Source organism: Paenibacillus sp. S28, assembly GCF_016624415.1.
Classification (GTDB): domain Bacteria; phylum Bacillota; class Bacilli; order Paenibacillales; family Paenibacillaceae; genus Paenibacillus_AQ; species Paenibacillus_AQ favisporus.
In genome coordinates, this window is record NZ_JACVTM010000014.1 from 1 (window position 1) to 57,671 (window position 57,671).

Genomic DNA, 57,671 nt, shown 5'->3' on the forward strand with positions numbered 1-57,671 from the left:
CGGATAAGCTTCGGCCGGAGATACCATCGGCATTTGGTTCGGATAAGCTTCGGCCGGGGATACCATCGGCATTTGGTTCGGATAGGCTGCTGCCGGACTTACTTGAGTATTCGGAAACATGGCATTCGCGTTTGGATATGCTGCTATCGGCTCACTATAGGGCTGAGCGTAGAATGGATCTACTCCCGAATACGGAGATACCACTCCTTGGCACCCACATGGACTATACGGCGCAATTCCAGCGTGTACCGGATGATAAAACGCCGGCTCTACACTGTGCGGAAACGCCTCATTCGGCTGGTAATGGGCCGGCCCCACGTGGATAGGCTCATAAGCGACCGGATGCTCGTGATTTTCCCAATGCGGCGCATAGGCAGGGGACACACCTGTCGGATAAGCATTGGGGCCCGGTTCATACTCGGTACCCTGAACGATTCCCGGATAATACGGTGTTTTCTGCTTGTTTTCTTGCATGACGTGCTGCAGGTTTGCGTTCTCGGCATTCGGCATGTCGTGATAGGAAGCCACTTCGTGCACGGGACCCGGGTACTGAATAAAGAGGTTATGCGTAACTTCGCTATAAATGGTCTCTTTGCTGTAGGTCGGCTTCTTCTCGGCTACCGGCATCACGTTCGGTTGATTTTCCACCGCAGGCATGATATTAGGTTTGTTCTCCATGATAGGCATCACATTGGGCTGGTTTTCGGCAGCAGGCATGACGTTAGGCTGGTTTTCCGCTATGGGCATCACGTTTGGAAAGGTGTAATTCGGCGAGGTCATTTCCGGCATTTCCTGGTTCATCGACAGGTTGGGGAGCGGGGGTGGAGACGGTATGTTCGGCAGCTCGGGAAGCTGCTGCGGCAGCACCTGGGCATTGTTTTCTTCCTTATTTTCTTCCATAGGCGCGGTAAGCTCTTCTTTATTCGGCTTTTCCGCCTCTTCCGGCTTCACATTCTCCTCAATCGGTGCCGTCAGTTCTTCTTTGGGACCGGTATATGTTTTGTTGCCGGGGATCGTTTTGGCATTCGCATTCCCGTCTACACTCTCGGCTGTAACGCCACCGACTTTAGGAATGTTGACCACTTCCCCCACAAGGAGCGCGTTCGGATTTTTGAGCTGCGGGTTGGCGTCGATCATATCCTTGAGCGTCACACCCCAGGCTTTGGACAATTTCCAAAGGCTGTCTCCCTGCTTGACGACATGCTTATGGATGATTTGATCGTTGTTTGGAACCTGTATCGGTTCCGCAGGAATTTTGACTTTCTGTCCGACCGTAAGCTGGTTTGGATCGGAGATTTGCGGGTTGGCGTCGATAATTTTTTGCAAAGGAACGCCGTATTTTTTCGAAAGCTCATATAATGTGTCGCCACTTTTAACCATGTGTATTTTCACGCGGCAAATACCTCCTAAACTTCTTGTAGGCGTGGGTTCGCCTCCATTCGTTACTACATCTTATGCAGGGGATAGGCGGATGACATCCCTTTAGACAAAAAAATCCTTCCACGAAGAAGATCGTGAAAGGATTTTAGAGAAAAACAGGTCATAAAAAGGCTGTCGGAATCAGGATTCCCAAACTTTGTAACCGTCCTGCGTAACGATTTTCCGGAATTCTTCAAGAAGCTTCAAAGTGATCGGCCCAGCCTGTCCCTGTCCGATGACGCGTCCGTCGATTTCTCGGGCGGCGATGACTTCGGCAGCGGTTCCGGTAAAGAATACTTCGTCGGCAATGTACACGTCGTGCATGCTGAACGGTTCTTCCTTCAGCTTGTAGCCCAGCTTCTCACAGAGCTCGATAATCGCCATGCGCGTAATGCCTTCCAGCGCTCCAAGGTAGCAAGGAGGAGTGTAGACGACACCGTTTTTAACGAGGAAAATGTTGTCGCCCGAGCCTTCGGTCACATATCCCTGCGCATTCAGCATGATCGCCTCGTCTGCTTCCGCGAAATTCGACTGGATTTTGACCAAAATGTTGTTCAGGTAGTTCAGGGACTTAATCTTCGGATTCAGTGCATCAGGCAGGTTGCGGCGCTGCGATACCGATACCGCTCTCAGTCCGTTCAAATAGGCTTCCTCCGAATAAATCGCCAGCTGCTCCACGATAATAAGAACGGTTGGCTTCGGGCAGCGTCTCGGATCCAGGCCCAGGTTCCCCACACCGCGCGATACGATCAAACGGATATACCCGTTGCGCATATCATTCCGGCGAATCGTTTCCGCCATGGCGTCGCGCATTTCCTCGAAGGACAGCGGGATGACCAAATCGATCGATTTGGCGGAATCATACAGGCGGTCCAAGTGCTCTTTGCATTTGAAAATGTTGCCCTCATAGATTCGGATTCCTTCAAAAATGCCGTCCCCATACAGGAAGCCGTGATCAAACACCGAAACTTTCGCGTTTTCTTTCGTTACAAATTCTCCATCTAAGTAAATCCACTGTTCTGACATCTGTTACCGCACCTCCGAATTTTGTTCCTGATCCTGATAAGTGAAGCTCGGGTAAGATCCCAGCACGCGTACCTGGCAGCCCAGCGCTTCGATCTCGCCGAAGGCCGCCGTCAGCAGCACCGAGTCCACGGATTCGAGCACATCGATATAAAAGTAATAGCTTCCCAGCTTTTTCTTGGTTGGTCTGGATTCAATCCGCGACAAATTCAAACGCCTCCAAGCAAAGGCTGCAAGCACCTGATGCAGCGCTCCCGCAAAATCCTCGGGCAGCGTCACCAGCACGCTCGTTTTTTGCTGTTCAACCGGCCGGTTGAGCGGCGGAAGTTCCTCATGGCCGATCAGTACGAACCGGGTAAAATTGTTGTCATGATCGGTAATGCGTTTGGCCAGCACGTCGAGCCCGTGAGTAGCCGCTCCGAGCGTTGTGCCGATGGCGGCCCAACCTTTGCCCGGATTGGCTTTGACGATGCCTACGGCTTCGGTTGTGCTGCCTGCGTTGATCAGCTCGGCCTGCGGAGCATGCTGGCGGATAAACTGCTGGCACTGGGCCGTGGCTACAGGATGAGACAAAATTTTCTCAATCCGGCTGTAATCGATCTCCCCTGCCTCGGACATAAACTCCTGGCGGTCACCGATCAAATTCTGGATCGACGGATAGACCCACTCCACCCGCATCGGAATGTCGACTTCATTCACCAACCAGTCCATATGCAGGCTTACCGAGCCCTCAATCGTGTTCTCAATCGGAATGACGCTATAATCGGTTTTTCCCTGAGCCGTCGACAAAAATACGTCGGAAATCAGCTTATGATAGACCAGCTCCACCGGCTCATCCCCGAGCAAATACGCGACGGCCTCGTGCGACACCGACCCTTCCGGCAATAATGCAATTCGTTTCATGCGCTTACTTCCCCTTTACCATATCCATAAATGAACGGGACGGCATCCCGGAAATCTCAACGACTCCTTCCACGTCGGGAAGCAGCCATTTGGCGGATGCGTTGATGCCCTCAGCCCTCATCGTATTCAGGAGGAAGGCTTCCAGTTCGTTCTTTCTGGATTGTTGGCGGTCCACCAAAGCGAGCAGCGTAGGACCCGCACCGCTCAGCGCAACGCCAAGCGCGCCGTGATTCCCCGCTTCCTCCAAAATCCGGGTCATGCCCGGAATGAGGGGAGCCCGGTACGGCTGATGCAGACGGTCCGACATCGCATTGCCGATGAGGTCCATCCGGCAGCTGGCCAGCGCTCCGACCAAAAAGGAAGCCCGACATACATTATACACCGCATCCTTGCGGCTGATATGATCTGGTAAAACTTTCCTGGCCTCTGAAGTCTGCAGCTCAAAATCCGGGACGACGACCAGCACTTCCATATCTTCAGGCGGATCGAAGCGGATGCATTCGGCATGAACACCGTCCCAAATCGCTGTAATGATGCCGCCATACAGAGAAGCCCCGACATTATCGGGATGGTCTTCAATCCCTGTGGCCATATCAAACAACTCCGCTTTGCTCAGCGGTGACCCGATGAGTGCGTTGGCCGCAGCTAATGCCCCGACAATCGCCGTGGCGCTGCTTCCCAGCCCACGGGTCAAGGGGATATCGGAATACATGGATATTTCGAGCTCGGGCACTTGGACTCCCGCCCGCTCGAACACCTGCTGCGCGACTTGATACAAAAGATTGCTTTTATCCCGGGGAATTCCCTGCATTTCGTCTCCGTACAAATGAAATACGGTCTGCTCCGCTTCCTTCATCTCGATCCAGGCGTACAGCGACAAGGCCATGCCCAGCGTGTCAAAGCCCGGCCCGAGATTCGCGGTACTGGCAGGAATTTTCACCCGTACCCCGTCAGGCTGAATCATACCCGCTCCTCTTCCAGCTTCGCGATCGCCTCCATAACGGCTTCCTCCGTATCCGGAACGACGATAGGCTCGGCGTTGACCGTTTTCAGCGCCACGTTCGGGTCCTTCAGTCCGTTCCCGGTCAGGACGCAGACAACCGTCTCTCCACCTTTGAAAAATCCTTCGCGCTTCAGCTTGTACACCCCTGCTACCGATGCGGCGGAAGCCGGCTCGGCAAAGACGCCCTCACGTGCGGCAATGGTGCGGTATGCGCTCAGAATCTCTTCGTCAGTGACGTAATTGATCTGACCGTTGGATTCCTCCGCCGCAGCAACAGCGGTCTTCCAGCTGGCCGGGTTGCCGATCCGGATGGCAGTTGCTACCGTTTCCGGCTCGAGAATCGGCTCGCCCTTCACGATAGCCATCGCGCCTTCGGCTTCGAAGCCGACCATGCGCGGCAGCGAGGAGGCTTTGCCGGCTGCGTGGTATTCCTTGAAGCCTTTCCAGTACGCGGAGATATTGCCTGCGTTGCCTACAGGAATGGCAAGCACGTCCGGCGCTTTGCCCAGCTGGTCCACCACTTCAAATGCGGCCGTCTTTTGCCCTTCAATGCGGAAAGGGTTGACGGAGTTTACGAGCGTGATCGGATGCTTGGCTGTAATATCGCGCACGATCTCCAGAGCACGGTCAAAGTTGCCTTCAATGGCAATAACCTTGGCACCGTAAATCATAGCCTGCGCCAGCTTGCCGAGCGCAATGTTGTTGTTCGGAATGAGAACGATGCAGTTCAAGCCGCCGCGCGCCGCGTAGGCCGCCGCTGCAGCCGAGGTGTTGCCCGTGGAAGCACACATGATCGTACGGCTGCCTTCCTCCATGGCCTTGGCAACAGCCATGACCATGCCGCGGTCTTTGAACGAACCGGTCGGATTCAGCCCTTCATATTTAAAATAAAGATCGAGTCCAAGCTCCTCCGACAAATTTTCGGCACGGATCAGCGGGGTGTTGCCTTCCTTCAGCGTCAGGAGAGGCGTATTGTCGTTCACGGGTAAATATTCCTTGTACGTTTGCAGTAAACCTTGGTATGGCATCGTAAGACTCCTTTTCTGTATTCGAGGTAGTTATTTGAATGGGCGGGGTTACCCCTCAACCCGGTATACGCTCTTGATTCTGCGGATGACGTCCAGCCCTTCAAAATGCTGAAGCACCTTATCCATGCTCGCTTTGTTGGCTTGATGCGTCACGATGATGATCTCCGCTTCGGGATTGTGCTCGTTCGGCTGCTGTACAACCGACTCCAGGCTGACTCCGAATTCGGCGAACACCTGCGTAATTTTGGCGAGAACACCGGCTTTGTCGTCAACATGAAGCAGGATAAAGTTTTTGTAACTGATCTGTTCATCGGTCTTCAGCTTCTTCGGCTTGTAAGGAACGATCGCTTTCAGGCCGTTGACGCCCAGTCTAAGGTTTTTGATGACAGCCATCAGGTCGGCCACAACGGAGGTAGCCGTCGGCATTTCGCCGGCGCCGGCGCCGTAGAACATCGTCTCGCCGACCGCTTCCCCGTACACGTATACGGCATTGAAGACGCCGTTCACAGCGGCGATCGGGTGCCCTTTGCGCACCATTGTCGGCTGCACACTGATGCTGAAATGATCGTCCTGCCGGTCTGCAATGCCAAGCAGCTTCATTTCGTAGCCAAGGCGTTTGGCATACGTAATGTCTTCCTTGGTCACCTGCGAGATGCCGCGCACGCTGACGTCCTTCAGCTCGATGTTGGAGCGGAAGCCGAGCGTACCCAGAATCGCCATCTTGCGGGCGGCGTCCAATCCTTCGACATCGGAGGTCGGGTCGGATTCGGCATAACCCAGTTTTTGCGCTTCCTCCAGCACATCCTCATAGGACGCGCCTTCCTGGCTCATTTTGCTCAAAATATAGTTAGTGGTACCGTTCACGATCCCCATGATCTTCAAGATGCGGTCCGAAGAAAATCCTTCGATCAGCGTCCGGATAATCGGAATGCCTCCCGCCACACTCGCCTCGTAGAAAACGTCGCACTGCTTCTCCTGAGCCTTGGCCAAAATCTCCGCTCCGTGCAGCGCCATCAGGTCCTTGTTGGCCGTGACAATATGTTTGCCTCGCTCCAGCGCCTCCAAAATGTAGGACTTCGTCTCATCAATACCGCCCATCACTTCGACGATGACGTCGATTTCCGGGTCACGGATCACATCCCACGGATCTTCCGTCAATTTGCCTTGATCAACGGCCACACTGCGCGTTTTCCCGGAGTTCTTCACCGCGATCTTTTCGATGATGACCGGAGAGCCCACCTGGCTGCTCAAATCCTCCTGATGGCCTTCCACGATCCTGACGACCCCCGTACCGACCGTGCCCAGACCCAACAATCCAACTTTAACCGGCTTCATTCTCATACCTCCCGTGAATCTCCAAATAAACATTCTTTGTCTTCTGTGACACCAGGCACGGACTTACCCCTGTCCGATCAAATTCGCCCGCTTGACTCCCGCTACGTCGCGCATGCCTTCCAGCATGTCCCCAAGCTCGTCGCCAAGCCGCGTCACTTCGACGGATATCACCACGTTCGCCATCCCCTGCAAAGGAATACTCTGGTGGATCGTCAGCACGTTTCCGCCATAACCGGCCACCGTGCTCAGCACTTTCGACAACATGCCCGCCCGGTGCTCCATATCGATGGAAATCGTCACGATCCGCTCGCGCTCCAACTGGTTGATCAGGTGGATTCCGTCTTTGTATTTATAAAAAGCGCTGCGGCTCAGCCCGACTTGTTCCACGGCTTCATGAACCGTCTTCGCGTCCCCGGCCGCTAGCAGCTGTTTCACCTGCATCGTCTTGACAACGGCTTCCGGCAAAATGTCTTCCCGGACCAAATAATAGCGTTCTTTCACGAACGTCCTCTCCTCAAAGACTGATGTATTCATATAGTGGACATTATATAGGAACCCTTGCCTGACGGTCAATAGTCCGACGCCTTTTTAATCTCCATCATACAAAAAAATGCCCGCCATGTAACGTAAAATGTCAGAAACAAAAGGGGCAGCAACAAAAAACCGGACGCCGTATACGAAATATACGGTGTCCGGTTTTTGTATGTTTAATAGTAGCTGCTGCCTTCTACAAACTCGAATTCAAAATCGCCGATTCTCACAATGGTGCCCTCAACGGCACCGCGTTTGCGAAGCTCATCGTCGATCCCCATATGGCGCATCGTCCGCGCAAGTTTCAGAATCGCTTCATGCGAGTTCATCTGCATGCGTTTGAGCAGGCGCTCAATTTTGACGCTGTGGACCACATAAGCCTCGTTGTCTCTCGTAATTGTGAACGAGTTGTCCTCGGTCTTATCCAGCTTGTACACTTTTCTTTCGGTGATTTCGGGTACTTCTTCCAGCGCGGCTTCCACAGGAATCTGGTCCAGCAGATCCGCCGCACGGTAGAGCAGCTCCTGAACACCCTGCCGGGTCAGCGAGGAGATCGGCATGATCTCCAGGTCAGGTCGGTCCTTGCCGACTTTTTCACGGAATTCGGCCAGGTTGTCCTCCGCTTCCGGCATATCCATTTTGTTCGCTGCTACGATCTGCGGCCGCTCGGCCAGGGTGGCGTTGTACAGCTTCAGCTCGTCGTTGATTTTGACCCAGTCCTCGTATGGATCCCGTCCTTCGGATCCCGCCATATCCACCACATGGATAATGACGCGGGTCCGCTCCACGTGGCGGAGAAACTCATGCCCGAGGCCGACCCCTTCATGAGCACCCTCGATCAATCCCGGCAGATCGGCCATGACGAAGCTCCGGCCTTCCGCGACCTCCACGACACCGAGGTTCGGCGTAATCGTCGTAAAGTGGTACGCCCCGATTTTCGGTCTCGCACCGGAAACGACCGACAAGAGCGTGGACTTCCCAACGCTCGGGAAGCCGACCAGACCGACGTCGGCCATCACTTTCAGCTCCATCACCACATACCGTTCCTGGCCTTCCTCCCCGTGCTCGGCGAGCTCGGGAGCCGGGTTGTTCGGGGTGGCAAAACGGATGTTGCCTCTACCGCCGCGGCCGCCTTTGGCAACAACCACCTGCTGTCCATGATGCGTCAAGTCGGCAATGACTTCGCCCGTATCATCGTCAATCAGCACGGTACCCGGCGGAATACGGACGATCATGTCCTCTGCCCCTGCGCCATGCTGGCTCTTGTTGCGGCCCTTCTCGCCGCGTTTGGCTTTGAAATGGCGCTGGTATCTGAAATCCATCAGCGTGCGCAGACCTTCGTCCACACGGAAGATGACATCTCCGCCCCTGCCGCCGTCACCGCCGGCAGGCCCGCCTTCCGGCACGTATTTCTCCCGGCGGAAAGCCACCAGGCCGTCACCACCGTCGCCGCCTTTGACATAGACTTTCGCTTTATCTACAAACATGACTTCACCTTCCTCATGCTCCACACGGCACGCGCAATTCAAATGAAGCCTGAGTCGGATCGATCTGCTCTGCTTTCATTTTCTTGCCTAGTACCACATTATAAATTTGCTGCCGAAGCAGTTCCGGGTCCCCAAGGGAACCTTCTTCCTCAAATCTTACGATCAGCTCCGAGCCTTCCTCATAAAGGCTCAGAAACAGTTTGCGGGACTCGCCCCGCGAAGAATTGCTGCTGTATTGATATGCCCGGATCGTTTGGATGACGGCCAAGGCCAGATTGGCCCCTTCTTCCTGGCTGAGGTTGTTGATCAACGTCATCTGGTCATCCACGTGAACGTCCAGCTCCAAATTGCTGCTGGTACTGCGAAAAGACTGAAGGTAGAAAATAAGCGAAGGAATGCCCAGCTTGGCTATTTTGCTTTCGACAGCCATCTGTTCCTTTATTCTTTCCACACATTGAACCGCTTTATCACTTTTTCCGAGCTTGATATAACCATACAAAATTTGCAAATCGTTCATCCAGTCATGGCGGTGATGGTTGAGCGTACGGATGGCCGTCTGCTCCAAACTGCGGACTACGGCATCATGATGACGCGAAGTACTCCGGCGAATCTGCGCATATCCGAGAAAAAGCACCGCTAATATCCACAGCGGAAGGATCATGTACCAAATCCATGAACCGCCACGGTATATAAATACTAACGGAATCACGATTGAAATGACCGCAGCGGCCATTATGCTCTTCCCAAATTTCATAGCACTCCCCGTCCCCGTCCCACACATGAGATAGTTAACATCATTGCCCAGTATACCATAATTGTCCAGTTATGTTCATATCAATAATAGACGGCCTACAAAATAACCCCACCAAGTGGGGCTTTTGCTCCAACGCATATTCAGCTGATTTGCAGGGGGGGACTCCCAAGAATATGCTTTAATTCAAAAAGAGCCCCCGGCAAGCATTGCCGGAGGCTTCTTGTTCATTCTGCGTTCGCAGACAATTAAGCTTCTACTGCTGCCGCTACAGGAGCGACATCCACAGGATAAACGCTCACTTTCTTGCGGTCGCGGCCCCAACGTTCGAATTTCACAACGCCGTCCACTTTAGCAAACAGAGTGTCGTCTTTGCCGATGCCCACGTTCGTACCAGGATGAATTTTCGTTCCGCGTTGGCGAACCAAGATGCTTCCGCCAGTAACGGTTTGGCCGTCAGCACGCTTAACGCCGAGACGTTTCGCTTGGCTGTCGCGTCCGTTCTTTGTGGAACCAACACCTTTTTTCGAAGCGAACAATTGAAGATTCAGCTTTAACATGTTGTCTCCTCCTTCTGTTAGTAATGTACTTCTTGTATTTGAATATACTTCCCGTATGATTCTGCTATGGACTTCAGCATAACCACCATCGATTCCAGCAGCAACTGAACCTGTTCGTGCACGCCTGATTCCTCCATCGAAGGAACGTCCGCGCTCAGAAAACCGTTGTTCATTCTGCTGTCCATGACCGTTCCGGTTAATGCTTCCACCGAATTGACCGTTCCCACCGTGACCGCCGATACTCCGGCGCATACGATGTCTTCTCCGGCCTTCGCGTAGTTCGCATGCCCCTTCACTTCAAAGCCACAAATCTTGCCGTCTTCCCGGCGTAATATCCGTACGTTAATCAATTAGCGCACCTTCTTACGCTTGGATCTTCTCGATCGTAACTTTTGTGTATGGCTGACGATGACCTTGCTTCTTGTGGTAGTTCTTCTTAGGTTTGTATTTGTATACAACAACCTTCTGGCCCTTACCATGCTTCTCAACTTTAGCGGTTACGGATGCGCCGGCTACGACTGGAGTTCCTGCCACCAGACCGTTGTCACCGGATACGGCCAATACACGGTCGAAAGTTACACTTTCGCCATCGGCTGCGTTCAGCTTCTCGATGAACAATACGTCGCCCTCTTGAACTTTGTATTGTTTACCGCCTGTCTCGATAATTGCGTACATTTGCTTGCACCTCCTCATGTCTCAGACTCGCCTAATCCAGGTGGCCTGCCGTCTTCAACAGCGGCACTTGTAAACCCGACCGGAGCGGTTACAGCATGTGACAAGCAATAAATACTGGACACATACTCATAGATATTAACATATCCGTCCATCATAAGTCAATGCGCGCTCAGAAGGTTTATTTTCCCCGTTCCGCCGCATACTTCGCATGATTTGGAAAACATGACAGCCGTGTCCTCTCTTACTTTCTTCCGCGTAAGCTCCAGCAAGCCAAGCTTGCTCCAGCCGACGACATGGCTCTTAGTCCGGTCCCGGCTCATGCCCGCCTCCAGCCGGTTGACAACCTCCTGCCGGTTCTTCTCCTCTTCCATATCGATAAAATCGACGATAATGATGCCGCCGATGTCGCGGAGACGGATCAGCCGGGCGATTTCTTCAGCCGCCTGCAGATTGGTCTTCGTGACCGTCTCTTCCAAATTGCCGCCGCCGGTATATTTCGCCGTATTGACGTCGACCACCGTCAGCGCCTCGGTCTGATCCAGCACGATCGTGCCTCCGCTCTCCAGCGTCACCCTGCGCGCAAAATCCCGCTCCAGCTGCTCTTGAACGCCATGGGCCCTAAAAATGTGCTCGTGGCCCTGGTGCATTCGAACGGGCCGGTGTCCGCCGTGGGCGATCTCCTCCAGAAACAGCTCGGCTTCTCTCGCTTCCGGCCTGCTATCAATCCAGAGCTCGTCCTGCTCCGGATCGAACACGTCGCGGATAAACCGCTGCACGATGCTGAGATCCCGGTGCAGCAGGCACGGTGCCGCGCAGGCGTCGGCTTTCTCCTGAATGCTTATCCACCGCTCCCGCAGCGCGTTCAAATCCCCTTCGATGGCATCCGGATGCTCATCCTCGGAGACGGTCCGCATGATGACGCCCTCTCCGCTCCTCCGGAGGGAATCGCCCAGCACCTTCAGCCGGTTCCGGTCATGCTCCCGGTATACCTTCTTAGAGACGGCCACATAATCCGCATGCGGCATATACACGATCCATCTGCCCGGAAGCGAATAATGCGTCGTCACCCTCGGGCCTTTGCCGCCAAGCGGCTCCTTCATCACCTGGACGACGATTTCCTGCCCGACGCGCAGCAGCGATTCGATATTCGGCTTGTCCTTCGGCTGCTTCTCCAAATGCGGATGCAGCACGTCGTCCACGTATAAAAAGGCGTTTTTTTTCTGGCCGATATCCACAAACGCGGCCTGCATGCCGGGCAATACGTTGACGACACGCCCTTTGTAAAAGCTCCCGACCAGACTGTGCCCCTGGCTCCGCTCGGCAGCGAATTCCACCAGCTTGCCTTCCTCCAAGAGCGCCATCTGGGTCAGCTTCGGTTCGATGTGAACGATCATTTGTTTCATGGCTTCACCCCTGCCAGAAGACATATCTTTTTCATTGTACCATGAAATCTCCTTTAAATTAGCTCCATCCCTGAGTTAGGAGCAGCCCGCATTCACACCTTTTTCACGTTCGTTGTTCCTTGCGTATTTATATCCACGAAGTACGATCTGTCGCAAAATAAGCAGAAATAATGCGCTGCTCGGGAAGCACGGCAATGATTTTTCCGCGCTCGTTCATCACATAAATAAGATGGTATTTCTCTCTTTTTAATAGACGCAGGATACTGTCCAAATGTTTCGCCGGATCGGCAACGATGGGCTGCGCGAGTTCCCCGTCCGCTCTGGATCGGGTGTACATCGATTCACGGTGCATGAGAAATCTTGTAAATCGGTAAGGCAGGTTCCGGTAGTCGACCCAGTTCGAGTACAGCAGAAATATACCGATCAGCAGCAGGTTGAGCTGAACGCTGCCCTTCCCTTGAAAAAGCGGTGCCAGCGCGCATATAATGACGATCATGCTCGCCCCAACGCTGATCCTCGAGGACCACAGAAGCGTACGGTGATAGGGGAAAAATAAGCTGGCAGCCGACTGTAATATTTTGCCTCCATCAAGGGGTAAAATCGGCAGCAGATTAAACAATGCAATCATCGCGTTGCCATAAATTACATAAGACAGAAAGGCGCCATCCCCCCAGCCGGCCAGACGGAGGAGCAGCGCGAACAGGATCATCATTCCGTTTTGCAAAGGCCCCGCTGCCGCGATGACGATTTCCTTCCACGCGGACAGCCTGCCCTGATCTTCGATTTCCACCACCCCGCCGAACGGGAGGAACTGAATCGAACGGATGCGAACGCCGTACATCAGCGCAGCCCCGGCATGTCCCAGCTCATGAATGAATACGATGACGAACAGCGTAATTAGCTCGAGGAAATGCCCGGTAACGACCGAAAACAGCATCAGGATCACGAAAAACGGGTGCAGCGACAGGGTCATTCCGCGAACGTTAATCAATCGGGATCACATCGGCCGGATCCACATAATGGCCCCCTTCTTTGACCGCAAAAAACAGGGTCGGCGTCTCACCGTCACTCCCCTGTCCGAGCGACCCGACCGGGTCTCCGGCCTCAACCCAATCGTTCTTCTGCAGCTGCGTCTCCTGCAAATGGCTGTATGTCGCAACCAGGCCGCCGGAGTGCTGGATGGTCACCGAGAATCCGGTTTCCGGCGAATCCGACACTTCCATGACACGTCCCGTTTCTACACTTTTCACCTGAAGCGCCGTGCTTGAAACCTCATCCGGAGCAATTTCCACTCCTTTCAGGTTGACGGCGAAGGCCTGTACGATTTTCCCTTCGATCGGGGGCACCATCGATTTGGATGCATCGACTTTCAATGGGGACACCGGATCCTGTTTGAAAATAGGGATAAAAGAGGGAGCTTTCCCGAAGTATGTTTCATACCAGGCTTCTGCAGCCTGAAAATCCATTTCCCGGTTCAGCGATTGAACGACAAAGCTCTGCACTTTGCCGCTCCACGGCTGGTTGATCGGAAAGTGGAACACGCCCCACACTCCCGCAAACACGATGGCGCTGAAAAACAGGCGCCACATGAAGCCGGAAACAAAGTGGTGCTTTCTATGAAAGGGGCCCCCGGCCTGATAACGTTCCTTTTTCCACTGCTTCTCCGGATCGGGCTCGGGCACGTAGCTTTCGGGCAGTTTGCCCCGGCTCCACAGCCTTGGCTCGTCCTGTACAGGCAATGGTGAGGGCTGCGAGGGCGGCTGGATCGGCATCGTTTTTGACAAATCGTCTCTGGTCAGCAGATCGCGGATCCGTTCTTCTCTCCGCTGTTTGATGGAAGATTTCATGTCCACTTGTTCTCATCCCCTTTTCGAGGCTTGTTTTATACCAGTTTATGTGGGAAAGTCCCGTTTTTAGAACAAGCCTGTTCCACCATGTGATTCCATAGCATTGGCTATTGGCGTTTCAGGATCCTTGCTACTCCAATGCCTATTCACACAGTTACAGAGCACAAAAAAGCAGCCCCGGGACATTCCCGAAGCTGCTTTTGCTTCCATTTCTCACACCTTCTGAATTTTAGGCGGGACCGGGGCGGCGCCCGACGACTTCCGTTTGCTCAGGTCCAGCTTCTTCTGCAGATAGCCCAGCACGATGTCTGCCACAATCGCCAGCAGCGCCGCAGGGATGGCACCGGCAAAAATCCGCAGCGAGTTGTTGCTGTTCAGGCCCGCATAAATTTCCCGCCCCAGACCACTGCCGCCGACCAATGGCGCAATCGTCACGACACCGATCGCAATAACGGCAGCGATGCGGATCCCTGACATCAGGTAGGTCAGCGCCAAAGGGAACCGGACTTTATAGAGGAGCTGAAACGGACTCATGCCGATGCCTCTGCCGGATTCCATATAGCTCGGGTCCACCTGCTTGAGCCCGACGTACGTATTACGGACGATCGGGTTGAGCGAATACAGGAACAAACCGACCATCACCGTCTTCATACCCAGGCCGAGCCACAGCATCAGGATGACGAGCATCGCCAGGCTGGGGATGACCTGCAGAATGTTGGTGATGAACAGAATGACCTTCGCCGCCCAGCGGCTTCTGGAGCACAAAATACCGAGCGGTACCCCGATGACGATCGCAAGCCCCAACCCGATCACCACCATCAAAATATGCTGGATGAAATACTCCCATAATAGCCCGCTGTTCCGCGAGACATAAGATACGAAATCCATAAACGTTAGCTTCTTCTCGTCCATGCTAAACCTCCTCTAGCTCTTGATCAAACCTTTCTCCTTCAAATAGGCAATCGCGACTTCCCGCTCGCTTTTCTTCTCGATATCCACCTGGTAGTTCAGCGAAATCATCGTGTCGGCATCGATATGCCCGATTAACGGAGCAATGGCGTCTTTGATTTCAGGATGCATTTGGAGGATGTCCGTCCGGATCACCGGACTCGCGTCGTACGGAGGGAAGAACTGCTTGTCATCCTTCAGCGTCTGCAGCTGATAGGCTTTCAAGCGGGAATCCGTGGAATAAGCAAGCACGATATCGACCTGACGGTTCGCCACCGCGCTGTACACGAGGCTGATCTCCATCGGGAACACCTGCCCGAAATTGATGCCATAAGCCTTGGAAAAGGCCGGGTAACCGTCCGCTTCCCGTTCCAGCCACGTCGTATCAACGCCGAGCTTCATGGACGCCATATCTTTTTTGACATCCGAAATCTTCTGGTAGCCCTTCGAATCGGCGAGATCCTTACGGACCGTAAAGGCATACGTATTTTCAAAGCCTAACGGATCCAGCCAGGTAAAATGAAAGTACTTGTCAAACCCAGCCTTGGCTTCTTCGAGCACCTTCGCCCGGTCCTTGGTCTCGCTGATCGGAAAATGGTTGTTGAAAATTTCGCCCGTATAGAGCGTGGACATTTGGATGTCGTTTCTTTTCATCGAATTGATGACGATCGAGCTTGAAGCCAGGTCGGGAATGATGCCGACGCTGACGTTGGTTTTATCTTCAATCAAGGCCTTGTACATTTCGGCCAAAATTTTCGTTTCGGTGTAGGTTTGGGTTCCGATGACCACATCCTGCTGGATCCCGCAGGCCGAAGTGATGCCTGTTAGAAGGATGGCACAGCACAAAAATAACGACAATTTGAACGTTTTCAGTTTCATCACGCCTCCTCGGATCAGTCTAAAGGGCTTCGTCAGCCTTGTCATACGGCAGCACTCCGGGTTTGACGGTAGCGCCGGGTCAGCCAGCCTTCCAGCAGCCCCAGCAGGCCATCGGCCACCAGAGCCAGCACAACTGCGCCGATGCCACCGATAAAGATCATTTCCGGCTTGTTAACGCCAAGTCCCGAAACGATCAGCTGCCCGAGTCCGCCTGCCCCGATCAGGGAAGCAAGCGTCGCCCAGCTGATGATATACACCGTCGTGATCCGTATGCCAGACATGATATAAGGAAGCGATAAGGGAAGCTGGATTTTCAGAATCGTCTGGGCTGCACTGTATCCCATGCCTTTGGCGGAATTCAGCACGCCTTTATCCACCGACTGGAATCCGTCGTACGTGTTCCGCAGAATCGGCATGAGGGAATACAGCAGCAGCGCCAAAATCGCCGGCTTCACGCCGATGCCAAGCAGCGGAATCAGAATGGCCAGCAGCGCCAGGCTCGGGATCGTCTGGAACAGGTTCGCGATAAAAAATACGACGCTGTTGATCCAGCCGACCCGGTTGTATACCAGCAAAATGCCGACAGGGACCGCAACGATCGTCCCGAGGATCACCGCGGAAAAGGAGATGGTCAGATGCTGCCGGAGGGCCAGCAGGATATCCGGGTACCTTTCGGTGATAAAGCTCCAAAATTCATTCACACCGGCTCCCCCTCTCCGGCAGGCTGCGGAGGAGCGAGGTTCGGATACACCTCGGCCAGATGCTTGACGACACTGCCCCGGGTTACCAGTCCCAGGAACCGGTTATTTCCGTCGACCACAGGGATATTGCTCAGCTGGTGGCTGTCCATGAGCTCAATGGCCTGGGGAAGCGTACTCCCCGAAGATACCGAGAAGCGGACTGGGACCATGACGTCGGCAACCGTTTTGCCCTCTTCCCCGTACATGTCCAGCACCCGGTAAATCGAGACCGCACCCTGCAGCTGCTTGTTCCGGTCCACGATAAACAGGGAGTCTACACGCTTGGACTCCATCATTTTGATCGCTTCCGCCAAGCCTCGATTCGGGAATGCCGTCACGGGATTCGTAATCATAACGTCGTCGACGAGCGGAATTTCATAGGAAAGCTCGCTTTCGCTCTGCAGCCGTTTCGAGCCGATAAAGTTGCGGACGAAGTCATTCGCCGGATGGCGCAGAATCGCCTCGGGCTTCCCGGTCTGCACGATTTGCCCGTCCTTCATCAGCACGATCGTGTCCGCGATTTTGATCGCTTCGTCCATATCATGTGTCACGAAAATGATCGTTTTGCTCAGCTCCTGCTGCAGCCGGATAAGTTCATCCTGCAGCTGCTCCCGGCTGATCGGGTCCAGCGCCGAGAAAGGCTCGTCCATCAGGATGATATCCTGGTCGGCCGCCAGCGCCCGGATTACCCCGACCCGCTGCTGCTGCCCGCCGCTGAGCTCGGAAGGATAACGGTTCCGGTATATGGTATGGTCGAGACCAACCAGGTCGAGCAGTTCGTTCACTTTCCGGTCGGTTTTCTCTTTATCCCACTTTTTCAAATGAGGGACGACCGCCACGTTTTTGGCGATATTCATATGAGGGAACAAGCCTACACTCTGAATAACATATCCGATGTTCCGGCGCAGTTCCACCGGGTTGAGCCCGGAGATGTCTTTTCCGTCGATCAGTACTTTTCCTGAGGAAGGGGTGTTCAGGGCATTGATCAGCTTCATGGTCGTCGATTTGCCGCAGCCGCTGGGGCCAATCAAGACTGTAATTTCCCCCTTCTTAAACTCCAGGTTGATGTCCTTGAGGGCATGAAACCCGTCATCATACACTTTGTTTACATGATCCAGTACAATCATTCAATCGCTCCTTTAGCCAGCTGTATTCATAGTATGTGGAGCATTTCGCATATCATCCGCCATCCGGCGCAAAGACATGGTCCGTCCGCAAATGGGAGCGGGCTCATCAAACATGGCTTCAATCTTCAAGTATCCGAGCTTGTTTCATAAGATAGGCTCACGGGCCTGTTATGTAGTGGAAAAGCGGTTTTCCTAACGGGGAGTTAAAGGAATCATCCATATACGGCGTGAACGTTGCCATATGCAACGAATGGATGAAGCTAAGCATCCGTGCATCCTTAGTTTCTCGCGTTCAACAGACATGCCAAACTGCAAATAGACAAGCCTAACTCTTTTGGACCTGGACGGAAGATTGGCGAAATGCGACTGTGGATCCGATTCCAAGTAACAATTTGGGACCTCCTGCCTGGCTGGCTCACAGCAGGTTTTAGTTTATTACCCATTCTGCTGCAAAATGAAACAGGTGGGGGGCTTTTTTAAAAAAAAGAAAATGCAGCCACTGCACCACCGTCTCCCGATCCCGTATGAAACGTCCGCCGTACTATTTTTTCGTTCCCCGGGTCCAGAATCCCCCATGCAGCATGACAGGCTCGGTGACGACAATGAATGCCTTCGGGTCAAGCTCCAGTATGGAGTTGTAGAGCTTCTTCTGGTTTTTCCGTTTGGCAAGCACTTCGAAGACCAGACGATGGCCGTCGCGGCCGCTGCCGATCCAGGAGGTGACGCCATACCCGATGTTGCGCAGCGTGTTGGCCATATCGCTCCCGGGATCATTGACGATGACCTTCATCGTAATATAGCCGAGCGCAATCCGGTTTTCGATCCACGAGCCCACCAGAACGCCAAGGCCGTAGCCCACGGCATACACGATCAGGGACAGCGGCTGATTGACATACTTCAGCACGATGCTGAGTCCGAGCACATAAATCGTAATTTCAAACATGCTGAGCACCGCGGCCAAATACTTTTGGCCTTTCAACGTCAGGATCATGCGCAGCGTAAAGAAAGAGACGTACACGATTTGGATGACGAAAATAAAAATCAGTATTCCGAGCATAGTAAGCACCCCTTGTCTATTCTCAGGTTGTCTTTGTAGTAACTTAACCCAATTCGCCAAGCCTCTATTCACGCCCGGGATGGATGATTGAAAGGAAATGGCCTATACATCAAGGGGATTTGGACGAAATGATGCGGAGCTCAAACGCAAAAAAAAGGATGAAGCCGCTTGGCTCCATCCCTTCTCTGTTTAGAATAATCATCGTATAAAAGAATCCGGTCAACCCATTCCGAACAGCTTTTTGAACCGGGTGAACATGCTTTTCTTCTGGTCCAGCTGCATCAGCGGCACCGTATCGCCCAGGATGCGCCGCGCAATGTTGCGGTACGCGATCGCGGCCCGCGATTCCGGGTTCATCACCGTGGGTTCCCCGCTGTTGGCTGCCTTGATGACGTACTCGTCATCAGGCACGATCCCGATCAGATCGATGTTGAGCACCTGGAGCACATCCTCTATGTCGAGCATGTCTCCGGATTTGACCATATTCGGCCGAATCCGGTTCACGACCAGCTTGGGCGACTCCACGGCAGAGCTCTCCAGCAGCCCGATAATACGGTCGGCGTCGCGAACCGCGGCGTTCTCCGGCGTGGTAACGACGATCGCCTTGTCCGCTCCGGCAATCGCGTTCTTAAATCCCTGCTCGATGCCGGCAGGACAGTCGATAATAACATATTCGTACTCTTTCTTCAGCTCAAGAATAATATCCTTGACCTGCTCCGGCGACACCGCGTTTTTGTCCTTGGTCTGGGCGGCCGGAAGCATATACAGCTCGTCAAAGCGCTTATCTTTCACCAGCGCCTGGTTCAATCGGCAGCGCCCTTCCGCCACATCGCATAAATCGTAAATGATCCGGTTCTCCAGGCCCATCACGACGTCCAAATTGCGCAGGCCGATGTCGGTATCGACCAGGCACACTTTTTTGCCAAGCAGCGCAAGCGCGGTTCCGATGTTCGCCGATGTGGTCGTTTTGCCCACACCGCCTTTACCGGAAGTAACGACGATAGCTTCTCCCATGTGTTACACCCCTTTAAACACGTTAAAATCCCGCCGTATCCGGACAATATTGCTAATTTTATCGATTTGCATGGCTCCGTCGCGCAAAAACGCAAACTCCATGCTCGTCTCCCGAATGTTCCATTCGTCCGGAGGCCGGCTGATTCTTTCGGCAATCCGGAGCTGGGTGGGGGCAAAATAGGAGGCTGCAATGATCGCTTCCTCATTTCCCTCAACGCCTGCATGGGCCATTCCACGCAGAGCCCCCAATATATAAATATCACCCGTGCACAGAATGCTTCCGCCCGGGTTCACGTCGCCCAGGAACAGCAGGTCCCCGTGATGATGCAGCACCTGGCCCGATCGGACCATTCCGCTCATGACCGCATAGGCCGGCTCTTTCCCGGGTTCGTTTTCCCCCTCAGGCATCTCCACGGAACGGATCAGCAAATTTCCCTTTTGCTTCAAGATGTCCAGCATGGATTGTTTCTGGTCTTCCGATATACGCCTTGACCCAAGCTTTACGTCTACATGAATAATCGGTCCGGTCAAAATATTTTGATGAGTATGCTCCAGCTTATACCTCAGCTCACCCAGCAGTTCCTCAAATTCACATTCGTCATCGAGCAGGAAAACCAGGCCATCTTTGATGCCCTTAATCGTCACATGATTCGATTTGACTGCCATGCCTGTCCCTCCCATCTCTATACATTTCGTTCCCGGATGCATAAGTTCCTGCCTGATTATGCAAATTGTAAGGGCGGTTTACGCCGCCTTTTCCATTTTTGCGCGTTTACCAAGCTTCTCGAGCTGCTTGCGCAGCGGAACATAAATGATTAACCCGAAAACGAAATGAACGACCAGATCGGGCAGAATATGGTGCAGCAGGTTCCAGTTATACGGAACGGCCGTGAGCGAGAACACCCGGTAGATCCCGTACAGCAGGCTGTCAAACAGCAGGCTTCCCAAAATGATGACCGTCATCATAACAGGCATTTGGGCGCGCGGCATCCGAAAAATAAAGCCCATAATATAAGCCGTAACCCCCATAACAAAGGAATACGTGCCAATCATATCCCCGTAAAAGACGACGTCATGCAGCATGCCGAATATGATCCCGAGAACGAGCGCGGTATGACGGTGATGATATACCGAAACAAATAACAGGACGATAAAGACCAGATTCGGCGAAATGACGTTCTGCCAGGAGCCCGGCAGCAGCCAGGGAACGACCGTCCCTTCGAGAAGAAAAAGGACGAACAGCAGCAGGATCAGCACTTGCTTGCGGACCATTATTGCGGTACCTCCGGCTGCGATACGACGAAGAGCAGCTTCCAGTCCTGGAACTCCGCCGCAGGCTTGATTGTCGCCGTCTTCGTTTTCCCGAACGGACTGACCTGTACTTTTTCGACTGTTCCGATAATAAGACCTTGCGGATACTTGCTCGGGTCTCCTGCGGAAACGATGGTATCCTTTTCCTTGATCGGATCGTCCTCTTTGATCTGAGTCATCTGCAGGGTCTTGCTAACCTCGTCGTAACTTTCGATAATTCCGAACACGTTATGATTATTTAGTGCCGTCGCCGAAATGCCGTTAGAATTCGGGTCCTTCGCATCCATCGTCGTAATCAGTTTGACGGTCGACGTGAAGTTGCTGACATGGCTGATCACTCCGACAAGGCCCTCGCTCGAAATGACGGACTGGCCGACCTTGATGCCGTCCCGCTCGCCCAGATCAATGACCAGGGAGCGGTTTACCGTATCCGAGTTGACGCTAACGACTTGGGTAATATGATAAGTATAATTGTTTTGCTCTTTCTGGGCATTCGTAAAATGCAGCGCTTCTTCCAGATCCTTATTTCGCTTGTCCATAAGATTATATTGGACTTTATCGCGCGTATAATGGGCAAGAGCAATTTTGAGCTCCTCGTTTTCTTTGTAAATGTCCCGCATATTGGCAATATCTTTAAACAAGCCCGCTATGTAACCAGCGGGCTTATAAAAGATATTTTGGGCAAATCCGACCGTATCCCTCAGAAACTTCTCGGGCCAGGATAACGAGGCCCGGGGCCCCAACGTAAATCCCATGAGCGCAATAAACATAACCAAACCAATCAGTATGACAAACAATCGCTTATTACCGAGCAGTTTAAACAGTTCTAACACCCTCTAACTTACTGATTTCTCTCCCATGATCAGGGGTGACCCGCTATATAACTGCCTAGCGTTTGGAACGCACGGCCGAACTGCTGCGGGATTTGAATAGATGAATGTTCTCTAGCGCTTTGCCTGTACCGATGGCGACACAGTCCAGCGGATTGTCCGCCACGATGACCGGCATACCGGTTTCTTGTGCGAGCAGCTTGTCCAAGTTGCGCAGCAGGGCTCCGCCTCCGGTCAGGACGATACCGCGGTCCATAATGTCGGCGGCAAGCTCCGGCGGACACTTCTCCAGCGTTACCTTCACCGCTTCAACGATCGCATTGACCGTGTCAGACAGAGCTTCGCTGATCTCGTCGGATGTGATGGTAATCGTCTTCGGCAAGCCGGTTACGAGGTCACGCCCGCGGATTTCGCTCGTTTCCACCTGTTCCAGCGGCAGCGCAGAGCCCACTTCCATTTTCAGCTGCTCCGAAGTCCGTTCCCCGATCATTAAATTGTATTGCCGTTTAATATATTGAATGATAGATTCGTCCATTTCGTCGCCGGCCACTCTGACCGAACGGCTCGTAACGATACCGCCCAGGGAAATAACCGCAACTTCAGTTGTACCCCCGCCGATGTCAACGACCATGCTGCCTGTCGGCTCCCATACCGGAAGGTCTGCACCGATGGCTGCCGCAAACGGCTCTTCGATGGTGTAAGCCTCACGCGCACCCGCCTGCTTGGTGGCATCTTCAACCGCCCGCTGCTCTACCGCAGTAATGCCCGAAGGTACACAAACCATCACGTTCGGATGGCGCTGGAACATAGAGCGCTGCTTTTGCGCCTGACGGATAAAATATTTAATCATAGTGGCCGTCGTGTCAAAATCAGCGATAACCCCGTCCTTCATCGGACGGATGGCACGGATATTCCCCGGCGTGCGGCCGATCATTTTCTTGGCGGATTCACCAACGGCTTCAATGCTCTTCGTATCGGTGCGCAAAGCGACTACCGAGGGCTCCCTAACGACAATTCCTTTTCCACGGACATAAACGAGCGTATTCGCCGTCCCCAAGTCAATACCCAAATCTTTCGTGAAGCTCCCAAACATGCTGTAATCTCCCTTTCTTCGTCAATCTCAACTATTATATTACATCAAGCCTTGCTCCTTCAAACTGACGTATCCTCCATCGCCGATGATCAAATGATCCAACACCTCTATGCCCACAATGTCTCCTGCCTCCTTCAACCGGGCGGTCAGGGAAATATCTTCTGGACTAGGGGTGGGATCTCCACTGGGATGATTGTGTGCACAAACGACGGATGCGCTGCTGCATTTAATGGCTGCGCGAAACACCTCGCGAGGGTGCACGATGGAGGCGTTCAGACTGCCGATCGAAAGCGTCTCTTGAGCAATAATGTGATTTTTCGTATTCAAAAACAAACAGACAAAATGTTCTTTTTGCAAATACCGCAGCTGCTCTGAGAGCACGTTTGCGGCATCCTTCGGGCTCCGTATCGTAACGGGCTCCTCTTTGCGAGCTCTGGACAAACGCTGTCCGAGCTCGATTCCGGCTTTGAGCTGCAGCGCCTTCGCGCTGCCGATGCCCCGAATAGACATCAGCTCCTCGACGCTCAGGTCGACCAGATTTCGCAAACTGCCGACTTGCTTCAGTATCCGCTGAGCCAAATGTACGGCTGACTCCTGGCGGGTTCCCGTCCGAAGCAAAATAGCAAGCAGTTCGGCATGGCTTAAAGCACTCGCCCCATATTCAAGCATGCGTTCTCTCGGGCGTTCTTCATGGGGGATGTCGCGCAGCAGATAAGTTTGCGACTCCATAAGTTCCCCTTCTTTCCCTTCATTCAAATAACATCCGCAAGTTTTACAAAACGTCGATTCCGAACTCGCCCAGCATGTCCGAAAGCAGGGACAGCGGCAGTCCGACCACGTTAAAATAGCATCCTTCGATCCGTTCGACGATCGTTGACCCGAGTCCCTGGATCGCATAGGCGCCCGCTTTGTCATCAGGCTCTCCGCTCATGGCGTAAGCCTCTACCTGGCGCCCGGTGAGCGGCTTCATCGTCACCGACGTCACACGATGGCGAACCATCGTCTTGCCGTTCATAACATCGATGACGGCGACTCCCGTATATACCTCGTGGGTCCGGCCTTGCAGCGATGTCAGCATGCGAACCGCATCCTGCTTGTCGACCGGCTTGCCCAGCACCTGATTGTCCAGCACAACAACCGTATCACTGCCGACGATCACGGCATCCTCCTTATCATCATGAAGCGAGGCATGAACGGCTTCCGCTTTGCGTAAGGCCAGTCCTTCCACGACCTGCTGCGGTGTCCAATCTTCGGGTGTATGTTCTTCAGCGTGACTGGGACGGATCTCAAACGGAATATGTAGAGAAGCGATCAGCTCCTGCCTTCTCGGTGAAGTTGATGCCAGAATAATGCGGCGTGAATGGTTTGATTTCAATGAAAGGATCTCCTTTGTCCGGTAGTTAAAGCCTGCGATACAGCCACACGGAGACAATGATGCCGATCAAACTCAGCAGGCTTAGTTTCATTTGAATGGTAATGTCGTAACTGATAATGTCCAAATTAGCTTGCGGTGACCATTTGATCATCGTGGATGCGGTCAGAAAAGAAAGAGCTTGTACAGGCTCCAGCGCTTTGGCTATCCATGCTCCCGCCAGCCAGCCAAGCAGCAGAAACAGCAGTAATATTCCAACATTCTTCTTCATTCTTCTCTTCCCTCGCCATAATTTGACACCCACATTATTATACGGTTATTTGGACGTCAATACAAACACAAATCCGGCATGGGGAAGTATTTCCATTTCCACGCCGGATCTTTGTGTTTTATGCTTTTTCCAGGGAAGCGACAAGCTGCTTCTGCAGCATGATGAATTCCATCATCCTGGACTGGATTTCCCATAAATGCCCCTTCGCCGTATTTTTGTTGTATTCCTCGACGGACGAAAGCGAGCTGTTCATCGCCTGCTCCAGCTGCTTGCCCATCTCCTGCTGATCCGCGCCCAGGCCGGCCTGGAACGGCTTGGCCGCCTCCGTCCACTGCCGGTGCAGATCGGTCAAACGGTTCATATCCTCGGCACCGATTTTCCCCGGAAGATCCTTGCCCAGGAGGCTCGCCGAGGCTTGGCTCAGCAGCGCAACCAGGTCCGCGCTCACTTGAAAGTATTGGTTAACGGCCTCAGCGTCTCCGTTAAAATGCAGGGAGGTTGCGGCCGGGAGATCCACCTCCCGCACATACAGATCGACCCCTTCAGCCTTCAGCTGATTGCTGAGCAGCTTGGCCTGTTCGCGGTCTGTGGACAGGCCCGCATACACCCGGTTTTCCTCATCCGGGTCGTTCCCTGCGGCAATGCCGTACTGCTCCAGCTCATCCTTCGCCTGCTGAACCCGGTCGGCGGTGCTGAAGACCCCATACTGCAGCATGTAGTAGGTTTGAGGACCCACCTCGACGGCGATCGCCGGGACGGAAGATTGATCCTCACCGGACTGCGCAGAGGTGCTTACAGCACTCGGGTTTCCTGTGTTGCCGCCCGGGTCCATCCCCGCAGATCCGTCCTTGAAAAAGGAGAGGACCACCAAACCGAACAACGCCCCGGTGACGATTGCTCCAGTTACCGTTCCGACTACTTTCCATATCGATCCCGGCCGGTGAGGCCGGTAGGAATACTCCTCGATGATGGGCCCGGGCCCCGCTGCATCGGGTCTGTTCTCGATGTTATCGTAGGCATCATAGTCCTCCCTGACCGTGTACCTATTATTGGCACGATCTAGGTCCCAGTCTTCCGAGCTGTCCTGATAGCGATGATCTGGCCCGTCCGCAACGGAATCATGCTCAGGTGTATCGTCTGCCCGCTCCTGGATTCCGTAACCCATCCTCTCCTCCAGACGCTCCCAGCTGTCCTCCCTGTTAAACGGATCACTCCATCCCTGCATTGACGCAGGCACAGCCGATATCGGGGTACGCTTTGTTTCAACATCGCGGCGGTTGCTTCCGGAATTACGATCATCCGCCCATGCAGGGTCCTGTGCAGCGGATCCCGCAACCGTCAGCTGTCCGCGGTCCTTCTTATCTTCAAGCTGGCGCCCTTGTTCTTCATCAAACCGGAACGTCATTCTCGCCTTGTTCACACCCAAACACCTCACCCTTGTCCGTATCTACTATGTATATATGATAGATTTCCAGAAGTTATGTTTGATTGTCCCACGAAAATGACAAGAGCAAAAAAACCGTAATCCCTCTTCAGAATCAGGGAATTACGGTTTCTTCGATCATGATCATATGCAGCCCTGCCCATCCGGCAGAGGCATTCCTTACATTGTCTTGGCGATTTCCGCCCCGACTTTCCAAATGTCGCCTGCCCCCATGGTCAGGACAAGCACCCCTGGCTGGAGCCGCGGCTTCAGATCGTTCAGGACATCTTCCTTCGTCGGCAAATAACGGGCACCCGCATTGCTGTTTTTGACGATCAAATCAACCAGCTTTGAAGAGCTCACGCCCTCGATCTGCTTCTCTCCGGCTGGCGAATAAATGTCGGTAATGATCACTTCATCGGCTCCGCCGAACGCCCGGCTGAATGCATCGAGCAGGAAGAAGGTCCGTGTATAGCGCTGCGGCTGGAACACGGCGATAATCTTTTTGCCCGTAGCCTTGGCGGCGCTGATGGTAGCTTCGATCTCCGTCGGGTGATGCGCGTAATCGTCGATGATCAGAATATCGTTCTTCTCACCGAGCACCTGGAAACGGCGTTTGGCGCCATGGAACTTCGAAACGCCCGCAGCGATGGATTCGAACGGAATCCCGGCCTTCAGGCAGGCGATCACCGTGGCCATGGCGTTATAGACGTTGTGGCGTCCCGGAACCGAAAGCTCGACGGTTCCCAGCGTCTGTCCGTTATGCTTCATCGTGAAGGATACGTGACGGTCGCCCAGGACCAGATCCTCTGCGGTATATTCCGCATCGGAATCGATCCCGTAGGTGGCCACATTGCAGCGGATCGAAGGAAGGATCGCGCGGATATTCGCGTCATCAGCGCAGACGACGGCCGTGCCGTCTTCCTTGATCTGGCTCAAAAACTGCACATAAGCGCTCTTCAGCTTCTCGAAATCGCCGTCGTAGTTTTCAAGATGATCCGCCTCAATGTTCGTCACGATGCCGAGCCACGGATGGTACTGCAAAAAGGAGCCGTCGCTCTCATCCGCCTCAGCCACCACGTAGTCCCCTTTGCCAGCCTTGGCGTTCGTGCCGACGTTCATAATTTCCCCGCCGATAATAAACGTCGGATCTGCGCCGCATTCCTCCATGGCGAGTGCAATCATGGACGACGTAGTCGTCTTGCCGTGTGCTCCCGCAACGGCGATGCCCTTGCGCTCATTCAGCAATCTGGCCAGCATTTGCGAGCGGTGAAGGATCGGAATGTTCAGATGCTCCGCCTCTCTTCGTTCCACGTTGTCTTTGGGAAGCGCCGTCGAATAGACGACCAAATCCGCTCCGTGAACCTGCTCGGCCGTATGGCCTATATAAATTTTGGCTCCCTTGGCAGCCAGTTTTTCCGTTAATTCCTGGGCAGCCACGTCCGAACCCGTGACCGTGTATCCCATTTCCAGCATAACCCGTGCGATGGCGCTCATCCCGTAGCCACCAATACCGATAAAATGAACATGTTCAGAATTCAACAGATTTTCACCAACCTTTTTCAGAATCGGTCTGACCCAGCAGGGCTGCCCGCACATCAGAAATCAAATACAGCGTGCCGGACACCACTGCCAAATCCCCCGGTTCTGTCCGTGACTTAAGTATGTCTAGCGCGTGTTTCCAATCCGGTTCTACGATGATCTGCAAACCTGGTTTGCCGTGAGAATGCTTCAGCCGCTCCACAATGTCCAGCAAAGCATCAGCGTCCATTTTTTTCCGGAAATCCGGCTCGGTCAGGATAAGCGTATCCACTATTGGAAGTATATGCTTCAAAGAGGACTCATGATGCTTATTTGACAGCATTCCCATCATCAAATTTAACTGTTTAAAGTGATAATGCCTTTGCAGGCTCTTGCTGAGGCTCTCCAGCCCCTCCGGATTATGCGCCCCGTCCAGAACAATCCGCGGAGAATCGCCCACTTCTTCGAGCCGGCCGGCCCACTTCGTATCCCGGAATCCCTTCAGCAGATCCTCATCGTCCATGACAAAAGCCATGTACTGCCGCAGCACTTCCAGCGCCATCATCGCGCCGGCGGCATTAGCAATCTGGTGCTCGCCCTTCATCCCGATGCTCAGATCCAGCTCGCGGAAAGGACCTTTGAAATGGAACGTCTGCAAGGAACCGTCCAGACCGGTATATTCGTAGGTGAACTGCTCTCCCGCCAAATACAGCGTCGTGCGGCACTCTTCGGCTTTTTGCTTCAGCACCTCAATGACTTCCGGCTGGTTCACGCAGCTGACCACCGGAACGCCTGGTTTGATAATGCCAGCCTTTTCCGTGGCGATTTCCACAAGCGTATCGCCAAGAATATCGGTGTGGTCCATCCCGACATTGGTGATGATGGAGACGATGGGGTGAACGATGTTCGTTACATCCAGCCTTCCCCCGAGCCCGGTCTCCCATACAACCACGTCAGGGTAGCATTCCTCGGCATAATACAGAATCGCCAGAGCCGTGGACACTTCGAACATCGTCGGCGATCCGAGCTCCGTGGCCGCAATCTCCTGCACTGCAGGGTACAGGCGGTTCGCCAGGGAGAGCAGCACCTCCTCCGGAATGTCTTCCCCGTTGTACTGAAAGCGGTTCGTGAATTTGGTGATATACGGCGAAGTATACGTGCCTACCGAATAACCGCTTTGCAGAAGTACACGGGTCAAGTAGGCGCATGTCGACCCTTTCCCGTTCGTACCGGCGACATGAATGAATTTCAGCCTCCGGTGAGGGTTCCCGAACTTCTCCATTAACGTTTCGATCCGCTGCATCCCCGGTCTGATCCCAAACGGAATCAGACCGTTAATCCAATTCGCCGCCTCTTCATATGTGCGCAGAGAAGCCTCCCGTCCGGCTTCCAATTGATCCCCCATACCATTCACCTTCTGAATTTTAGTTAAGTTTCTGCTGCGTCGTGATCAGCCTCTCAGCTCTTCGATCCGTGCGATGACTTTGCTGCGTTTATCGGAATAGTCGGCCATCTTGGCCTTCTCCTCTTCAATGACTTTTGCCGGCGCTTTCGCCACAAAGCCTTCATTGGCCAGCTTTTTCTCCACCCGCTGCACTTCGCTGTTCAGATGCTGCAGCTCTTTCTCCAGCCGCGCAATCTCCTGGTCAATGTCGATCAGACCGGCTAGCGGCAGGTACAGCTCGGCACCGGTAATCACGGCGGTCATCGCCTTGTCCGGCGTCGTCAGGTCCAGACCTGCCGTAAAGCTCGAGGTGTTGCAGAAGCGCTGAACGTATACTTCGTTCCGGTCCACGATCTGCAGCACTTGCTCATCGCCCGCCTTCAGCATCAGCTCGATCTTCTTGCTCATCGGAACATTAACCTCTGCACGGATGTTGCGAACGGCACGGATGGCATCCATCAGCAGCGACATCTCGGCTGCAGCTTCGGCATCCTCGAAGGCTGGATCATACTCCGGCCATGCCGCAAGCGTGATCGTTTCCCCTTCGTGAGGCAGATGCTGCCAAATTTCTTCGGAGATGAACGGCATAAACGGATGAATCATCCGCAGCGTGCGGTCCAGCACATAGCTAAGCACCGACTGCGTCGTTTTCTTGGCGCTCACATTGTCTCCGTACAAAGAGAGTTTGGCAAACTCAATGTACCAGTCACAGAGGTCATCCCAAATGAAGTTATACAGGAGCCGGCCCGTTTCACCAAATTCGTAGGCATCTATTAGACGCGTAATGTCACGGGAAGTTTCGTTCAGGCGGTGGAGAATCCAGCGGTCCGCCGTGCTGAGCTCTCCGCTTATGTCAATGTCGTCATATGTGAATCCTTCCAAATTCATCAGAGCGAATCGGGAAGCGTTCCAGATTTTATTGGCAAAGTTGCGCGCCTGCTCCACGCGTTCCCAGCGGAAGCGCAGATCCTGCCCCGGCGTGCTGCTCGTGGAGATCATGTAGCGCATCGCATCTGCGCCGTACCGTTCGATGACGTCGAGCGGATCGACGCCGTTGCCGAGCGACTTGGACATTTTCCGTCCCTCGGAATCCCGGACCAGACCGTGCATCAGCACGTCCTTGAACGGAATTTCGCCCGTAAATTCCAGCGCGGTAAAGATCATCCGGGCTACCCAGAAATAGATGATGTCATAGCCCGTAACGAGTACATTCGTCGGATAATAACGCTCCAGATCCGCCGTCTGCTCCGGCCAGCCGAGGGTAGAGAACGGCCACAGCGCCGAACTGAACCAGGTGTCCAGAACGTCGTTGTCCTGCGTAAGCTCGGTGCTTCCGCATTTGGAGCATTGGGTTACATCCTCGTGCGCGACGTGGATCTCACCGCAGGATTCACAGTACCAAGCCGGAATCCGGTGTCCCCACCACAACTGACGCGAAATACACCAATCCCGGACGTTTTCGATCCAGTTCAGGTATGTTTTCTCGAAACGCTCCGGAACAAAACGTACCCCTTTGCCTGCCTTTTGCGCCTCGATGGCTCTTTCTGCGAGCGGCTGCATTTTAACGAACCACTGCGTCGACAAGTAAGGCTCGACTACGGCGCCTGTGCGCTCGCTGTGCCCTACCTGGTGCACATGGTCTTCGATTTTGATCAGCACGCCGAGGTCCTTCAAATCCTGAACGATCTGCTTGCGGCAATCGGCCCGGTCCATGCCTTCGTACTTCGCAGCCTGGTCATTCATCGTGCCGGTCTCGTCCATCACGATGATTTGCGGCAGATCGTGGCGCAATCCCACCTCAAAATCGTTCGGATCGTGTGCCGGGGTAATTTTTACGGCGCCGCTGCCGAATTCTCGTTCCACGTACTCGTCGGCAATAATCGGAATCTCGCGTCCAACTATCGGAAGCACGAGCATCTTGCCGATCATGTCCTTGTAGCGCTCATCTTTCGGATGAACCGCTACCGCCGTATCGCCAAGCATCGTCTCGGGACGCGTGGTCGCTACCGTAATGTGGCCGCTTCCGTCCTTCAGCGGATACTGCAAATGATACAGATGGCCGTTGACTTCTTTATATTCAACTTCAATATCGGACAAGGCGGTTCTGGCGGCCGGATCCCAGTTAATGATCTTTTTGCCGCGGTAGATCAGCCCTTTTTCATAGAGTTTCACGAAAACTTCGCGAACCGCCTTCGACAGACCTTCGTCAAGCGTAAACCGCTCTCTGGAGTAATCCAGGGAAAAGCCCATTTTGGCCCACTGTTCATGAATCGTTTCCGCGTATTGGTCCTTCCATTCCCATACTTTCTCCAGGAACTTCTCGCGCCCCAGGTCGTGGCGGCTAATATTCTGCTCACGCAGCTTCTGCTCCACCTTGGTCTGCGTCGCGATGCCCGCATGGTCCGAGCCCGGAAGCCACAAGGCGTCGTATCCCTGCATCCGCTTCGTGCGGATCAGAATATCCTGCAGGGTAAAGTCAAGGGCGTGCCCGATATGGAGCATCCCCGTTACGTTTGGCGGCGGAATCACGATCGTGTACGGCTCCGCCTCGGGCTTCTGCCCGGCTTTGAAATACTGGCCGTCGATCCAGTATTTGTACCATTTCTTCTCGGCCGATTTCGGGTCATACGTCGTCGGCATCCCGGTTGTTGCTTGGTTTTCCTGGTCTGTCATATTGTTCATCCTCCATCACAAGATCAGCTTTGCCAAAAATACAAAAAACCTTTCGTCCTCAAAGGACGAAAGGCTGTTCTTTCGCGGTACCACCTTTGTTTTGCGACAAGCAGCACAAACACGCATGCCCCCCGCAACACTCCATACAGATAACGGCTGCAGCCGGCCGGCTCTACCTCCCGCGCCTTCGAACGCAGGTGCTCAAACCGACAACTTCCGGGCGACTTCGGACAGCTGCATCCTGCGGAATCTTCCAGCGCTGCAATTCCGCTCTCTGAAGGGCAATACCGCCTACTCTTCCCGTTCATCGTTTTTTTGAAGATGGTTAAATGGATTCATTTTCAGCGAAGCTGAAGCGATTCATATCGCAAGAAAAACTTCCGTCAAATACGGGATGTCTTCTGTAATTGACGTTCATTGATGTTTTTCTGCAAAACATATACTCCATAATAACGCGCTTCATGTCGATAGTCAACTTCCCTTGGCCCAAAGTGCAGGACCATTTTCCCGTGTTCAGGCAGGCCACATCCCGGGAACAAAAAAAAGCCCGGCGCAACAAAGCGCCAGGCTCTTCGGATTGCATCAAAAACGTTACGGGATGTACAGAACTTGACCTTCCTGCACGGTCTGGTCCGCCAGCCGGTTGTACAGCACTAGCTCCCGCGGCGTCAGCTGATAACGGTCGGCGATCGTCTCGAGCGTCTCTTCCCGCTGAACGATGCACAGCCGGACCTTACGGAAAGGAGTCTGCTCGGAGATACTGCCGAGGAACAGGTTCTTCCATTTGATATCATCGGCTTCAGCAGCACCCGCGCTGGCGGCGGCATCAGCAGCCTGCTGCTCCTCCTGTGCCTGCTGGTACTCAAGCTCCTTGATCGAACGGCTTGAGGACAAGATCGAGGAAAAACCGATCGCTTCCTTCTCGCCGGACTCGGGTTCCTTCTTGCTTCCGAGCGCAATCCGCATTTCCCGGTCTTCAGGCGGTTCTTCCTGCTGAACTTTATCCTGGAAAGCTCCAAACGGGAACGTAGGCTCGCTGAACGGGTCTTTACCCGCCGCGTTCAAATAGATGTCTTCTTCCTGTTCTTCATCCGCCTGAACCGCCGTCGCTTCCGGATGCAGCAGCTCCGACTCCTCTTCATGCTCAAAATGCCACTTGTTCGGGTACTGGGGCTCCGCTGTCCGGTCTGATGGTTCCTTGTCCGTATGTAAAGCGGATAATCCGGCCACCTGCGGCGGAGGCGCTGCCGCTTCCCGCTCAGGTTCGCGGGCAAATTCCCATGCGGTAGACGGCGCAGTTTCACGGGAATCGGACGCCTGAGGCACAGCCGCTTCCTCCGGCTCGGACGGAGGAACAGCAGCCGCTTGCCATACGGCTTCCCAGGCTGCCGCTTCCCGTGCTTCATCCGAGTCATCGGCTTCCGTGGCTTCGATCGGAACCTGTTCCGGCTGCTCTGCCTGAATTTGGGACTGAGGCGGCGCAAAGGACGGAGCCGGTGCGGTCCAGACAGGCGCAGGGTCGTCCGGCGGCGTGAATTCACGCTGTTCCGGTTCTGCCGAAGCCGGTTCTTCCTCCCGCTCTTGCGCGAAGATAGCCGCTTCCTCCGGAATGTCCTCATCCGGTGCATGAACCACCGTGAATTCGTCCGCTTTCCAGGCGGGTGATTCCGCGACCTGAGTCTCGATGCCGCGCAGAGAGAGAACGCCCGTAATATTCAGGCTTCGTTTGGACAGCAGGTCGACGTCGAAATTTTCGATTTCCACCGCAATGTCATCCAGCGAGGTTACCCGGTTCAAGGGAACCGTAATTTCCACTGGAATGAAATGCTCCAGCCGCTGCGTCCCTTCTTCCTCACCTTCGCTTCTGTACAGCCCCGACAGGAGCAGATGCCCGCGCAGACTGGCTTGTTCGTCCTGGCTGATCACTTGAATATGCGGAAGCAGCTCGATTTCCTCGAGTTCTTCGATTCCCGCCACGTCTTCGTTTAAATGAATGCGTTCGTAAATGTCAAAGCGTAAACCGTAGGACTGGTCAAACACAAATAACGTCCTCCTTTTCGGCATATTTCTAACCGTGGGCCATCCCCACAGCACGAGCCAAAATCGTTACTCGTTCTATTTATATGCTTTAAAAAGAGGAGCATGCCAGTTTTCATATGATACTTAGGTTTACGCTCTCACAAGGGCTTTGAGACGCTCCATATCCTCGGGCCACGGATCGCTCACCTCAATCTGCTCGAGTGTGAGCGGATGGGCGAAAGAGAGACGCTCCCCGTGAAGCGCCTGCCTGCCGATGGCGGACATGCTTCCGCCATACAGGGCATCACCCAGCAGCGGGTGGCCGACATGACTGAGATGAACGCGGATCTGATGCGTCCGTCCGGTTTCCAGTTCCAAGTAGACGAGGCTGGCTTGATTCCCGGCTTCTGCATGGAGAATCCGGGTCACCGCAGATTGCCCTCCCGGAGACACCCGTCTGCGCTGCTTGTGATGGCGGTCCTTGCCGATGGGCAGGTCGATGACCTTCAGATCCGCAGGGATCCGCCCCTCGACAAAGGCGGCGTAAATCCGCGAAATCCGCTTGCCGCTCATCTCCTTGTCCAGCACAAGCTGCGCCCAGTCATTTTTGGCATACAGCACGGGCCCAGTGGTATGCTGGTCGAGCCGATGAATATGCCTGACCGCAATCTCTTCCCCCTGCATCTGATAATGGGCGGCCACGGCATGATCCAACGTGATTTCGTCGGAGCGTCCATCCGGGTGAACCTTCATCCCGGCAGGCTTGTGAACGACCAGGCAGAAGTCGTCCTCGTACAGCACGGTGAGATCCATCCAGATAGGCTCGATCCCCGCCTTGCGGGCAGCAAAAAGGGCCAGCCGTAGCCGGTCCCCTTTCCACTCGATGCCATTTGATGCCTTAAGCTGTCCAAGCAGCTTCTCCGGCATGCCTGCCTCATTCAGCAGCCACGCCGCGGCCGCCGCTTCGCGGTCTTCGGCCGATGCAATTTTTTTGCCCGGAGCCAGCTCCAGCCATTCCCCGCGCCGGAGCCAGTGGTTCAGGCTCACAGCTGCTTGAGGGCGTTGTAATTGGCTTCGATCGTCGCATCGATGTCTTCGATGCTATGGGCAGCCGATACAAACATCCCCTCAAATTGGGAAGGAGCCACGCTCACGCCTTCCTCAATCAGATTGCCGAAATATTTGGTGAAGCGCGGAATGTCGCTCGTCTTCGCCGTATCGTAATTCACGACAGGCCCTTCCGTGAAGAAAGGACATACCATGGAACCGACGCGGTTAATCGTCACCGGAATGCCAAGCTCTTTGGCATTTTTCACAAAACCGGCCTCCAGACGGGCTGCGCGCTCTTCCAGCTGGTCATATACGGCAGACGTCAGGAGCTTCAGCGTCGTAAACCCGGCTGCCATGGCCAGCGGATTTCCGCTCAGCGTGCCCGCTTGATAAATCGGACCCGACGGCGCCACTTTCTCCATAATTTCGCGTTTGCCACCGTATGCGCCGACAGGCAGTCCGCCGCCGATGACCTTGCCCAGGCAAGTCAGGTCAGGCGTAATGCCGAACCGGCCTTGGGCACAGTTCAAATGAACACGGAACCCGGTCATGACCTCATCAAAAATGAGCAGGCTACCGTATTTCGTTGTAATTTCGCGCAAGCCCTCCAGAAAGCCCGGAAGCGGAGGCACGACGCCCATGTTGCCGGCTACCGGCTCCACGATAACGCAGGCGATCTCCTCGCCAAAACGTTCAAAAGCAAGCGTAACGGACTCAAGGTCGTTGTATGCAACCGTGATCGTGTTGCTGGCCACGCTTTCCGGCACGCCCGGGCTGTCAGGCAGACCCAGCGTCGCCACCCCGGAGCCGGCTTTGATGAGCAGGCTGTCCGCGTGTCCATGGTAGGAGCCTTCGAATTTCAAAATTTTGCTGCGTCCCGTGTACCCGCGGGCCAGGCGAATCGCGCTCATCGTCGCTTCCGTACCGGAATTGACCATCCGGACGATGTCGATAGAAGGAACACGCTCGCACACGAGCTTGGCCATCTCCGTCTCAATCAGCGTAGGAGCGCCAAAGCTCGTGCCTTTGGCCGCCGTTTCCTGAACCGCAGCAATCACTTCCGGATGGGCGTGTCCCATAATCAGGGGTCCCCAGGAGCCGACGTAGTCGATAAAACTGTTGCCATCAATATCGTACACGCGCGATCCTTGGGCATGGTCCACATAAATCGGCGTAAGGCCGACCGATTTAAAGGCGCGGACCGGACTGTTCACCCCGCCGGGAATATATTGCTTGGCTTCTTCAAAGGCCGACCGGGAAGCCTCCTCCTTGCGCTTTCCTGACATACTGCTCATGTCATTCACTCCAATCTATCGGTTTAAATCACCCCGCAATGCGGGGATTTTGCTCCGATGCTTCGGTTATCCCTTGATCCACCGGGCCACGTCTTTGGCAAAATAAGTAATAATGATATCCGCGCCGGCGCGCTTCATGCTCGTCAGCATTTCCTGCACCACGGCTTTTTCGTCGATCCAGCCTTGAATGGCCGCCGCTTTGACCATGGAGTACTCCCCGCTCACATTGTAGGCGACGAGCGGAAGGTCGAACTGATCTTTCAGCGTGCGCATAATGTCCATATAGGACAAAGAAGGCTTGACCATCAGCATGTCGGCCCCTTCAAGCACATCGGATTCCGCTTCACGCAGCGCTTCGCGCGCGTTGGCCGGATCCATCTGGTAGGTTTTGCGGTCGCCGAACTGGGGTGCCGAGTCGGCTGCTTCGCGGAATGGGCCGTAGAAGGCGGAAGCATATTTGACCGAATAAGACATGATCGGAATATGCTCAAATCCGTTCTCATCAAGCCCTGCGCGGATCGCCTGCACGAAGCCGTCCATCATGTTGGACGGGGCGATAATATCGGCGCCGGCTTTCGCCTGGGACACCGCCGTTTTGACCAGCAGCTCCAGCGATTCATCATTCATGACGTCACCGCACACATGGCCATCCCGTTCATAGGTATGCACCATGCCGCAGTGTCCATGATCCGTAAACTCGCAGAGGCAGGTGTCGGCTACGACGAGCAGGTCCGGATACCAGGACTTGATCAGGCGTGTCGCTTCCTGCACGATGCCGTCTGCCGCAAAGGCCGAGGAGCCGATGCTGTCCTTCGTTTCCGGAATGCCGAACAACAGCACGGCCGGAATGCCGAGGGAGGCAATTTCGTCCACTTCTTCTTTCAGCCGGTCCAGCGAAAAATGATAGACTCCCGGCATGGATGAAATCTCGTTTTTTATGTTTTCTCCATAGGTTACAAAAATCGGCATGATCAGGTCATTCACGTTCAGCACCGTTTCGCGCACCATGTTCCGCATGCCCGCGGACTGGCGGAGGCGCCGGTGTCTTACCATTGGAAAACTCATAGCTGTAAACCTCCTGTTGGTAGATATTTACGAGTCTAGGATCATCCCAGACCCTTCTATTCTGATGCGGCCGCAGCTTCCGCGTTCCACAGGCACAGCGACCGGACAAGGCTGTCCAGCGTCGCTTCTTCGGCAATGATGCCTACTTCAAGGCCCGCGTCACGGGCTGTCTTGGCCGTAATTTCTCCAATACATGCAACTTCCACGCCCTGCAGCAGCGCTGCCGGGTCCTGCACTCCCATCCGCTGTAAAATCGAGAGCAGATTGTTCACCGTCGACGAGCTGGTAAACGTCACGGCATGAATCCCGCCCTCTTCCAGCAGCCGGATCAATTCGGGATCGTCCTCCCGCCCGGTGATCGTCTGGTACATCACGGCGCTGGTGACCTCGAGTCCCATCTCGGCGAGCTTCTCAGGCAGCCAGTTTCGTGCCAGATCCCCGCGCGGAAGGAAGACCTTCTGGCCGGCGAGCAGCTGGCTGCCCAGCGACTCGATCAGTCCCTCCTGCTGGAAGCGGTCCGGCAGCTCTACGGGGATGATGCCCCGCTGCCCGAGCTCTTCGGCTGTGGCCGGGCCGACCGCCGCAATTCGCGCCCGGTGCAGCTGCCGGATGTCCTTCCCCTGCTCCTTCAAATGGCGGAAGAAGTAGTCGACACCGTTGGTGCTGGTGAAGAACACCCAGTCGTATTCACCGAGCCGGTCGAAGGCGTCCTTGAGGCCCTGTTTAAGCTCGGGCGCTTCGGGATACACCGTCTCGATCACGGGAAATTCGTAGGGCTCCCCGCCGAGCTCCTCGATCCGGTTGACCAGATCGCTTGCCTGGGCCCGGGAGCGGGTGACCAGGATCCGCTTGCCGAACAGCGGCTGCGACTCCGCCCATTTGAGCTGCTCGCGCTGCCGCACGACGTCGCCGACAACGATGACGGCCGGCGGCTGAAAGTCCGCCTGCTTCACTTTCTCCGCGATGTCGGCGAGCGTCCCGGCGAGCACCGCCTGCTCCGCCCGCGTCCCCCACCGGATCAAGGCCACCGGCGTGTCGGGGTTGCGTCCATGGCGCATCAGCTGCTCGGCGATATAACCGATCTTGGCCACGCCCATCATAAAGACCAGCGTTCCGGTCGCGTTCGTGACCTTGTCCCATTCGATCATCCGGTCCAGCTTGTCCGGGCTCTCATGCCCGGTGATGATGGACAAGGAAGAGGCCAAATCCCGGTGGGTCACCGGAATGCCTGCGTACGCCGGTACCCCGATCGCCGCCGTAATGCCGGGCACGATTTCATAAGGAATGCCGTTTCGCCTTAGCAGCTCAGCTTCCTCACCTACGCGTCCGAATATCGTCGGATCGCCGCCCTTCAGCCGCACGACCGTTTTGCCCTGCAGGGCAAGGTCCACCAGCAGCTGGTTGATCTCTTCCTGCTTCATCGTATGGCGGTCCGGGAGCTTGCCGACGTATATTTTTTCCGTTCCAGGCTTGAGGGAATGCAGCAGCTGCGGCCCCGCCAGGCGGTCATACACGACGACATCCGCCTTTTGCAGGCATTCCAGCCCTTTTACCGTAATTAATTTGGCATGCCCGGGCCCGGCTCCCACCAAAAATACTCTTCCCGCCATGTTCTCATCCCCTACTCCCTGGTCTGTTCCAGTATTGTCTCGGCTCCCTGGGCAATCAGCTTATTGGCAACGTCTTCCCCAAGCTTCAGTGGATCCGTTCCCGTCAGCGTTTCTTTTAAAATGACGTCCCCTTCGGGAGATCCTACCATTCCCGTTAATTGTATAACGGGCGGAGTCTCTTGGGAATGCTCCGCCTCGAACGGAACGAGTACGGCGTGTGCCCCGATCGGCACCTGGCAGCCGCCGTTCAGCACGGCGAGAAATTTGCGTTCGGCAGCAACGGTCAGCTCCGATTCCTTATCGTTATATAAATCAAGCAGTCTGCGCAGATCCGCATCATCTTCGCGGCATTCGATGCCGAGCGCTCCTTGGCCAACAGCCGGCAGGCAGGTCTCCACCGGAATATACGAGCTGATTTTATCCTCCCAGCCCATGCGGTACAGCCCGGCAGCGGCGAGAATGATCGCCTGGAAGCCTTCCGTCTCGAGCTTGCGCAGACGCGAGTCAATATTCCCGCGAACAGGCTCCAGTTCCAGGTCCGGCCGGTGAGCCTTCAGCTGGCTGGAGCGGCGCAGGCTGCTCGTTCCCACTTTCGCTCCCTGCGGAAGCTCGTCAATGCTTTTCCCATGAAGGGAAATGAGACAGTCCCTCGGGTCAACACGGCGGGGCACCGCACCGTTCATCAGACCCTCGGGGAGAACCGAAGGCATGTCCTTCATGCTGTGCACGGCCATATCGATTTCGCCGTCCAGCATAGCCTGCTCGATTTCTTTAACGAACAAGCCTTTCCCGCCAACCTTGGACAACGTCACATCCAAAATGCGGTCGCCTTTCGTCACGATCTTTTTCACTTCGAATTGAAAATCAAACCCGTGTTCCGCGCACAGCTGCTTCAGCTGGTCGATGACCTGCCCTGTCTGCGTTAATGCCAATGCGCTTTGTCTGCTGCCTACTACGATTGTCCGCATCATGATTCCTCCTGGTTGTTCGCAATCCATTGCTTGATTTGTTCCGTATCCCACGGCTCAAACGTGCCCTTGCGGATTTCATCCAGCACTTCAAGCTCTGCCGCTTTCATTAATAATCTTTGCCGGCTTTCCGGGCGCGTAACCTGCCTCTTGATGCTGCTGCGCATCCGGTACATCCATTCGAGATATTCCTCGTATTCAGGGCCGTATTCATCCTCCAGCCTGTCGCAAATCTCCGCGGCCAGCGCCGGTCCGGCGCCCGATGTGGACACGGCGATCACCAGCCTGCCCCGGCGCAGCACGCTCGGGCTGATAAAAGAACCCGGCTTACTGCCGCCGGCCGCGTTTGCCAGCGCACCCATACGCTCTGCTTCGTCGATCACGGCACCGTTCACGTCAGGCGAGGAGGTTGCCGCATAGACCAAAAAGGCCCCCGCCAAATCTCCCGCCGCGTACTCGCGGGGAATCCAGCGGATCCGGCCTTCCATTACAAGCTGCCACAGCCCTTGCGTCACTTCCGGACTGATCACCGTCACATCGGCCGAAGCCGCAAGCAGGGAGTTTACCTTTCTTTCGGCCACGGCCCCGCCGCCCACCACGGCGCAGCAGCGCCCCTTGCAATCCAGCATTACGGGCAAATATACCGACAAAGGACTCACTCTCCTGTCCAACGGTGAAAATCGGACCACGTATTCAGTACGAAAATAAATATAATAAACGCATATCCGATCAGAATCCACTGGGCCATTACTTGACCGGAATGCTGTTTGGAACGTTTACGAATCAGAAAAAAATAATAAATCGCCAGTCCGGCAAGCGTAGCCACTACTTTCAAGTCCAGCAGCAGGCTGAGCTTGCCTTCGGAAATAAGCGACAGCACCGCGACGATGAACGAAACGGATAAGAGCGGAGTTCCGATCGATGCGAGCAGGTACGTATACTTGTCCATCAGCTCAAGACTCGGCAGCCGGCGGACGGTGTCGCTCCATTTTTTCCCTTTCAGCCTTCTATGAAGAAACAAATACATGCCGGCAAATACGGCGGCAATGGTGTAAACGGCGAAGCTTAGGTTGGCAAGCGTGATATGCAGAATGAGCAGGCCGTGTACCGTCTCCCAATGACGCAGCGGGTTATTCCCGGCCGCAAACCATAAACGGTTCAGCACCATGGCGCTGAATCCGATGATGCCGAGCAGCAGGACGGCAAACTCCGACCGCTGCACCCAGTTCATGATCAGCGCGGCGATAACGATACTAAATGAAAATAAGAGCAAAAAATCAAATGGGGTAAAGATCGGCAGCATGCTCTCCTGCCACGCTCTGATCAGAAGCGCGCCTCCCTGCAAAACGCCAACTACAACAAGAAGCCCTGTACCCATCCGCTTTGCCCCCTGATTGCGTCGTATGCAATCCGAGATAAAAAACAGAAGGCTCAGGGCGTAGATATAAATGCCGGCATCGTAAAAACCAGTGAGCAATGTCAACTCCCCCTACCGGCTTACAGGCTTGCAGGAGTCAAAGAAACCTTGGACAGCTTCATGTCCGATGGGTTCTTGCTGATCCCTTGCGGGACCGTGCCGGATTTCTCCATGACGCTGCTGCCATGACCGGACGCATTCATGTCCTCTTCCAAAGCAAATATATGTGTGAAAAACTCTAGCGCCTCGTTGCCTTCCTTGCCGCCGGCCATTTCCTTCAAGCGGTTGATCGGATCGTGCATCATCTGATTGACGATGCTCTTGGTCAACCGGCGGATGACTTTGCGCTGATGGTCGTTCAGTTCAGGCAGCTTGTTAAACAGGCTTTCCAGCGTCTCTTCATGAATCGCCGTGGACTTCTCCTGAAGCGCACGGATCGCCGGCCGGATGCCGAGCGTCTTGAGCCATTGATAGAACGCCGTCTTCTCCTCTTCGATCATCACTTCGATCTTCGCCGCTTCGGCCCGGCGCATTTCGAGGTTGCTCTCAACGATTCCTTCCAGGTCGTCAATATCATACAGGAATACGTTGCTAATCTCGGCGATAGCCGGATCAATGTCCCGCGGCACTGCGATATCAATCATAAACAGCGGTCGGGATTGCCGCTTCTTCATGCTCTCGCTGACCTGCGCCGGCGTAAGGACATAATCCTTTGCACCCGTCGAGCTGATCAGGATGTCCACTTCGTGAAGCCGGGCAATCGCCTGCTCCATCGTGCACGGCGTACCTTGAAACTTGTTGGCCAGCTCTTCCGCCCGCGCGAGGGTCCGGTTGGCGACGATCACCTCTTCGGCCCCGTTCGCGTACAGGTGCTTGACGGTCAGCTCGCTCATTTTGCCGGCGCCGAGAATGAGCACCTTCTTGTCGTTGAACATGCCAAAAATCCGTTTGCCCAGCTCAACGGCCGCGTAGCTCACGGACACTGCGCTTTCCCCAATGGAAGTCTCCGAATGGGCTCTCTTGCCTAGGGTCACGGCCTGCTTGAACAGCATGTTGAACCAGGTGCCCGTCGCTTTCTCCTCCTGGCTCTGCAGAAAGGCGCTGCGGACCTGACCCAAAATTTGCGTCTCCCCGATCACCATGGAGTCCAGACCGCAGGTCACCCGGAACAAATGGGAAATGGCCTGCTCGTCCTCATATATATATAAATGCTTTGTAAATTCTTCCCTTGGGATGTCAAACCATTGCTCCACAAAACTGCGGATGAAATATCCGCACATATGAAGACGGTCTACCACCACGTATATTTCAGTGCGGTTGCACGTAGCCACAATCACGCCTTCCATTACACTTTTCGTCAGCATCAGCTGGCTGAGTGCCTTTGGAAGTTCGCTTTGATCAAATGTAAAACGTTCCCTCACTTCTACAGGCGCTGTACGATAGTTTAATCCGACAACGACGATGTGCATTACGTGTTCACCTGCCTATGTTTCATTTCAAAAAAAAAGATCCAGTTCAGGACGTTTTTTTGATAATATCAGAAAGTATAAACTCCAGAGCCATGGCTTCCTGATATTGCAAGAAAAATTACATTTAAACGCGGTCTGTCTTCTTTGAAGGTACGTCGATAGACGTTTTTCTTACGGTACGTTCATTAACAACGTGTTCATTATATCACAAATGTCCTGCTCTCTCTGAACTATTTTTGAAATGTTTATGAAATTACATGTGATTTATTGTGTCACAAAGCACTGGGCTTTATACCCTCTTTATTGCGTTTCTTCCAGCGTCTTGGCGAGTTCTTTGCCGATTTTCTTCAGCTGGCCGGCTTGCGAGGCGATCACGTGCCCGTCCTCGCTCAGCAGCTTTTCGTATACAGGCATGACACCTGCATACAGCTGGCTGTACTGAAGCAGCATGTCCTTCTCCGCGTCGGTAAGGAGGCGGTTGCCGCCGATTTGCCACTCTGTGATTACATTAACCAGATCACCGACCGGTTTAAGCGGGTCGACGGCACCGTCCCCAAATGTTTTTGCCAGCCGGTCGTGAGCATACGACGCCGAATAAGCCGCCAGCTTGAGGGCGTTCAGCTCATCGGTGCGCGAACTGCCAGCCGCATCCGCCAGGGACGTTCCCAGCACCTGCATTTGAAACTGGGCCACCTCGAACAGCATCCTTTCAGCATTCTCTCCTTCGGTATGAGGCCACATCATCCGATACCCTTGGTAGACAAGGCTGACAAGCAGTACCAGCAGCAGACCGACAAACAGCAAATCCCTCTGTTTTCTCCTTCTCACGCTTAAGCGAACCTCCCTGTTAACAAGCTTACTACTCATTGTATGGGAGTCCAAAAAAACAAATAACCATGGAGATGTCCATGGTTATGATTTAGATATCGTTATTCGTGCCGCGAAGTTACACCAGCTCGGTCTGTTTCAGTTCAGGGGTTTCTACCGTCAATTCACCCAAACCGCGCACCAGTTTCTTGGCGTAAGTTTTCTCAGGTTTCAATACGGATACCAGGTAATCAATGGCCAACTGTGGATCTACCGTCTCACCGCAAGTGTAGCAGTCGATCGCTGCGAATCCTCTCTCAGGATACGTGTGGATCGAGAGGTGGCTTTCTGACAACAATACGAGTACTGTAGCGCCTTGTGGTTCAAACTGCTTGGATTGTACCGACATGACTGTAGCACCGCATGCTTCGGCTGCCTCAACCATTTGAGCCTGAAGAAATTCCGCGTCATTCAGCATGTCAAAATCTACACCCCAAGTATCAACAGCAACGTGTCTTCCGAAAGTTGAATATTCCATCCTTCGGTTCCCCCTTCCTAGGAATAAAATGTTTGAAAATTTCATCCGCTAGGACCTACGTCATTCACTTCCCGAGGGAATAATCTCTCGCAACATTCAATGTCCTGAGTGAATCCTGGTTCCTATATAATTCTTTTCAACGAGATTAAAAATAACATCTATCCGCCCTAATTGCAACCCTTTTTTATCCTTTGCAAATATTTATTTTTAGCCACTCATCCCCGCGTCACCCGACCCGTTTTACCGGGCGTTTGAGACATAAAAAGAACCCTTCGGTTACCGAAGGGTTCTCTTTCCCCGAGGCCATCTCAAGCCTCAAGTGCAAACCATTTATGTGTGGTGAGGCGCAGTTTCTGGTCAATGACAGCAATCTGTTCAGGGGTCACCGCTTTGTTCCGTTCATCGAGCCAAAAATTAATATCTTGGTACAAACGGGATATTTCCTGTTCAACCTCGGTGAGCTGGAACATCCGCTGGAGTTCTCCGGCCGTATGCTTATATTCATACACCAGCTTACTCTGGGAAGTCGTAACTTCCGCAATTTTGCGAACCGAGCCTTTTTCATAATAATACATCATCGTGAATCCTTGATAAATGCGATTGACGATTCCGTCTCCTTTGCAGGCGACGAACAGTTTGCGGACCGCGTTTGTCAGATGAGGGTTCACCAAGCGGCAAGACAATTCACAGATGTATAACGAACCTTTACGCTCCAGAGGGAGATGAACCGCCTCGCCGCTTTCGTCTTCAAGCACAATTTCTTGTCCTCCGCCGTCCAGTACTTTCACATAAGGATGCACATGACAGCTTTCCGCCGAATGCAAAAATTGGTTCAATTGCTGCTCCGTCATTTGTAAAGTAGTTTGAACATACTCTGTGGCTAACCGCTGAGCCATAAAAATCTCCTCAATTCTTTTTTATGATTACAGAACGATGTGCTCCAGCACGGTTCGATTCTATAATCGCAAGAAAAATTTCCGCCGGACATGGCGGGTGAAGATTGTTAAAGGCACTCAAGGCCTCTTTAAACAACCTTTAGTATTATTATACAGCACATCCTCGAGCATTGGCTTGCTGAGCGAACCATGAATTTCCTTCATATTTCATAAAATAACGGATTAAACCGGATTGTAGCCGAAAAATCTTATGGGATGCTCACTTTCCTCCCGCGAAAAGTCGGAATCCCTATAGTATACAGCGAATTTATCGCATTTTCGTTAAGTTGAAGCGTTACGAGTTCTCCTGCTGCCCTTCCTGCGGAACCGCCCCGGACTGCGGAGAGTCGCCGTTTTCCGTAAATGACTGGATCACAGCCCATAACTCTTCTTTACCCACACCCAGCTCCGAAGAAAACATGACGAACAAATCGTGGCTGCGGAGAAGTAGGCTCTCCTTCATTTGCTTGACGTGTTTCTGCCAGCGGCTCTTCGGTATTTTATCTGCTTTCGTAGCCACGACGCAGATCGGGATGTCATAATGCTGAAGCCAGTCATACATCATGACGTCATCCTTGGTCGGCGGGTGGCGAAGATCCACCACCATGAGAACCAGCTTCAGCGTCTGCCGCTCCAGCATGTATTTCTCAATCATCTTGCCCCAGGCCGCCCGCTGCGTCTTGGACACTTTGGCGTAGCCGTACCCTGGGAAGTCCACAAAATACAAAGCCTCATTAATACGATAGTAGTTCATATGCTGGGTTTTGCCCGGGGTCGAGCTTGTTCTCGCCAGGTTCTTCCGATTGATCAACCGGTTGATGAGCGAGGACTTGCCGACATTGGAACGCCCTGCCAGAGCAATCTCCGGCAAGGCGTCCACAGGATATTGGTCAGGGCCGACGGCGCTGATAATAAATTCTGCATTCGTAACTTTCATGTTAAATAAAACCCTCTCTAATGCACTCCCGCCTGCTCCACCAGTGCATGCTTCAGCACCTGGTCCATATGGGACACCGGAACAAACTCCACTTCTTCTTTGACACTGTCCGGAATCTCGCGCAGATCCCGCTCGTTGTCTTTGGGGAGCAGTATTTTTTTGTAGCCGGCGCGGTGCGCAGCCAGCGATTTCTCCTTCAGTCCGCCGATCGGCAGCACCCGGCCGCGCAGGGTGATTTCACCGGTCATGGCGATGTCTTTGGAGACATGTTTCTTGGTCAGGGCCGACACGAGGGCCGTGGCAATCGTAATGCCTGCCGAAGGTCCATCTTTCGGAATCGCCCCTTCAGGGATATGAATATGGATATCATTTTTCTCATGAAAATCGGGGTCGATGCCAAGCTCATCGGCTTTGGCGCGCGTGTAGCTGAAAGCGGCCTGCGCCGATTCCTTCATCACGTCCCCTAATTGGCCGGTCAGGGTCAGCTTGCCGGATCCCGGCACGACCGTGACTTCGACCATCAATGTTACGCCGCCGACCTCGGTCCAGGCCAGGCCGGTTACCGCACCAATCTGATCCTCGAGATCTGCCACGCCATATCTGAAGTTCGGGCTGCCTAAATAGTCCTTGACATCGTCCGGCTCAATGGTAATCTTATCGATCTCTTCGGATACGATGATCTTGGCCGCCTTCCGGCACAGCGCCGCGACCTGCTGCTCCAGGTTCCGTACGCCGGATTCCCGGGTGTACTCGCGGACCACTTTCATGAGCGCCTCTTCCCCGATCTCCAGCTGGTCTTCGTTCAGGCCATGCTCCCGTTTCTGCTTCGGCAGCAGATAGCGCATGGCGATTTGAAGCTTCTCCAGTTCCGTATAACCCGGGATGTTGAGCACTTCCATTCGGTCCAGCAGCGGACGCGGAATATTATGAATGGCATTCGCCGTCGTAATAAACATCACCTGGGACAGGTCGAACGGAATCTCGATAAAATGGTCGCTGAACGTATTGTTCTGCTCCGGATCGAGCACTTCCAGCAGCGCCGAAGACGGGTCTCCCCGGAAATCCGAAGCCATCTTGTCGATCTCATCAAGCAGGAATACCGGGTTCAGTGCACCCGCGTTCTTCATTCCCTGGATAATCCGCCCCGGCATCGCTCCAACATAGGTGCGCCGGTGACCGCGGATTTCCGCTTCATCCCGCACGCCACCGAGCGATATCCGGACAAACTTGCGGTTCAGCGATTTGGCGATCGACCGGGCAAGCGAAGTTTTACCAACGCCCGGAGGTCCGACCAGGCACAGAATCGGCCCTTTCATCTTCTTCACCAGCTTCTGAACGGCCAGGTATTCGAGTACGCGCTCCTTCGGCTTGTCGAGGCTGTAATGATCCTCGTTGAGCACCTGCTCCGCCTTATGGATATCCAGATCGTCCTCGGTTTTAGCCGACCAGGGAAGGCCAAGCAGCCAATCGAGATAATTGCGGATCACGCCGCCTTCCGCCGAGCTTGCAGGCATTTTCTCGAGACGGTCGATTTCTTTCTCCACCTTCTCTTTGACCCTTTCGGGAAGCTCCTGCTTGTTCATCTGCTCACGCAGCTCTTCGACTTCTCCAGCGCGGCCTTCTTTCTCGCCCAGCTCCTTCTGAATCGCCTTCATCTGTTCGCGCAAATAATATTCCTTCTGCGTCTTTTCCATCTGCTTCTTGACGCGCTGGTTAATTTTGCGTTCGAGCTCCAGCACTTCGCGTTCGTTATTCAGAATATCGAGGAGCTTCTCGAGCCGTTTGCCAACGTCGACGGTCTCCAGAATATCCTGCTTATCCTTGATTTTTAACGACAGATGGCTCGTAATGACGTCGGCCAGTCTGCCGGGCTCGTCGATATCGGACACCGCGGCAAGCGTCTCGGGCGTTACCTTTTTCGATAAATTAATATAGTGCTCGAATTGACTGAGTACCGTACGCATCAGTGCATCCACTTCAGGATCGTCGCTGTCTTCCTCCTTCAGCTCGCGGGCAATGACTTCGTAATATTCTTCATTGTCCGTGTACTGAATGATCTCGGCACGCTCCATCCCTTCTACCAGCACCCGGATGGTGCCGTTCGGAAGCTTCAGCATCTGTCTGACGTTGGCGACAGTGCCAACCCGGAAAATATCTTCCTGCGTTGGTTCTTCTATGTTCACCTCGGACTGAGAACAAAGGAGAATCAAATTATCTTCCACCATTGCTTTTTCCAGCGCTTTGACCGATTTCTCCCGGCCTACATCGAGATGCAGAACCATGCTCGGGTAGACTAGAAGGCCTCGCAAAGGCAGTAAAGGAAACCGGCGGCCTTTTGATTTACTGGGCCCCATCGCTTTTGCACCTCCAGCCGTTCTCAGGGTTATGACATTCGATTTTATTTTAGCAAATGTTCACATAAAACACCAATCTTTGTAGCCTGATCAGCAGGAGCCGGCATCCGTTATTTGGCTGTTACGTGCAGGCTTGGCATGCAGGAAGGAAGCTGAAGCTGCCGGGAATGTCTCCGGGGCCGCGCTGGGTTCGATCGTTTCCTCTGCGCTGCTGTCGACTTGACGGTCCAGCTCGCTTCCAAAAATATGCCCGAACGCTTCCTGGATCGACTCCACCGGAATGACGCGCAGACCGTTCAAATCCTCGAACAGAGTCTGCCAATTTTCCTTCGGAATGATCACTGTCGTTGCTCCTGCCTGGAAGGCCGCCTCGACTTTGGCGATAACGCCCCCGATCGGCTTCACTTTACCGTGAATGCTGATTTCGCCCGTCATGGCCAGTCGATTGTCCACCGGCAGCCCTTTCATCGCCGAAACGATGGCGGTAGCCATGGCAACGCCGGCAGAAGGACCGTCAATCGGCGTTCCTCCAGGGAAATTGATGTGCAGATCATAATCGCCAGGCGAAAGACCCATGGAGCGCAGGACGGTCAGCACGTTTTCGATGGACCCCTTCGCCATGCTCTTGCGGCGCAGCGTTCGGGAGCTGCCCCCGCCGATCTCTTCCTCTTCGACGACCCCGGTAATATTGTAGACGCCTTGTCCTTTGGCGACTGGAACGGCAGTCACCTCAATTTCAAGCAGTGCTCCCATGTTCGGACCGTACACGGCAAGGCCGTTGACCAGGCCAACCTGCGGGCGCTCCGGAACCTTCCGGTCCGGACGGGGCTGAAGCTGGCTGCTGCTTGCTACCCATTCGACGTCGGAAGCCGACAGGGAGTCCCTTTTTTCCGTCAAGGCCAAACCTGCTGCCAGCTGAATGATATTGACCGCCTCGCGTCCGTTGGTCGCATACTGCTTCACAACCTCGACCGCCTCCGGGCATGGCTTCAGACCGATCTTTTGAATCGCATCCTCCGCAATGCGGCTGATCTCCTCAGGAAGCAGCGGGCGGAAAAAGATTTCCATACAGCGCGAACGCAGCGCCGGCGGAATTTCCTGCGGCGAGCGTGTCGTTGCCCCGACCAGACGAAAATCGGCCGGAAGGCCGTTCTGGAAAATATCGTGCACATAGGCCGGAGTGTTGCTGTCCTCCGAATTATAGTATGCACTTTCGAGCAGGACCTTACGGTCCTCCAGTACTTTTAACAATTTATTCATTTGGATCGGATGCAATTCCCCAATCTCGTCGACAAACAAAATTCCCCCGTGCGCTTTCGTAACCGCACCCGGTTTAGGCTGAGGAATGCCGGCGACGCCCATGGAGCCCGCCCCCTGATAGATCGGGTCATGGACCGATCCGATTAATGGATCGGCAATCCCCCGCTCGTCGAAACGGGCGGTGGTCGCATCGATTTCGGTAAATTTGGCGTCGGCTTTAAATGGCGAGGCCGGATTTTTTTTGGCCTCCTCCATCACAACCCGGGCGGCTGCGGTTTTCCCGACCCCCGGCGGCCCATAGATAATGACATGCTGCGGATTCCCGCTGCACAGCGCGGCCTTCAACGCACGTAGCCCGTCCTTCTGTCCGACGATATCCTGCAGCGACTGCGGTCTCGTTTTTTCGGCCAGCGGCTTGGTCAGCGAAACCGAACGCAGCTTGCGCAGCTTATCCATCTCTTTACGTGATTCCCGATCCACCGCGGTGCGGTTCGTCTTCTGCCCGCGGAGCAAATTCCAAAAATAGACGCCGATGATGATCGCAAAGAAAAATTGTACCAGCATCATAATCATGGTTAAATCCATAGTAAATCCCTCCCGATTCTCAGTTCAGTGGCTTCTCCTCCGGCATGGTTTTAGATTGATAAATCATCTTGCCGGAAATAGGTTCGTTAGCCTGATACATGGTAGTATAGCCTTTTCACCCATGAGTAAACGGGATGGGCCGGGATTTTTGCATCTTTTTTGGAAAATGTCCGCCCTCATTCAAAAAAGAAGCCGCATCACTGCATAAGCAGGACTGCGGCTTCTTGCGGCAAAATTAGTGTTTGCGCCCCGGGATCGTTCCGGTTTCTTCGTATACTTTGACGATGCTGTCGATTTCCTTCTTCAATTCGTCCACCATTTCGGCTTCCGGCACTTTGCGGATCATCTCTCCGTAACGGAAAAGGAGTCCTTCGCCGCGACCGCCGGCGATGCCGATGTCCGCTTCACGCGCTTCGCCCGGACCGTTGACCGCGCAGCCAAGCACGGACACTTTAATCGGCACTTTCAGCTGGGAGATGTAGGCTTCCACTTCGTTGGCGATGGAGAACAAGTCGATGTCCAGCCGCCCGCAGGTCGGACAGGACACGAGCGTTGCGGCGTTCGAGATCAGACCGAAGGTCTTGAGCAGCTCACGCGCCACTTTGACTTCTTCCACCGGATCTGCGCTCAAGGAAATACGCACGGTGCTGCCGATGCCCATCGAGAGCAGGGCGCCGATGCCCGCCGAGCTCTTGATCGTACCGGAGAACAGCGTTCCCGATTCGGTAATACCAAGGTGCAGCGGATAAGGAATCACTTCGGCCGCTTTACGGTAAGCTTCGATGGCCATCGGCACGTCGGAGGCTTTCAAAGACACGATAATATCGTGGAAGTCGAGCTCTTCCAAAATGCCTATGTGATATAGGGCACTTTCCACCATAGCTTCAGGCGTCGGATACCCGTATTTCTCCAGCAGATGAGCTTCAAGCGAACCGGCGTTTACGCCGATCCGGATCGGAATCCCGCGCTCTTTACAAGCGCGGACGACCGCTTCCACCTTCTCGCGGCTGCCGATATTGCCGGGGTTGATCCGGACTTTATCGATGCCGTTCTCGATGGCTTTCAGCGCCAGCTGGTAGTTAAAATGAATATCCGCAACGAGCGGAATATGAATGCGTTTCTTGATCTCTTTAATGGCTTCCGCCGCTTCCACATTGTTGACCGTTACCCGGACAATCTGGCAGCCGGCTTCTTCGAGCCGAAGGATTTCCGCCACCGTGGCTTCCACGTTTGCGGTCTTCGTCGTACACATGCTTTGGATAATGACTTCGTTGTTACCGCCAATCGTCAAATTACCGACCTTGACCGGCCGTGTGTCTTGTCTCAAAAACATGATTGTTCTCTCCCATAACGCCAAGACTCCACCCCGTCCCCGCGAAGCAAGCGGCAGGGCGGAAGTGGAGAATCGGCACCTAAATTTGGGAAAATGGCATCTGTTTTACAAACAGATTACGCACTTTCCTCTTGTTTTTTATCTTTTTTGCTGATTAATTCCGGAATCATCTTCTCTTTGACAACCTGCTCCGTAATGATGCAGTCCTTGATATCCTCGCGGGAAGGAACCTCATACATTACGTCCAGCATGATGCCTTCAATGATGGCCCGAAGTCCGCGGGCACCCGTATTGCGTTTGATCGCTTCGCGGGCAATCGCTTCAAGGGCTTCCGGCTCGAATTTCAGCGTTACGTTATCCATTTCGAGCAGTTTCTGATACTGCTTCGTCAGCGCGTTCTTCGGCTCGGACAGAATACGCACCAGCGTCTTCTCATCGAGCGGCTCCAGCGTCGAAATGATCGGCAGACGTCCCACGAATTCAGGGATCAGGCCGAATTTCAGCAGGTCTTCCGGAAGAACCAGACCGAGGTATTCACCCGGTTTCAGATCTTTCTGGTTGTCGGTACCCGCGTTAAAGCCGATAACTTTCTTACCGATCCGGCGCTTGATCATTTGCTCCAGGCCGTCAAAGGCACCGCCGCAAATAAACAGGATGTTCGTCGTATCGATTTGGATAAACTCCTGGTGCGGATGCTTGCGCCCGCCTTGTGGCGGAACCGAAGCGACCGTTCCTTCCAGGATTTTCAGCAGCGCCTGCTGTACCCCTTCACCCGATACGTCACGGGTAATCGAAGGGTTCTCGGATTTACGCGCCACCTTGTCGATTTCGTCGATATAGATGATGCCGCGTTCGGCTTTTTCCACGTCGTAATCGGCTGCTTGAATCAGCTTCAGCAGGATGTTCTCTACGTCCTCACCCACGTACCCGGCTTCCGTAAGGGAAGTCGCGTCGGCGATGGCGAACGGAACGTTCAAAATTTTGGCCATTGTCTGGGCAAGCAGTGTCTTACCCGAACCGGTTGGCCCCAATAGCAGGATGTTACTCTTTTGAAGCTCGACGTCTTCAATTTTGCTGCCGGTATTGATCCGTTTGTAGTGGTTGTACACGGCAACGGACAGCGATTTCTTCGCTTGTTCTTGACCGATGATATACTGGTCCAAAATATCGCAGATTTCCTTCGGTTTCGGAATATCCTTCAGATCCAGCTCTTCCTCATGTCCGAGCTCTTCCTCCACGATCTCCGTGCAGAGCTCGATACATTCGTCACATATATAGACACCGGGGCCAGCAACAAGCTTGCGCACTTGCTCCTGGGATTTCCCGCAAAAAGAGCACTTCAGCTGCCCTTTTTCATCGTTAAATTTAAACATGTAAACACCCCTTTAAGATTTAATCGGTGAAGTGAGAACCTGGTCAATTATGCCGTATGCTTTCGCTTCCTCCGCGCTCATGAAAAAGTCACGATCCGTATCGCGCTCAATTTTTTCAAGGGGCTGACCCGTGCGCTCCACGTAAATTTGATTGAGCTTTTCCCTGGTTTTAATAATCCAGCTCGCATGGATTTGGATGTCGGACGCCTGGCCCTGAACACCGCCGAGCGGCTGGTGAATCATGACCTCGCTGTTCGTCAGCGCAAAACGCTTGCCGGGTGCTCCGGCCGTCAACAGCAGGGATCCCATGCTCGCCGCCATACCAACGCAAATCGTGGATACATCAGGCTTGATAAACTGCATCGTATCATATATACCCATCCCCGCTGTGACAGAACCACCCGGTGAATTGATATACAAATGAATATCTTTCTCCGGATCCTCCGCAGCCAGGAACAATAATTGAGCTATGACGAGATTGGCAACATCATCATCAATCGCACTGCTCAGGAAGATAATGCGGTCCTTGAGCAATCTGGAGTAAATATCGTACGATCTCTCGCCTCTATTGGTTTGTTCTACAACCATAGGTATCAGACTCATGTGTCCAACCTCTTTTCCATGTAAAAGATGTGATGCGTGCTTCAATCAAGTTTACAGCACTATTCTAACATGTTCAAAGCACGATGTCATTTTTTCACTCCACACCATTTAATACAGTGTATGAGTTTTCTAACAATTATAACCCGAAACGGACTCTTGAATCGAATATGTATGGAAACAAAGCATCCATTTTCATGCAAGATTTAGATATAAATGGATACTTTTAGTTAAAAATAAGGCACGCAAATGAATATACGTGCCTTATCTCTCTATAGGTCCCTTATGTCAGCCTCCGCACTTAGAATCAGATGCAGAAGGCCGCGTCCGTTTCCTTCTTATTTTTCTTCAGCAGTTTCAGCAGTTTCAGCAGTTTCTTCGGCTGCTTCCACTTCTTTGCTGTTCTCAATCAGGAGATCCACCGTTTTGCGAAGGGAAATTTCTTCGCGCAGGCTTCCCAGCGAACCGTTTGCTGTAAGGATGTTGCGGATCTCGTCAGCAGTACGCTTGTAAGATTCAGCCATCACTTCCAGCTCTTTGTTGATGTCTTCCTCAGTTACTTCAATGTTCTCTTCTTTGGCGATTTGCTCCAGAACAAGGTTGTTGCGAACGCGTTTCTCGGCATCGTCCTTCATTTGCTCTTGCAGATCGCCCGTCGTTTGGCCAGAGAAGCTGAGGAACATTTCAAGGTTCATGCCCTGATTGCGCAGACGGTTGTCAAAATCACGCATCATGTTTTGAATTTCGCCGTCAATCATCGCTTCCGGAATTTCCACTTCGGCGTTGGCGGCAACTTTGTCTACAACAGCTGCTTCCTTATTGCCTTTCGCTTCTTGTTCCTTGCGCTCCAGAAGTTGTTTCTTCAGGTCTTCCTTGTACTCGGCGAGCGTTTCGAATTCACTTACGTCTTTGGCGAATTCGTCGTCCAGCTCAGGAAGCTGTTTGCGCTTGATTTCATGCACTTTCACTTTGAACACGGCTTTCTTGCCGGCCAGTTCTTCCGCATGATATGTCTCAGGGAAAGTCACTTCCACGTCTTTGAAGTCGCCAGTCGCCATGCCGACAACCTGCTCTTCAAATCCAGGAATGAACGTGCCGCTTCCCAGTTCCAGAGAATAACGCTCAGCTTGTCCGCCTTCGAAAGAAACGCCGTCAACAGATCCGTCGAAGTCGATCACGGCGACGTCTCCGTTCTCGGCAGCGCCTTCGTCGATAACCGACAGTTCGGCATGACGTTCTTGCAGACGCTTCAGTTCAGCGTCAAGCTCTTCGTCCGAAACCTCAACTTTTTGTACCGGAACTTCCACGCCTTTGTAATCTCCCAAAGTCACTTCAGGTTTAACCGTTACTTTCGCTTTGAATTTGAACACTTCGCCTTTTGCGAATTGGTCAATCTCCACTTCAGGACGGTCTACAGGGAAGATGTCAGTTTGGTCGACAGCTTCTGTGTATACTTCAGGAAGCAAAATGTCGATTGCGTCTTGATACAGAGCTTCGACGCCATAACGGGCTTCGAAGATCGGCCGAGGTACTTTACCTTTACGGAAACCAGGCACGTTAGCCTTTTTTGCTACTTTATTAAAAGCTTTGTCGAGGGCTGCAGCTACACGGTCTGCTTCCACTTCAACTTCAAGAACGCCAAGGTTCTTCTCTATTTTTTCCCAGGTTGCTTTCATTTTATGCTTTCCCCTCCAAAAATAATTCACATGTACTTAAGTTATCAGCACGCACAGAATAACCATTATAGTATAAACAACATTGCGGTGTTTTTCAAGGGCAAGCCCTTGGCAACTCTTCAGGTAAACGTTTCCGATCGCCTATTCCTGCATGCCGGCCGACACGAACTGCCTGAAGCTTCGATAAGCCTGCTCAAAACGGAAGCGCATCGTGTCCGTGATCCCGTACATCGCCCGGGACTCCTCCTCGTTGCGGCTGCCTGTGAGGCTCTCGGTGACGATCTGATGCAGGGCAGCTGCCCAGATGTCGATCGTAGTGTCGTCCTCGTCAAGGATCGACAGGTAATCCTCCGTCCCGTAGATCGCCATAATAAACTGCGACCACAGCTCCTGGGCAAAATAATACAGCGTCGGCTCCTGCACTTCGGTCTGCGCAGCCACACGCTCCGTTACCATTGCCACCTGCGGCGGAAACTCCTCCGGCGTTAAAGGCACCGTCTCCATATCGACGCTTACCTCCTCCTGTCCGCGCTTAAACTGCACCGTGCCCTGCATACCGCGCTTGCGCAGCGTTTGAAGCACCCTGAACTGCAGTAGCGGATGAAGGCGAGTCTGCATCAGCCACCCCACCAGCTTGTCGTCGATATCCGAGCCTTCCAGATAGGACAGCTGCTCGAGAGCGAGCATGGTCTGCTCCGATAAAGGCTCTTCCATGGCGGTGTGCAGCAGCTTGTCGGCGTAATGCTGGTCTTCGGCCAGCTTGGCCCGCACGTTCTGCCGTTTCATTTCTTCCTCGTCAGGCTCCTCCTCATGCTCATGAGAGTCCAAGCCTGTACCCTGCCCGCCGCCGTGATTCATATATTGTGGAAAAGCGGCTTCCAGCCATTCCAGAAGCGCCTGCCATTCTTCATAATGCCTCTCATCCTGCCCTTGGCACTGCAGCAGGAAACGCAAAAGCTCCATCGCTTCCCCGTACCGTTCATTTTCCAGCATGACGGTGAGCTGAATCTGATAGAAGTCGAGCGTCTTTGGAAAAAGAATGACGTTGTCCTTCGCTGGGGAAATATGTTCTTTAATATGTATTCCCTCCTTTCCCCGTGCTTGTGTGCAAATAATTGTTGATTATAGCATACCTCTTTCAACTTGAAAAAAAACATGTGAATGGACGGGGAATCCATTCGTTCTATGAAAAACGTATAGAAACCATTAATAATATAAATGGGGATTGAAACAACTTTTTTTCTCTTGCCCTGAGAACAGATGAGGGGGACTATGAGAAAGGAAAGAAAAACATATTGATATTATCAAAAATATATGTTATGATCTTTCTTGCTTGAATTTTTCATGTCCCAGTAGCTCAGCTGGATAGAGCAACGGCCTTCTAAGCCGTCGGTCGGGGGTTCGAATCCCTCCTGGGACGTAAAATGACACCACTCTTAGAGTGGTGTTTTTGCGTCCATAGGGATGAGAACCCCATTAGGGGGTTCGTCGGAGCATACGCTTCGTTAGCATCCGCTTCGTAGTCCGCCCGTTGGGGCGGTATCCCGAGCTGGGACGTGTTTTTGCGTCCATAGGGATGAGAACCCCATTAGGGGTTCGTCGGGGCATAAGCTTCGTTAGCACCCGCTTCGCAGTCCGCCCGTCAGGGCGGTATCCCGAGCCGGGACGTATGAAAGCTCTCCTTATTGGAGAGCTTTTTTTAGTTCCAGGAGGGAATTGAGAACCCCATTAGGGGTTCGTCGGAGCATAAGCTTCGTTAGCATCCGCTTCGCAGTCGCCGTTGGGGCGGTATCCCTCCTGGGACGTAAGAAAGCTCTCCTTATTAGAGAGCTTTCTTACGTCCCAGGAGGGAATTGCGAACCCCTCAAGGGGTTCGTCGAAGCATGCGCACCGATAATCTCCTCTTCTATAACCTTCCCACCCATTCGCTCAGTTGAACACAAAAAAAGAGGACCCCAAGGTTACCCCAAGGTCCTCTCTATCCCATGCTTGTTACAGCTTCACGATTTTGCCTGTGTCCTGCGATTCAAACGCACCCAGGATGACATTCAGGGAACGCAGACCTTCTTCGCCGGAAATTTGCGGCGGCGTGTTGGTCAGGATCGATTCCACGAACGCGTCGATGACGCCGCTCGGTACTTGCTTTTCGTTCGTCGCCATGGCGCCGACCTTGTACGTTTCCACAGTGCCGTTCGTCAGCTCGACGATAACCTCGTCGCCTTCAACGGTTCCGATCTTCATGCAGCCGTTTTCGCACCAGAGCACCGTACCGTTGTCGCCGGAACGGTAATGCGTCCAGCTCGCCATCAGCGTGCCCACAGCTCCGCTCTTCATGCGCACGATGCAGGTCGCATTGTCGTCCACGTCCGTACCTTCTTTATGTACGGTACCGATAAAGCCGGCGACTTCCACGACTTCATCGTTCAGCAAATAGCGGATGAAGTCGGATTTATGCACGCCGAGGTCACCCATAGCGCCCATGATCGCTTCATCCTTGCGGAAGAACCAGCTGTCGCGTCCATCGACGCTCCAGCTTTCCGGACCACCGTGGCCGAAAGACGTGCGGAACGTCAGCACTCTGCCGAGCTTGCCGGAATCCAGAATTTCTTTTGCCTTCATGTGCGGAGGCATGAGGCGCTGATTGTGGCCCACCATCAGGAAGACGCCGTTTTTGCGGGCCGCTTCGATCATCTGCTCCCCTTCTTCCTTCGT

At 53.7% G+C, this 57,671-nt stretch carries 53 protein-coding genes, 1 tRNA gene and 2 other annotated features (1 of these 56 running past the window's edge); of the genes, 1 reads left to right on the forward strand and 53 read right to left on the reverse strand.

Going from position 1 to position 57,671, the window contains the following annotated elements:
- From IAE55_RS25840 to IAE55_RS26095, 52 genes are all read right to left on the reverse strand, one after another.
- Positions 1–1,392, reverse strand: a 1,392-nt coding sequence (locus IAE55_RS25840; RefSeq protein WP_200634282.1) for a LysM peptidoglycan-binding domain-containing protein, incomplete at its 3' end; no start/stop codon positions are given.
- A 168-nt stretch (positions 1,393–1,560) separates the two neighbouring features.
- The gene (ilvE, locus tag IAE55_RS25845) at positions 1,561–2,445 is read right to left on the reverse strand and encodes a branched-chain-amino-acid transaminase (protein ID WP_145163051.1); all 885 of its coding nucleotides are present in this window, start codon (positions 2,443–2,445) and stop codon (positions 1,561–1,563) included.
- 3 nt (positions 2,446–2,448) lie between these two features.
- On the reverse strand, positions 2,449–3,345 hold the full coding sequence (gene pheA / locus IAE55_RS25850) for a prephenate dehydratase (protein ID WP_145029081.1): 897 nt from the start codon (positions 3,343–3,345) through the stop codon (positions 2,449–2,451).
- A gap of 4 nt (positions 3,346–3,349) precedes the next feature.
- Positions 3,350–4,309 carry a homoserine kinase gene (gene thrB, locus IAE55_RS25855; RefSeq protein WP_200634283.1) on the reverse strand — a complete coding sequence of 320 codons (960 nt, stop codon included), beginning with the start codon at positions 4,307–4,309 and terminating at the stop codon, positions 3,350–3,352.
- The gene (thrC, locus tag IAE55_RS25860) at positions 4,306–5,376 is read right to left on the reverse strand and encodes a threonine synthase (RefSeq protein WP_076174432.1); all 1,071 of its coding nucleotides are present in this window, start codon (positions 5,374–5,376) and stop codon (positions 4,306–4,308) included. Before thrC ends, thrB begins: the two co-directional genes overlap by 4 nt.
- A 48-nt stretch (positions 5,377–5,424) precedes the next feature.
- Positions 5,425–6,711, reverse strand: coding sequence for a homoserine dehydrogenase (locus IAE55_RS25865; RefSeq protein ID WP_200634284.1), 1,287 nt, complete (start codon positions 6,709–6,711; stop codon positions 5,425–5,427).
- A gap of 63 nt (positions 6,712–6,774) precedes the next feature.
- The gene (locus IAE55_RS25870) at positions 6,775–7,212 is read right to left on the reverse strand and encodes an ACT domain-containing protein (protein WP_076174428.1); all 438 of its coding nucleotides are present in this window, start codon (positions 7,210–7,212) and stop codon (positions 6,775–6,777) included.
- A 206-nt stretch (positions 7,213–7,418) separates the two neighbouring features.
- Positions 7,419–8,729, reverse strand: coding sequence for a GTPase ObgE (gene obgE / locus IAE55_RS25875; RefSeq protein WP_105446177.1), 1,311 nt, complete (start codon positions 8,727–8,729; stop codon positions 7,419–7,421).
- 13 nt (positions 8,730–8,742) lie between these two features.
- Entirely contained in the window at positions 8,743–9,483 is a 741-nt protein-coding gene (locus tag IAE55_RS25880) for a Spo0B domain-containing protein (protein ID WP_200634285.1), read from the reverse strand.
- A 245-nt stretch (positions 9,484–9,728) separates the two neighbouring features.
- Positions 9,729–10,040 carry a 50S ribosomal protein L27 gene (rpmA, locus tag IAE55_RS25885; protein ID WP_076174421.1) on the reverse strand — a complete coding sequence of 104 codons (312 nt, stop codon included), beginning with the start codon at positions 10,038–10,040 and terminating at the stop codon, positions 9,729–9,731.
- A 17-nt stretch (positions 10,041–10,057) separates the two neighbouring features.
- On the reverse strand, positions 10,058–10,390 hold the full coding sequence (locus IAE55_RS25890) for a ribosomal-processing cysteine protease Prp (protein ID WP_200634286.1): 333 nt from the start codon (positions 10,388–10,390) through the stop codon (positions 10,058–10,060).
- 13 nt (positions 10,391–10,403) lie between these two features.
- Entirely contained in the window at positions 10,404–10,715 is a 312-nt protein-coding gene (gene rplU / locus IAE55_RS25895) for a 50S ribosomal protein L21 (RefSeq protein WP_076174416.1), read from the reverse strand.
- Between the two features lie 13 nt (positions 10,716–10,728).
- Positions 10,729–10,815: a sequence feature (ribosomal protein L21 leader region), on the reverse strand.
- A gap of 58 nt (positions 10,816–10,873) precedes the next feature.
- Complete coding sequence (locus tag IAE55_RS25900) at positions 10,874–12,118, reverse strand: Rne/Rng family ribonuclease (RefSeq protein WP_145163060.1); 1,245 nt, start codon at positions 12,116–12,118, stop codon at positions 10,874–10,876.
- Between the two features lie 127 nt (positions 12,119–12,245).
- Entirely contained in the window at positions 12,246–13,109 is an 864-nt protein-coding gene (locus IAE55_RS25905; protein WP_200634287.1) for a M50 family metallopeptidase, read from the reverse strand.
- Entirely contained in the window at positions 13,102–13,965 is an 864-nt protein-coding gene (locus IAE55_RS25910) for a M23 family metallopeptidase (protein WP_234489882.1), read from the reverse strand. The genes IAE55_RS25905 and IAE55_RS25910 overlap by 8 nt, the downstream gene beginning before the upstream one ends.
- Positions 13,966–14,178: 213 nt before the next feature.
- The gene (locus IAE55_RS25915) at positions 14,179–14,877 is read right to left on the reverse strand and encodes an ABC transporter permease (protein ID WP_076174406.1); all 699 of its coding nucleotides are present in this window, start codon (positions 14,875–14,877) and stop codon (positions 14,179–14,181) included.
- A 12-nt stretch (positions 14,878–14,889) separates the two neighbouring features.
- Positions 14,890–15,792 (reverse strand): glycine betaine ABC transporter substrate-binding protein, encoded by a 903-nt coding sequence (locus IAE55_RS25920; RefSeq protein WP_145163066.1) that lies wholly within the window; start codon positions 15,790–15,792, stop codon positions 14,890–14,892.
- Positions 15,793–15,833: 41 nt separating this feature from the next.
- On the reverse strand, positions 15,834–16,493 hold the full coding sequence (locus tag IAE55_RS25925; protein WP_105446171.1) for an ABC transporter permease: 660 nt from the start codon (positions 16,491–16,493) through the stop codon (positions 15,834–15,836).
- Positions 16,490–17,659, reverse strand: coding sequence for an ABC transporter ATP-binding protein (locus IAE55_RS25930; protein ID WP_200634289.1), 1,170 nt, complete (start codon positions 17,657–17,659; stop codon positions 16,490–16,492). Before IAE55_RS25930 ends, IAE55_RS25925 begins: the two co-directional genes overlap by 4 nt.
- 541 nt (positions 17,660–18,200) lie before the next feature.
- A complete protein-coding gene (locus tag IAE55_RS25935) occupies positions 18,201–18,716 on the reverse strand; it encodes a DUF2179 domain-containing protein (RefSeq protein WP_076174398.1) in 516 nt (171 codons plus the stop codon).
- A gap of 219 nt (positions 18,717–18,935) precedes the next feature.
- A complete protein-coding gene (minD, locus tag IAE55_RS25940; RefSeq protein ID WP_076174396.1) occupies positions 18,936–19,730 on the reverse strand; it encodes a septum site-determining protein MinD in 795 nt (264 codons plus the stop codon).
- Between the two features lie 3 nt (positions 19,731–19,733).
- On the reverse strand, positions 19,734–20,396 hold the full coding sequence (gene minC / locus IAE55_RS25945) for a septum site-determining protein MinC (RefSeq protein WP_076174394.1): 663 nt from the start codon (positions 20,394–20,396) through the stop codon (positions 19,734–19,736).
- Between the two features lie 78 nt (positions 20,397–20,474).
- On the reverse strand, positions 20,475–21,005 hold the full coding sequence (gene mreD, locus IAE55_RS25950; protein ID WP_374954763.1) for a rod shape-determining protein MreD: 531 nt from the start codon (positions 21,003–21,005) through the stop codon (positions 20,475–20,477).
- Entirely contained in the window at positions 21,002–21,874 is an 873-nt protein-coding gene (mreC, locus tag IAE55_RS25955) for a rod shape-determining protein MreC (protein WP_076174390.1), read from the reverse strand. Before mreC ends, mreD begins: the two co-directional genes overlap by 4 nt.
- 55 nt (positions 21,875–21,929) lie before the next feature.
- Positions 21,930–22,964: a rod shape-determining protein gene (locus tag IAE55_RS25960; protein ID WP_105446167.1), complete on the reverse strand. Its 1,035-nt coding sequence runs from the start codon at positions 22,962–22,964 to the stop codon at positions 21,930–21,932.
- Between the two features lie 39 nt (positions 22,965–23,003).
- Positions 23,004–23,693, reverse strand: a complete 690-nt coding sequence (gene radC, locus IAE55_RS25965) for a RadC family protein (protein ID WP_076174385.1) — start codon at positions 23,691–23,693, stop codon at positions 23,004–23,006.
- A 43-nt stretch (positions 23,694–23,736) separates the two neighbouring features.
- Positions 23,737–24,339: a Maf family protein gene (locus IAE55_RS25970; protein ID WP_105446166.1), complete on the reverse strand. Its 603-nt coding sequence runs from the start codon at positions 24,337–24,339 to the stop codon at positions 23,737–23,739.
- 25 nt (positions 24,340–24,364) lie between these two features.
- A complete protein-coding gene (locus IAE55_RS25975; protein WP_076174380.1) occupies positions 24,365–24,607 on the reverse strand; it encodes a DUF4321 domain-containing protein in 243 nt (80 codons plus the stop codon).
- A gap of 118 nt (positions 24,608–24,725) precedes the next feature.
- Entirely contained in the window at positions 24,726–26,027 is a 1,302-nt protein-coding gene (locus tag IAE55_RS34285; RefSeq protein ID WP_200634290.1) for an SPOR domain-containing protein, read from the reverse strand.
- A 183-nt stretch (positions 26,028–26,210) separates the two neighbouring features.
- Entirely contained in the window at positions 26,211–27,575 is a 1,365-nt protein-coding gene (gene murC / locus IAE55_RS25985) for a UDP-N-acetylmuramate--L-alanine ligase (protein ID WP_105446197.1), read from the reverse strand.
- A 4-nt stretch (positions 27,576–27,579) separates the two neighbouring features.
- Complete coding sequence (locus tag IAE55_RS25990; RefSeq protein WP_192717249.1) at positions 27,580–28,956, reverse strand: bifunctional folylpolyglutamate synthase/dihydrofolate synthase; 1,377 nt, start codon at positions 28,954–28,956, stop codon at positions 27,580–27,582.
- A 45-nt stretch (positions 28,957–29,001) separates the two neighbouring features.
- Entirely contained in the window at positions 29,002–31,668 is a 2,667-nt protein-coding gene (locus IAE55_RS25995; protein WP_105446163.1) for a valine--tRNA ligase, read from the reverse strand.
- A gap of 58 nt (positions 31,669–31,726) precedes the next feature.
- Positions 31,727–31,985, reverse strand: a binding site (T-box leader).
- 274 nt (positions 31,986–32,259) lie between these two features.
- Positions 32,260–33,708, reverse strand: a complete 1,449-nt coding sequence (locus IAE55_RS26000; protein ID WP_258169097.1) for a LysM peptidoglycan-binding domain-containing protein — start codon at positions 33,706–33,708, stop codon at positions 32,260–32,262.
- Positions 33,709–33,837: 129 nt separating this feature from the next.
- The gene (locus tag IAE55_RS26005) at positions 33,838–34,734 is read right to left on the reverse strand and encodes an RluA family pseudouridine synthase (protein ID WP_200634291.1); all 897 of its coding nucleotides are present in this window, start codon (positions 34,732–34,734) and stop codon (positions 33,838–33,840) included.
- Positions 34,731–36,032, reverse strand: coding sequence for a glutamate-1-semialdehyde 2,1-aminomutase (gene hemL, locus IAE55_RS26010; protein WP_181153242.1), 1,302 nt, complete (start codon positions 36,030–36,032; stop codon positions 34,731–34,733). The genes IAE55_RS26005 and hemL overlap by 4 nt, the downstream gene beginning before the upstream one ends.
- 66 nt (positions 36,033–36,098) lie before the next feature.
- On the reverse strand, positions 36,099–37,097 hold the full coding sequence (gene hemB / locus IAE55_RS26015) for a porphobilinogen synthase (RefSeq protein ID WP_200634292.1): 999 nt from the start codon (positions 37,095–37,097) through the stop codon (positions 36,099–36,101).
- 56 nt (positions 37,098–37,153) lie between these two features.
- On the reverse strand, positions 37,154–38,707 hold the full coding sequence (gene cobA / locus IAE55_RS26020) for a uroporphyrinogen-III C-methyltransferase (protein ID WP_200634293.1): 1,554 nt from the start codon (positions 38,705–38,707) through the stop codon (positions 37,154–37,156).
- Positions 38,708–38,718: 11 nt separating this feature from the next.
- Complete coding sequence (gene hemC / locus IAE55_RS26025) at positions 38,719–39,675, reverse strand: hydroxymethylbilane synthase (protein WP_105446158.1); 957 nt, start codon at positions 39,673–39,675, stop codon at positions 38,719–38,721.
- Positions 39,675–40,325, reverse strand: a complete 651-nt coding sequence (locus tag IAE55_RS26030) for an NAD(P)-dependent oxidoreductase (RefSeq protein ID WP_234489875.1) — start codon at positions 40,323–40,325, stop codon at positions 39,675–39,677. Before IAE55_RS26030 ends, hemC begins: the two co-directional genes overlap by 1 nt.
- Before the next feature lie 5 nt (positions 40,326–40,330).
- A complete protein-coding gene (ccsA, locus tag IAE55_RS26035) occupies positions 40,331–41,053 on the reverse strand; it encodes a cytochrome c biogenesis protein CcsA (RefSeq protein ID WP_105446195.1) in 723 nt (240 codons plus the stop codon).
- 119 nt (positions 41,054–41,172) lie between these two features.
- Positions 41,173–42,561: a glutamyl-tRNA reductase gene (gene hemA / locus IAE55_RS26040; protein ID WP_105446156.1), complete on the reverse strand. Its 1,389-nt coding sequence runs from the start codon at positions 42,559–42,561 to the stop codon at positions 41,173–41,175.
- Positions 42,562–42,861: 300 nt separating this feature from the next.
- Positions 42,862–43,389, reverse strand: a complete 528-nt coding sequence (locus tag IAE55_RS26045) for a hypothetical protein (protein ID WP_145163086.1) — start codon at positions 43,387–43,389, stop codon at positions 42,862–42,864.
- A 118-nt stretch (positions 43,390–43,507) separates the two neighbouring features.
- Entirely contained in the window at positions 43,508–43,906 is a 399-nt protein-coding gene (gene speD, locus IAE55_RS26050; protein WP_089548381.1) for an adenosylmethionine decarboxylase, read from the reverse strand.
- A gap of 308 nt (positions 43,907–44,214) precedes the next feature.
- A complete protein-coding gene (locus IAE55_RS26055) occupies positions 44,215–44,802 on the reverse strand; it encodes a non-ribosomal peptide synthetase module (RefSeq protein WP_076174350.1) in 588 nt (195 codons plus the stop codon).
- Positions 44,803–45,136: 334 nt separating this feature from the next.
- The gene (gene yihA / locus IAE55_RS26060; RefSeq protein ID WP_200634294.1) at positions 45,137–45,778 is read right to left on the reverse strand and encodes a ribosome biogenesis GTP-binding protein YihA/YsxC; all 642 of its coding nucleotides are present in this window, start codon (positions 45,776–45,778) and stop codon (positions 45,137–45,139) included.
- Positions 45,779–45,795: 17 nt separating this feature from the next.
- Positions 45,796–48,132 carry an endopeptidase La gene (gene lon, locus IAE55_RS26065; protein WP_200634295.1) on the reverse strand — a complete coding sequence of 779 codons (2,337 nt, stop codon included), beginning with the start codon at positions 48,130–48,132 and terminating at the stop codon, positions 45,796–45,798.
- Positions 48,133–48,222: 90 nt separating this feature from the next.
- A complete protein-coding gene (gene lonB / locus IAE55_RS26070; RefSeq protein ID WP_145948591.1) occupies positions 48,223–49,977 on the reverse strand; it encodes an ATP-dependent protease LonB in 1,755 nt (584 codons plus the stop codon).
- Between the two features lie 235 nt (positions 49,978–50,212).
- Complete coding sequence (gene ispG, locus IAE55_RS26075; protein WP_076174340.1) at positions 50,213–51,310, reverse strand: flavodoxin-dependent (E)-4-hydroxy-3-methylbut-2-enyl-diphosphate synthase; 1,098 nt, start codon at positions 51,308–51,310, stop codon at positions 50,213–50,215.
- A 116-nt stretch (positions 51,311–51,426) separates the two neighbouring features.
- Entirely contained in the window at positions 51,427–52,683 is a 1,257-nt protein-coding gene (gene clpX, locus IAE55_RS26080) for an ATP-dependent protease ATP-binding subunit ClpX (RefSeq protein ID WP_076174338.1), read from the reverse strand.
- A gap of 12 nt (positions 52,684–52,695) precedes the next feature.
- The gene (gene clpP / locus IAE55_RS26085; protein WP_076174335.1) at positions 52,696–53,286 is read right to left on the reverse strand and encodes an ATP-dependent Clp endopeptidase proteolytic subunit ClpP; all 591 of its coding nucleotides are present in this window, start codon (positions 53,284–53,286) and stop codon (positions 52,696–52,698) included.
- Between the two features lie 335 nt (positions 53,287–53,621).
- On the reverse strand, positions 53,622–54,959 hold the full coding sequence (tig, locus tag IAE55_RS26090) for a trigger factor (protein ID WP_200634296.1): 1,338 nt from the start codon (positions 54,957–54,959) through the stop codon (positions 53,622–53,624).
- Between the two features lie 141 nt (positions 54,960–55,100).
- Positions 55,101–55,952: a hypothetical protein gene (locus IAE55_RS26095; RefSeq protein WP_145163593.1), complete on the reverse strand. Its 852-nt coding sequence runs from the start codon at positions 55,950–55,952 to the stop codon at positions 55,101–55,103.
- Positions 55,953–56,305: 353 nt separating this feature from the next.
- On the opposite strand from IAE55_RS26095, the gene IAE55_RS26100 reads away from it, so the two are divergent.
- Positions 56,306–56,379, forward strand: a tRNA-Arg gene (locus tag IAE55_RS26100).
- 572 nt (positions 56,380–56,951) lie between these two features.
- On the opposite strand, the gene IAE55_RS26105 is transcribed toward IAE55_RS26100, so the two are convergent.
- Positions 56,952–57,671 carry the 3' portion of a Gfo/Idh/MocA family protein gene (locus IAE55_RS26105; RefSeq protein WP_200634297.1) on the reverse strand. 300 nt of this gene lie beyond the right edge of the window, so 720 of the gene's 1,020 nt are visible here — the last part of the coding sequence; the start codon falls outside the window, past its right edge; the stop codon is at positions 56,952–56,954.

What these genes read in the sequence shown, in the direction of transcription:
- ilvE (WP_145163051.1), bottom strand. Translation starts at nt 2,445, where the DNA reads ATGTCAGAACAGTGGATTTACTTAGATGGAGAATTTGTAACGAAAGAA.
- pheA (WP_145029081.1), bottom strand. Translation starts at nt 3,345, where the DNA reads ATGAAACGAATTGCATTATTGCCGGAAGGGTCGGTGTCGCACGAGGCC.
- thrB (WP_200634283.1), bottom strand. Translation starts at nt 4,309, where the DNA reads ATGATTCAGCCTGACGGGGTACGGGTGAAAATTCCTGCCAGTACCGCG.
- thrC (WP_076174432.1), bottom strand. Translation starts at nt 5,376, where the DNA reads ATGCCATACCAAGGTTTACTGCAAACGTACAAGGAATATTTACCCGTG.
- IAE55_RS25865 (WP_200634284.1), bottom strand. Translation starts at nt 6,711, where the DNA reads ATGAAGCCGGTTAAAGTTGGATTGTTGGGTCTGGGCACGGTCGGTACG.
- obgE (WP_105446177.1), bottom strand. Translation starts at nt 8,729, where the DNA reads ATGTTTGTAGATAAAGCGAAAGTCTATGTCAAAGGCGGCGACGGTGGT.
- IAE55_RS25880 (WP_200634285.1), bottom strand. Translation starts at nt 9,483, where the DNA reads ATGAAATTTGGGAAGAGCATAATGGCCGCTGCGGTCATTTCAATCGTG.
- rpmA (WP_076174421.1), bottom strand. Translation starts at nt 10,040, where the DNA reads ATGTTAAAGCTGAATCTTCAATTGTTCGCTTCGAAAAAAGGTGTTGGT.
- rplU (WP_076174416.1), bottom strand. Translation starts at nt 10,715, where the DNA reads ATGTACGCAATTATCGAGACAGGCGGTAAACAATACAAAGTTCAAGAG.
- IAE55_RS25900 (WP_145163060.1), bottom strand. Translation starts at nt 12,118, where the DNA reads ATGAAACAAATGATCGTTCACATCGAACCGAAGCTGACCCAGATGGCG.
- IAE55_RS25910 (WP_234489882.1), bottom strand. Translation starts at nt 13,965, where the DNA reads ATGAAATCTTCCATCAAACAGCGGAGAGAAGAACGGATCCGCGATCTG.
- IAE55_RS25915 (WP_076174406.1), bottom strand. Translation starts at nt 14,877, where the DNA reads ATGGACGAGAAGAAGCTAACGTTTATGGATTTCGTATCTTATGTCTCG.
- IAE55_RS25920 (WP_145163066.1), bottom strand. Translation starts at nt 15,792, where the DNA reads ATGAAACTGAAAACGTTCAAATTGTCGTTATTTTTGTGCTGTGCCATC.
- IAE55_RS25930 (WP_200634289.1), bottom strand. Translation starts at nt 17,659, where the DNA reads ATGATTGTACTGGATCATGTAAACAAAGTGTATGATGACGGGTTTCAT.
- IAE55_RS25935 (WP_076174398.1), bottom strand. Translation starts at nt 18,716, where the DNA reads ATGCTCGGAATACTGATTTTTATTTTCGTCATCCAAATCGTGTACGTC.
- minD (WP_076174396.1), bottom strand. Translation starts at nt 19,730, where the DNA reads ATGGGAGAAGCTATCGTCGTTACTTCCGGTAAAGGCGGTGTGGGCAAA.
- minC (WP_076174394.1), bottom strand. Translation starts at nt 20,396, where the DNA reads ATGGCAGTCAAATCGAATCATGTGACGATTAAGGGCATCAAAGATGGC.
- IAE55_RS25960 (WP_105446167.1), bottom strand. Translation starts at nt 22,964, where the DNA reads ATGTTTGGGAGCTTCACGAAAGATTTGGGTATTGACTTGGGGACGGCG.
- radC (WP_076174385.1), bottom strand. Translation starts at nt 23,693, where the DNA reads ATGGAGTCGCAAACTTATCTGCTGCGCGACATCCCCCATGAAGAACGC.
- IAE55_RS25975 (WP_076174380.1), bottom strand. Translation starts at nt 24,607, where the DNA reads ATGAAGAAGAATGTTGGAATATTACTGCTGTTTCTGCTGCTTGGCTGG.
- IAE55_RS25990 (WP_192717249.1), bottom strand. Translation starts at nt 28,956, where the DNA reads ATGGGGGATCAATTGGAAGCCGGACGGGAGGCTTCTCTGCGCACATAT.
- IAE55_RS25995 (WP_105446163.1), bottom strand. Translation starts at nt 31,668, where the DNA reads ATGACAGACCAGGAAAACCAAGCAACAACCGGGATGCCGACGACGTAT.
- hemL (WP_181153242.1), bottom strand. Translation starts at nt 36,032, where the DNA reads ATGAGCAGTATGTCAGGAAAGCGCAAGGAGGAGGCTTCCCGGTCGGCC.
- hemB (WP_200634292.1), bottom strand. Translation starts at nt 37,097, where the DNA reads ATGAGTTTTCCAATGGTAAGACACCGGCGCCTCCGCCAGTCCGCGGGC.
- cobA (WP_200634293.1), bottom strand. Translation starts at nt 38,707, where the DNA reads ATGGCGGGAAGAGTATTTTTGGTGGGAGCCGGGCCCGGGCATGCCAAA.
- hemC (WP_105446158.1), bottom strand. Translation starts at nt 39,675, where the DNA reads ATGCGGACAATCGTAGTAGGCAGCAGACAAAGCGCATTGGCATTAACG.
- ccsA (WP_105446195.1), bottom strand. Translation starts at nt 41,053, where the DNA reads ATGGGTACAGGGCTTCTTGTTGTAGTTGGCGTTTTGCAGGGAGGCGCG.
- hemA (WP_105446156.1), bottom strand. Translation starts at nt 42,561, where the DNA reads ATGCACATCGTCGTTGTCGGATTAAACTATCGTACAGCGCCTGTAGAA.
- speD (WP_089548381.1), bottom strand. Translation starts at nt 43,906, where the DNA reads ATGGAATATTCAACTTTCGGAAGACACGTTGCTGTTGATACTTGGGGT.
- IAE55_RS26055 (WP_076174350.1), bottom strand. Translation starts at nt 44,802, where the DNA reads ATGGCTCAGCGGTTAGCCACAGAGTATGTTCAAACTACTTTACAAATG.
- yihA (WP_200634294.1), bottom strand. Translation starts at nt 45,778, where the DNA reads ATGAAAGTTACGAATGCAGAATTTATTATCAGCGCCGTCGGCCCTGAC.
- lon (WP_200634295.1), bottom strand. Translation starts at nt 48,132, where the DNA reads ATGGGGCCCAGTAAATCAAAAGGCCGCCGGTTTCCTTTACTGCCTTTG.
- lonB (WP_145948591.1), bottom strand. Translation starts at nt 49,977, where the DNA reads ATGGATTTAACCATGATTATGATGCTGGTACAATTTTTCTTTGCGATC.
- ispG (WP_076174340.1), bottom strand. Translation starts at nt 51,310, where the DNA reads ATGTTTTTGAGACAAGACACACGGCCGGTCAAGGTCGGTAATTTGACG.
- clpX (WP_076174338.1), bottom strand. Translation starts at nt 52,683, where the DNA reads ATGTTTAAATTTAACGATGAAAAAGGGCAGCTGAAGTGCTCTTTTTGC.
- clpP (WP_076174335.1), bottom strand. Translation starts at nt 53,286, where the DNA reads ATGAGTCTGATACCTATGGTTGTAGAACAAACCAATAGAGGCGAGAGA.
- tig (WP_200634296.1), bottom strand. Translation starts at nt 54,959, where the DNA reads ATGAAAGCAACCTGGGAAAAAATAGAGAAGAACCTTGGCGTTCTTGAA.
- IAE55_RS26095 (WP_145163593.1), bottom strand. Translation starts at nt 55,952, where the DNA reads ATGCTGGAAAATGAACGGTACGGGGAAGCGATGGAGCTTTTGCGTTTC.